Raw genomic sequence first — 55,960 nt, forward strand, 5'->3', positions numbered from 1 at the left:
TGTACCATCAGACGCACGTCCTCTACAAACTACGAGAGCCAACCACCTTATGCAGGCACACCTATTGGCTCGGAACTCTTTGCATGAACCTATCATTTTGTGGTCTCAATGTGTCCAAATCCGGAAAAAATGGTCAATCTAAGTAAAAAACGCCCAATTGTGCGGTCATTTGAGCCAATTGCACTGGTCGGAGGCGGAGAAATCGGTCCTGACGACCTGAATGTGATGCTGATTCGCGCCAAGACGGTCGTGGCAGCCGATGGTGGGGCCGCCCCTCTGGTAGAATCGGGTCGCATTCCGGATGCCGTGATTGGTGATTTCGATTCGCTGGACAGCCGGCACAAAGACCAAATTCCAGTGGACCGTTTGTATCCTATACGGGAACAAAACAGCACGGATTTTGACAAGGCTCTGCGCAGCATCGAAGCGCCTGTCGTGTTGGGGGCCGGGTTCCTGGGCGGGCGGCTGGACCATCAACTTGCTGTTCTTAACACATTGGTTCAGAGACAGGATCGCCCCTGTGTCTTGTTGGGCGAGACTGAGGTCGTCTTTCACGCGCCGCCGCAGATTTCCCTTAGTATCACACCCGGTGATGTCGTTTCATTGTTTCCGTTCCAACGGGTAACCGGAACCAGCAGAGGGCTGGAGTGGGCCATCGACGATCTGGTTATGGAACCCGGCGGGCAGGTAGGCACATCCAACCGCGCACTGGCAGATGTTGAGCTGACGGTGGATGCGCCGGGATTGCTGGTGATGGTGCCGAGATATGCGCTGGATCAGGTTATGCATGCGTTTGTGTCGGGGCAGACCGGGCGCTGGCCCGCTCGCGCAGAATGACATACAGGCCTGCGGCGACGGTGATGCCAATGCCGACAGCGGCCATGCCATCCGGAAGGTCATGGAAGATCAACCAGCCAAAGAACGTGGCCACCGGGATCTCAAGATATTGCATGGGGGCCAGCGTGGCGGACGGCGCATAGCGCAACGACCACGTCATGAATAGATGCGCGACAGTGCCCAGGACACCGATTCCGATCAGCAGCAGGTGACTTTCACGCTCGGGAACAATGAAAGACAGCTCCCAAACATTGCCGAGTGTTCCCAGCGCCAGAACCGGCAGCAGAAGAACCGTCGCCATCACTCCGGATACGGCCTGCAAGGATATTGGGTCGGTTTCCTTGGCAATCTGTCGTGTCACCAACATGAAAAGGGAAAAGACAATTGCAACGACCAAGGGTAACAGAGCGGCGGCACCGACCTGAACAAAGCTGGGCTGGATGACCAGCAGAGTGCCCGCGAACCCGACAACACAGGCGATCAGGCGGCGCATACCGACCTCTTCACCCAGCACGTACTTGCCCAGCAACAACATTATGAAGGGCATGACAAAGGCGATGGCGACTGCATCCGCCAGCGGCAAGTATTGCAGTGCGCTGAACATTGCCGTGATAGCGACGATATGCAGAACCGTTCGGATGAACGCCAGCCACACAAGACGTCCACGCATGCGCCAGTGCCGCCTGGTCAGGGCCACCAAAGGTATCAGGATCAACGCCTGAACGGCAAAGCGAATAAACACCAGAACGCCGACCGGTGTCGTCTCACCCAGCAGCTTGGCGATGGAATCTCCCATCGGTGCAAGCACGCAAAAACACAGCATCAAGAAGATGCCAAAGACGGGACGATCCTGGGTCATGCGGCGACGCTACGGGTTTTGGCACCCGGTTGAAAGCTTCTATGAAATCGGCTGCACCTTCGTGTAGTCGGGTCCGATGCAGACGGGCAGGTCGTCGTCCAGTTTCAGCCAATCCAGCCGTTCTTCATGGGCCACGTGCAGTGTGGGCTGCAATTGGTTGGGATCCTCTAATGTGGCGACATACAAATGCAGCACGTCCGACATGGCTTGGGATCGAAACGAGATCGGCGTGCCGCAATTGGGACAAAAGCTGCGCTCGACACCGGGCGAGGAATTAAAGGTTTTCGGAGACTCGCCAGTCCAGCGCCATTGCCCGTCGCGCACGCCAAAATAGGTCGTCATCGGCGCCGCACATTGCCTGCGGCAACTATCGCAATGGCAGCTCACGCAGGACAGGACCGGAGGATCAACCTCGTAGCGGATGGTGCCGCACAGGCAATGTCCTTGCATCGTTGACCTCCATTGCTGTCACTGTCAGCAGTTTGGCACGTTTACGGCCAACCCACCCAGGGACGTTTCCTTGTACTTCTCATGCATATCATGCCCGGTCTGGCGCATGGTTTCGATCACTGAATCCAGCGGCACGAAGTGTTTCCCATCGCCACGCAGCGCAAGTGAAGCAGCCGAGACGGCTTTGATGGCCGCCAAACCGTTGCGTTCGATGCAAGGAACTTGCACCAGACCAGCGACCGGGTCGCAGGTCATGCCCAGATGATGCTCCAATGCAATTTCGGCGGCGTTTTCGACCTGCTCGGGCGTACCACCCATCACGGCGCAGAGGCCCGCTGCAGCCATTGCCGAGGCGCTTCCAACTTCAGCCTGACAACCGGCTTCTGCTCCCGAGATCGAGGCGTTGTATTTGACCAGCCCGCCAATGGCCGCTGCCGTAAGAAGGAAGTCCTCGATATGGCTTTCCGAGGCACCCGGAACGTGGTCGAGGTAATAGCGCAGTACGGCAGGCATCGTACCAGCTGCCCCGTTTGTGGGCGCAGTGACGACTTGCCCGCCAGCCGCGTTTTCCTCGTTTATCGCCATCGCATAGACGCTCATCCAGTCGTTGATGGTGTGCGGCGCGTTCAGATTCATACCCCGTTCGGCCAATAACGCGTCGTGGATGCCCTTGGCGCGGCGGCGCACTTTCAGGCCGCCGGGCAGAATGCCATCCGTCTTCAGTCCACGTTCGATACAGTTGTTCATGACTTCCCAAAGCCGGGCGGTGCCTTTGGCGAAACTGTCCGCACAGCCACGCGCGATTTCATTCTCGCGCTTCATCTGGGCGATGCTTTTGCCGCTGGCGTTTGCCATCTCCAGCATTTCGGCCGCCGAGTGGAACGGGAAAGGCACGGCGGGGCCGTCATTGGTGGCTTTGCCTTCGGCGAGTTCCTCTTCGGTCAGAACAAAACCGCCGCCTACGGAATAATAGACTTGCCGCAGAATCACGTCGCCTTGCGCATCGGTGGCCATCAGGATCATCCCATTGGCATGGCCGGGCAGGTTGTGGTCGTAGTCAAAGATCAGATCGGCCTTTGGATCGAATTGCAGGGTCGGCAACCCCTCGGGCGTGACTGAGTGCGTTTCAGAAATAGCAACCAGCGCGGCCTCGGCCTTGTCGTTGTCATAGGTGTCAGGAACAAACCCGGCCAGCCCAAGGATCGTAGCCCGGTCGGTGGCGTGGCCCACACCGGTAAAGGCCAGCGATCCGTGCAGCGATCCGCGAAGACCGGCGAATTCAAACGGCGAGGCGCGCATCAGGTCCAGAAACCGTGCGGCGGCAACCATCGGCCCCATTGTGTGTGACGAGGACGGGCCGATGCCCACTTTGAACATATCAAAAACAGACAAGAACATATCAGGTAGCAGAGCCTTCTGGAGGGTGAGCATAAGATGGACTGGTGAAGGGGGTAACCCCCAACCCCTCGGCCGCGATGGCAGCCCGGGTTGCGGGACGGCTTTCCAGGCGCATCAGAATGGATTGCAGGTAAGGCGTATCCGCCAATTGATACCAACTGCGATCAGCGCGCTCCGGGTAAAGGGACATCCACCGCATCTGGCAGGCAAGGTAGTATGTAAGGACCGAGGGCTGATCGGCGTGCAACCAGCTGGGCGCAGTTTTAGCAACGTCGTCCAGAACCCGAAGATGTTGGCGTAGGCGCGGGCGGATACCGTTGCGCAAGGTTTCGGCCTGTGCCGCGTCGATGTATTTTTCGACATAGAAAAGGATGCGCAGATCGGCATGTAAAGTGTTCGATGCGAAAAAGAGCCATTTCAGGAACGCAGCCCGATCCGGGTTGTCAGAGGCGGGAGCCAGTTGCGCATGTGTATCTGCCAGCCACAAAAGGATGGCGGCTGTTTCAAAGATCGGGCCTTGTGGCGTTTCAAGAACCGGGATCAGGCCGTTCGGATTCAACCCTCTGTAAGTCGCGCCATCCTGTGCGTTGTGCCGACGATCCACCAATGCCGTCTCATAAGGCAGGCCCATCTCTTCCAGCACCAGTCTGATCACCAGAGAGGCATTGTCGGGGGCAAAGTGCAATCTGTAGGGCGCGTTCATGGGCTGTGTGTATACACCAGCAGCGATGTCGAACGTCTCGATTGCGACGTTTCCAATAGGAAACGCGTAGTTTCGCGACAAGTTGGCCTGTTGGATCGGCGAATTGGCGCTCGCAGTTGCGTCGGACATTCCGTATAAATTCCGCAATACCAAGGGGGAATGCAACAATGACCGGAGATTTGTCACCCATAGACAAAGCCAAATATGCCGCGGCGCGACGGGCCGCTGACATGGTTCAGGACGGGATGCGCGTTGGGCTGGGCACCGGATCAACGGCCGCCTGGATGGTCCGCCGTCTGGGAGAGCGGGTGCAGCAGGAAGGTTTGCGGATCAAGGCTGTTCCGACCTCAACCCGTACCGCGCAACTGGCCCGTGAGTTGGGGATCGAGGTTGTCTCGCTGGATCAGGCGGGTTGGTTGGATCTGACCATCGACGGCGCGGATGAATTTGACGGCGATCTGAACCTAGTCAAAGGCGGCGGCGGCGCGCATCTGCAGGAAAAGATCGTTGCCACGGCAAGCGATCAGATGATCGTCATTGCAGATGCCGGGAAAGAGGTCGAAACACTGGGCGCATTCCCGTTGCCGGTCGAGGTTATCCCTTTTGGCTGGCAGACTACGCGAACGCTGATCCAAGAGGCGCTGGATACGATGGATGTTCTCGGCACCTCTGCCGCGCTGCGCATGAACGGAGAGGCGCCGTTTGTCACGGATGAGGGCAATCACATTCTGGACCTCCACCTTCAGCGCATCGGAAATGCCAGGCAACTGGCGCTGGTGCTTAATCAGGTTCCGGGTGTGGTCGAGAATGGTTTGTTCATCGACATCTGTGACAGAGTTGTGATCGGCCACGGCGATGGTCGGGTCGAGCTGCGCGATATCAACGATGGAACGATCGAACTTGATCAGGCGGTGGAGGCAGGCGAGAACTTGTTCTCGGATCTGGCGGATTAAGCGGAGCAGACACAGATCGCTTTTCTGCACTCGTTTTATTCGGACGCTACATTGCTTTGAGTGAAGTCGTGACCGCGAACGATTTGGGACATGTACAAGTTGGCACTTGGTTTGACCAATCCAAGACGCGGAGGCCGTCGTTGAATAAAACAAAAGCAACCATATCTGGGCGTTTGTTCACAACGCTGCAGCGGTTCCCTGCGCAAGTTCGAGAAATCGAAGAGGTCGGCGCCCCGGCGATCACTCTGGACAGCAGCGCGAGATAGAGTACACCCCATGCAAGGCCTGCGGGCACTTGCGGAAATTTGGAAGAGGCAGGACAAATGAGCTTTGACTATGATCTGTTCGTAATCGGCGGAGGCTCAGGCGGGGTCCGGGCCGCACGTGTGGCAGCTGGTGAGAACGGTGCCAAGGTGGGGCTGGCCGAAGAAGACCGTTACGGCGGCACCTGTGTCATCCGGGGCTGTGTGCCCAAGAAACTGATGGTCTTCGCCAGCGAGTTTTCTGGTATGGTCGGTGATGCGCAAGCCTATGGCTGGGACATTCAGGCCGGTGCTTTGAACTGGGATACTTTTCACGGCAAGCTGGTGACTGAACTGGACCGGCTTGAAGGCATCTACCGCAATATCCTGAAAAACAACGGCGTCGAAAGCTTTGACCAGCGGGCGACCGTTGTGGATCCACATACGGTCGAATTGGCGGATGGGACACGCAAGACAGCCAAGCACATCCTGATCGCCACAGGCGGTCGTCCGGTCGTGCCCGAGTTTCCGGGATCGGACCTGGGGATCACGTCGAACGAAATCTTCCACCTCGAAAAACTGCCCCAAAGCATTCTGATCGTCGGTGGCGGCTACATCGCCAGCGAGTTTGCCGGAATCATGAACGGGATGGGCGTCAAGACCACACAATTCTATCGCGGCGCACAAATTCTGCGAGGATTCGACGAAGAAGCACGTGGCCTGATCTGTGAGGAGATGCGCCAGAACGGCATCGATGTTCGTTTGGGCACCAACGTGCTGGAAATGACCAAAGAAGGCGACAAGATCCGCGTCAAGGCCACCGATGGCACCGAGGATCAGTTCGACGTGGTCATGTACGCCACCGGGCGTGCCCCGAATGCGGATAATCTGGGCCTCGAGGCGCTGGGCGTGGAACGTGGCCGCAAAGGTGAGATCGTGGTTGATGAGTATAGCCAAACCGGTGTTCCCTCGATTTATGCCATCGGCGACGTGACCGATCGCGTGAACCTGACACCCGTTGCGATCCGCGAGGGGATGGCCTTTGTCGAAACCGTGTTCAAAGGCAACCCGACGCCTGTGGATCATGAACTGATCCCGACCGCGATCTTCACCCAACCGGAATTCGGCACCGTGGGCCTGAGCGAAGAAGAAGGCGCGGCACAGGAACCGATTGAGGTTTACGCGACATCGTTCAAACCAATGCAAAAAGCCTTTGCCGGTGGAACGCAGCGCGTGCTGATGAAGCTGATCGTCAGCCAGGCGACCCGTAAGGTTCTGGGCTGCCACATCGTCGCGCCGGGCGCGGGTGAGATGATCCAGCTGGCTGGCATTGCCGTAAAAATGGGCGCAACCAAGGAAGATTTCGACCGCACGGTTGCCGTTCATCCAGTGATGGCAGAGGAATTGGTAACAATGCGGCAACCTGTGCGCACTGCTTGATTTGCAACCGCGCGCACACAAGTTACAAGGGAACCCGTGATCACACGGTCCAACACAAGGGAATAGATACATATGGCGGGCAATAGCGGCGGCCCCTGGGGGGGCGGAGGCTCCTCGGGCGGCGGAGGAAATCGGGGTGACAACGGTGATGGGCGCAAGCCCCCCGAAGGCGATGGTCCGCAGATCCCCGAGATTGATGAGCTGATGAAGAAAGGCCAGGAACAGCTGCGCGTCCTGATGGGCGGCCGCGGTGGTTCTGGCCGAGGTGGCAACGGTCAGGGCTCTGGCGGCGGTGGCCCCATCTTCACAAAGGGTACGGTTCTTATAGGTGTCGTCGTCGCGGCGGTATTATGGGGAGCGGCCAGCTTTTACACGGTCAAGCCCGAAGAACAGTCGGTTGAGTTGTTCCTCGGCGAATTCTCGGCCGTCGGAAATCCGGGTCTAAACTTTGCGCCGTGGCCTTTCGTTACCGCCGAAGTCATCCCGGTCACCCGTGAACAGAACGAAGATATGGGCGGCGCGCGCGGCAGCGATGATGGCTTGATGCTGACCGGCGACGAAAACGTGGTCGATATCGACTATCAAGTCGTCTGGAACATCAACGACCCTGCGAAGTTCCTGTTCAACTTGCGTGATCCGCGCCAAACGATCCGTGCGGTGTCGGAATCAGCGATGCGCGAGATTATCGCTCAAAGCGAGCTTGCACCGATCCTGAACCGGGATCGTGGTGTTATCGCGGATCGCTTGCAGGAACTGATCCAGTCCACAATGGACAGCTATGATTCAGGGATCAACATTGTCCGCGTGAACTTTGACAAAGCCGACCCGCCTCAGGATGTGATCGCCGCCTTCCGCGACGTTCAAGCTGCTGCGCAGGAACGGGACCGGTTGCAGAACGTAGCCGATGCCTATGCGAACAAGGTGTTGGCGGAAGCGCGCGGCGAAGCTGCGCAGGTTCTGGAAGAGGCGGAAGGATATCGCGCCCAACAGATCAACAGTGCGCGGGGTGAAGCCAGCCGCTTTAGCGCAGTTCTGGAAGAATATTCCAAAGCACCCGATGTGACGCGGAAACGTCTGTATCTGGAACGTATGGAGCAGATTTTGGGCGACGTTGACAAAATCATTCTGGACCAGAATTCATCCGGGCAAGGGCAGGGTGTTGTGCCCTATCTGCCGCTGAACGAGCTGCGTCGTAGCCCTGCCGGGGAGAGCAACTGATGCGTAAATCACCCATTATTCTCATTCTTGTCGTGATCCTTGGCGTCGTTGGCCTGTCTTCGATCTTTATCGTGGATGAACGTGAACGTGCGCTGGTCTTGCAATTTGGTCGTGTTGTCGCGGTCAAGGAAGATCCCGGTCTGGCGTTCAAAATCCCGGTGATTCAAGAAGTTGTCCGCTATGACGACCGTATCCTGTCAATTGACGTACAGCCCCTTGAGGTGACCCCTCTGGACGATCGGCGTCTGGTTGTTGATGCATTCGCACGTTATCGGATTTCCGATCTGAACCAGTTCCGTCAGGCCGTTGGTGTCGGCGGTATTCCGGTTGCCGAGGATCGCCTGGATCGTATTTTGCGGGCCGAAACCCGCGAAGTGCTGGGTTCGGTATCGTCCCGTGATATCCTGAGCTCGGACCGTGCAGCGTTGATGTTGCGCATCCGAAACAGCGCGATTGCCGAAGCACAGGCTCTGGGCGTGACTGTAATCGACGTGCGATTGAAGGCGACCGACTTGCCACAGGCCAACCTTGAGGCGACTTTCGATCGCATGAAGGCCGAGCGGGAGCGTGAAGCAACAGACGAGCGTGCCCGTGGTAACGAGGCGGCGCAGCGTGTGCGTGCGCAAGCTGACCGGACGGTGGTCGAACTGGTTTCAGATGCACGTCGTGAGGCCGAAATCACCCGTGGTGTAGCGGACGCCGAACGCAACGCGATCTTTGCCGAAGCCTATGGCGCGGACCCGGAGTTCTTTGAATTCTACCGTTCGCTGACCGCGTATGAGAACGCGTTGCAGGGCGGCAATAGCTCGTTGGTTCTGAGCCCGGATTCCGAGTTCTTCAACTACCTCGGTTCGCCAACCGGACGGCAAGCTCCGGCTGCTGCGGCCACCGAATAATGGGGCTGATCCTTCTGGCTTTCGGGCTGGTATTGATTGTAGAGGGGCTGGCCTATGCGCTGGCCCCTTCGCTTATTGAGCGCATGTTAGAGGCATTGCGGTCACTGCCCGAGCAGGCGCGGCGGCTGGCCGGTTTGCTGAGCGTAGTTAGTGGGTTTGTCCTGCTATGGGGGGCTTATCAGGTTGGGTTTTGATGCGGGGACCTCACTTGCAGGTGATTTCCCCGCGATCCCGAGTTGCGGGCAAGGACAAACCGACTACATTAGTTCCTGAGAAGATTTGCCCGAGGGCAGTTTTACAAGACTTGTTGACAAGGAGTTCCCAAGTGCAGGCACACGCACGCAGTATTTCGGTCCGGCAGGACGAGGGTGTTGGTTTCATGCGGCTGATGTGGCTGGCCATTGCAGGGATGATTCTTGTTCTGGCCCAATCCGTCGCTGCGCAGGCGCGGAGCGAAAGCCTGGCGCCGCTGGCAGAAAAGATCAGCCCGGCCGTGGTCAACATTACCACCTCAACGTTGATCGAAGGCCAGACCGGCCCGCAGGGCATTGTGCCCGAGGGATCACCGTTCGAAGATTTCTTTCGCGATTTTCAGGACCGGAACGGTGATGATGAAAATCGCCCGCGCCGCAGCAACGCGCTGGGTTCGGGGTTCGTGATTTCCGAGGACGGCTACATCGTCACCAACAATCACGTGATCGCCGAGGCCGATGAAATCCTGGTGGAGTTCTTCCCCGGTGATGGACAGCCGCCTGAAGAACTGCCTGCCAAGGTGATAGGCACGGACGAGAAAACCGATATTGCGTTGCTGAAGGTCGAGGCCCCGGGCCCGCTGCAATACGTACAGTTTGGCGACAGTGACGTCGCCCGTGTCGGTGATTGGGTTATTGCCATGGGCAACCCTTTGGGGCAGGGCTTCTCGGTTTCGGCCGGGATCGTTTCGGCCCGCAACAGGGCGCTGAGCGGCTCGTATGACGACTACATCCAGACCGACGCGGCCATCAACCGGGGCAACTCGGGCGGTCCGCTGTTCAACATGAATGGCGAAGTGATTGGTGTGAATACAGCGATTTTGTCGCCCAACGGCGGCTCGATCGGGATCGGCTTTTCAATGGCGTCCAACGTCGTGGTCAAGGTGGTCGACCAACTGCGTGAATTCGGCGAAACCCGCCGTGGTTGGCTGGGCGTTCGCATTCAGGACGTAACCGAGGACATGGCCGAGGCAATGGGGTTGGCCAAACCGGGCGGTGCGCTGATCAGCGATGTTCCGGATGGGCCGGCGAAAGATGCTGGTCTGCTGGCTGGTGACGTGATCCTCAGTTTTGATGGGGTCGAGGTCGAAGATACACGCGGCCTTGTGCGTCAGGTCGGCGAGACAACCGTGGGCAAAGCCGTGCGTGTTGTCGTGCATCGCGATGGCGGAACACAGACCGTCCTGGTTACTCTGGGGCGTCGTGAGGATGCCGAACGGGCCGATCAGGGCGACGAGGAAACGTCTGAGGCTCCAACGGAAGAGAATGCTGACATTCTTGGTCTGACCATTTCGCCGCTGACGGACACGCTACGCACGGATCTTGGTCTGGAAGAAGACGCTGAGGGGCTGGTTGTGACCGAAGTGGATGAAGCCTCTGAAGCGTTTTCCAAAGGGCTGCGCGCCGGTGATCTGATCACTGAGGCTGGACAGCAAAAGGTGACGTCGATTGAAGATCTGGAAGCACGCATGGAAGAAGCGCGTGAAGCCGGGCGTAAATCACTGTTGTTGCTTGTACGTCGCGGTGGCGACCCCCGCTTTGTGGCGCTGAGCCTGGGCGAGTAACGCACCACGTCAAACGTTGTGACAAGGCCGGGGCAATGCCTCGGCCTTTTCCGTTCTATGTGGCGCTGAAAGAAAGTGAGCCACACGCCGGGGAGGCGTATGGCTCTGGTACAGGGAGAGGCCAGTGGACAGATATCGGGGATGATTCTCTGGCCCCCTACGGTAACAACTAAGACATTAGCTACTTTGGCATGCGCCGTATGTGAAGGAGGTCACAAGGTCAGATTAAGTCGGATTCGGCGAGTTCTTTCAGGGCGTTGAAGTCCTGGATCATCAACCCGCCGCGGGATGCCTCGACAACATTGTCGCGTTTCCAGGTTGAAATCGTCTTGGATACAGCCTCGCGCGTGGCACCAACGAACTCGGCCAATTCGCTTTGGGACAGGGTGATCCGCATTGCGGGGTCGTCCTGAAGGGCAGACAGATGCAGCAATTTGCGCGCCAGACGAATGGGCATCGGCAAGAACACCTGTTCGTTCAGCTGTGACCCCATCCAGCGCATGCGCAGGCCCGCCAGACGGATCATGTCGACGGCAAGATCGGGGTGCTGGCGGATCTGGTCCATCACGTCGCTGCGGCGCACGCGCAGCACGCTAGATGGCTCGGCCGCTGCTATCGTGGCGGTCCGCGGCCCGCTGTCGAACAACGCAATTTCGCCAAACACTTCGCCCGGCTTCATAAGGGTCAAAGACAGCTTGCGCCCGCTCATCGCAAGGAATGAAACCTCGAGCGTACCTTCAGAAATCACATACAGCGCATCGCCTTCGTCCCCCTGCTCAAACAGCACCTGGCCCTGATCCAAGGAAATCTCGGTCGCGAGTGCCGAAAGCATAGCCCTGAGTCGGTCTGATGCCTCGGACAGAAATCCGCTGTTTGGGAGTGCCTTCATGTGGTTGAGGGGTCTCCGGCTGCTGGTGTTGAGTGGTGCCCCAATGTTCCACAGCCGGGCTATTATTCCAAGGTTTTTATTGGTTTGCCTGATTGCGCGCTGCGTGACGGCTCAATATGAAAGCAAACGCTTAAGCTGCGCGCCAATTATCAGTGTTCGCCTATTGGTGGTCTGGGTCATCCATGTAGCGTTGCAGCAAACTGAACTGAAGCATCAAAAACGCCATCAGCGCGATGGGAAAGGCGAAAGTTTCGATTTTGACCCACAGATCCGTCGACATGGTGCGCCAGACAAATTCATTGGCTACGGCCAGAACCGCAAAGCAGCCGCACAACCGACGGGTCAGTATCATCCAGCCCTCGTGGCGCATTGGCAGCATTTCTTCGAGGACATAGGCCAAATAGGATTTTCCCTGCAATAGGCCGATCCCAAGGATGACCGAGAAAAAACCGTAAACCAGCGTGGTTTTCATCTTGAAGAACCGTTCATCATTGAACCAGGCGGTCAGGCCCCCAAAGAAGATGACCATGAAGGCGGTAAATATCTGCATCCGGCTAAGTTTGCCGGTTAGGACCCAGAGAATGCCCATGGCGGCCAGCATCAGCGGGACGAAGATGATCGTCGCGATGATAAAGCCGGAATATTCGGTGCCTCCGATCAGGAAACTGTCGTCACGCAGGCGTAGGTAGATGAAGAAAAAGGCCAGTGGGGGCCCAAGCTCCAACGCCTGTTTCAGAAACGGATTGATTTCTTTTTTGCCTGACATGTCGGTTTCCTGATTTTTACCCGCCCATTTCAACTATTACGGCGCCCAATGCAATCAATGCCATCAGCGCGACCCGTCTTGGCCCCACAGTTTCTTTTAACACCAGCCACCCGATAAGCGCCGCGAAGACTGTCGAGGTTTCTCGCAGAACGGCAGCTTCGCCGACCTTGTCCAGACGGGTCGCCAGCATGATTGCTCCGAAGGACATAGGCGCGATGATGCCTCCGGCCAAGCCCCGCAACATCAATGGGCCAACGGCTGGGCGGTCGATCATGGCGCGCCATCTGAGGAAGGCGTAAATCGGCATCGCAAAACCGTCGATCATGAAAAACCACGCCAGAAAGGTGAATGGGTCGGCGGTGGCCCGGATACTATATGCGTCATAAGTCGTGTAGAGCGCGACGAACAGGCCGGTTGCGATGGCCAGTACCAGCGCGATGCCCAGCGTTTCCCGGTTGGTTTCCAGAAAACGCAAATTATAGGCGGCCAGGCCGAAGATACCGGCCAGCAGGACCAAAACGCCAAACCATTGAATTCCGGTAAAGGTCTCGCCGAAGAGCAGATAGGCGCCGATGACAGTGAATAGGGGGCCAGTGCCGCGTACGACCGGGTAGACGACAGTGTATGAACCCTTTGTATAGGCCATGGCCTGAAGGACCTTGTAGGCGATGTGGATCACCCAGACCACGGCGAAGATGGACCACATGTAGGGTTCAGGCCACGGCACCACGAAAAAGGCAAAAGGGGCGGCCATCAGGCAATAGCAGGCGTCGATTGCCCCGCGGGACAGCCAGGGATCGTGGCGGCCTTTCTGCAGCGCGCCAAATACCGCATGCAGGAAGGCAGCCATCAAAGCGAGGCCAAGAGCCAGCTGATGGCCCGCTTCGGTGCCTTCGAGAGAAATCAGCCAGTCGCTCAAATGTCAGTCTTTTCGCTGGGTGGAGAGGCTGGGGGTTTTCCACCCCCAGACCCCCGGAGGATATTTGGGGTCAGATGAGGGGGGGGGATCAGGTTTGGTCCAGGCCAGTGAGTGCGGCGGCGAACTCTTCGGGGTCGAAGGGGGCGAGGTCGTCGATCTGTTCTCCTACGCCGATGGCATGGATTGGCAGGCCGAACTTGTCGGCCAGTGCAACCAATACGCCACCCTTGGCGGTGCCGTCGAGTTTGGTCATCACCAGGCCTGACACGTCAGCGAGATCGCGGAATGTCCGGACCTGGCTCAGCGCGTTCTGGCCAGTGGTGGCGTCCAGCACCAGCAGCGTGTTGTGAGGGGCGGTGTCGTCGATTTTGCGGATCACGCGGACGATCTTGGCCAGTTCCTCCATCAGGTCCGCACGGTTTTGCAGGCGACCGGCCGTGTCGATCATCAGCAAGTCTGCGCCGTCTTGCTGCGCGCGGGTCAGGGCGTCGAAAGCTAATGAGGCTGGGTCAGACCCCTCGGGTGCGGTCAGCACCGGTACTCCGGCGCGGTCGCCCCAGACTTGGAGCTGTTCGACGGCGGCGGCGCGGAAGGTGTCCCCGGCGGCGATGACAACCTTTTTGCCGGCGCCTTTGAGCTGGCTGGCCAGTTTGCCGATGGTAGTGGTTTTGCCAGATCCGTTTACGCCGACGACCAGAACGACCTGCGGGCGCTTGGGATAAATGGGCAGGGGCTTGGCAACCGGTTCCATCACACGGGCGACTTCCTGGGCCAGCAATTGCTTGATCTCTTGCGTGGAGAGCTTCCTGCCCAGCCGCCCCTCGGCCATGTTGGATGTGACCCGCAGTGCAGTGTCGACGCCCATATCCGAGGCGATCAGCAGTTCTTCAAGCTGCTCAAGCATGTCGTCGTCCAACGTGCGACGGACGACTGCCTTGGCTTCGTTGCGGCCAAACAGGCGTCCCAGCACCCCTTTGGATGGCGCGTCCTCGGGTGGCGGAGGGGCTGGTGTTGGATCGACCGGTGCGGGTTCTGGTGTTTCGACCGGCTGTGGCACAGGGGCGGGTTCAGGTGTCTCTGGCACGGGCTGCGGAATTTCGGGAACCGGTTCCGGCTGCGGCTCAGGCTCGGGGATAACTGGATCGGGGGCGGTCGTTTCCTCGCCACCGTCTTCGACGATGGCATCCAGCCCCTGTTCGAGGCGGGACGAGGATTTGAACAGCTTGTCCTTGAGCTTTGAGAAAAACGCCATTTTTAGTCTCCGCAGGTGTTCCTCTCACCTAATGCGGATTTGCGGCAGTTGCAAAGGGTCACAAAAACGCAATCAAAAGCCCCGCCTGAGCGCCCCAGTACAAGATCCAGATCATGTAAGGCGTGAAGCGCAGCGCCGGATGGCCGTTAGGCAGCAGAAACTTTTCAGTCGCCAGGATCAGGTCCGACGCGATGAAAGCCAGTGCGGCGGGCAGGGCCCAGCGCAACGCGCCCACCTCGGGCAAGGCGAGGACCGTGATGCCCATTCCTAGGATGATCGGAATATAGCCCAGAACCGGTATCTTGAGGTCACCGGCGCGGGGGGCGAGCAGTGTTGCGGCAACGATCCCGAGGATGATCAGCGACCAGAATATACCGGGCTTGTCGAAGATTAGGGCGGTCTCGCTGGATGGGTGACTTAGAAACAGGGCGATATAGGCCAGGTGGCCAGCCGCGAATGCGCCGATTCCTGCCATGAAAGTCGAGTCCGTCTCACGTGATAACAGCGCATCGCCCAAGGCACATAGGGCTAGCGCAAGGGTCAGTAGCATCGGAGCGCTGCTTAGAACCGCCGTCACCGCTAGTAGTGCGACAGAGGCCGTCTTGAAGAGGGATCGCAGAGGGCTGGCGGGTTGCGGTGACATCGGCAAATAGGCCAGAGCGCATGCGGCGGCGATCCAGAAAAGAGCGGTTGTCATCAAATGTCCCCCATTTGGTTTTTTCAGCAGCATCGCCGGGATCGCCGATACAACTCAAGCGGTGACGTTAAGGCAGCCGGTTGTGGGGAATTGTCTGTTGGCGATGCTGCCCGGCATCTGCCAGAATGTTCCCATGCTCGGGCGTATTGCGATTCTTCTGACACTTTCTGCGCAGGCGGCAGCGGCTCAGTCAGCTTTGTCTGGGGCTGAGTTCGACAGATACACTCGCGGAAAAACCATGTTCTATGGGTTTCAGGGAACCGTGTACGGCGTCGAACGCTATTTGCCCAATCGCCGTGTGATCTGGTCTTTTCTGGACGGCAATTGCAAAGAGGGTGTCTGGTACGAACATGCGGGCCAGATCTGCTTTGTCTACGAAGACCGGATTGACCCGCAATGCTGGGTCTTTACCAAGTCTGACGGGGGCCTGATCGCCTTGTTCGAGGGCAACTCGGACGCCACCGAGCTGTACGAGGCCGAGGACATCAATGAAGAAATGGTTTGTCTCGGCCCCGAAGTCGGGGTCTGAGGGCGTATTTGGCTAAAACAGCGAACCCTGGTCCGGTGCATCTTTCTTTGCTGACTTCTTAGGTGCCGCCGGTGAAGTCGTGGGCTGGCCCGTATTCAGCAGACCATCTGCGAATTCGATCTCGAATACGCTGTGCTTTGACGCCTGTTTCTTGGTTGTCAGAACCTCGCCTTCAGCTCGGACCACAGCGTAGCCACGCTGCAACGTCGCCTTGTAGCTAAGTGTTTCACGCAGGCGATCAGCGGCGTCCAGCTGTTGCCGCATCCGATCCAGGCGCGTGGCCTGAGCCGCGTTCATACGGTCGGCCAACCTGTTGATATTCTGCTTTTGTTGTTCGATCTCTCTGTGGATTGGGCGCAGAGACAGACGGGATGACAGGTTGCGTAAGGCCTCGTTTCTGGTCGAAACGAGATTGCGCAACGTCGAAGGGCGCAGATGTGCGGACAGCTCAACGACTTGCAGACGTCGGTTCTGCACGCCGCGATTTAGTGCGGGTGCCAGCCGATCCGCAATTAAGTCAAGGCGTTGGCGTGGGGTGTTCAACAAGCTATCCGGGCGCGGCAACGCGCGAGACAGGTCGCGAAGCCGTTGAGAGCGTCTTTGAACCGCGTCCGTCGCTGCACGAGACAGGCGTGCACCTTGCTCACCCGTCCAGGCCAGAAGTTCCATCCGAACCGGCACGGCAAGTTCAGCCGCGGCGGTCGGGGTTGGCGCGCGCCGGTCCGAGACGAAGTCGATCAGCGTTGTATCCGTTTCGTGACCCACGGCAGAAATCAGCGGAATGTCCGACGCGGCCGTCGCACGTGCGACGATTTCTTCGTTGAACCCCCAAAGGTCTTCGATCGATCCGCCGCCCCGAGCGACAATGATCAGGTCGGGCCGAGGCAGTGAGCCGCCCGGCGTCAGTTTGTTGAAACCGTCGATGGCCCGCGCAACCTCGGGTGCGCAGTTGGAACCCTGTACAGCAACGGGCCAGATCAGCACCTTGCGCGGGAAGCGATCCCGCAGGCGGTGCAGGATGTCGCGGATCACAGCGCCAGATGGTGATGTCACCACGCCAATAATCTGGGGCAGGTAGGGCAGAGGCTTTTTGCGTTCGGGTGCGAACAGACCTTCAGCCTCAAGCTGTTTCTTGCGCTTTTCCAGCAGGGCCATCAAAGCGCCTTGCCCCGCGACCGCGACCTCATCAACGTTCAGGTTATATTTTGACTGCGCACCAAAAGCGGTCAGACGGCCGGTTACGACAACCTCAAGACCTTCTTCCGGCACCACCGAGAGGCCCGAAACCTGACCTTTCCAGGTGGTGCAGGCCAAAACGTTCCGGTCATCCTTGATGTCATAGTACAGATGCCCCGAGCGCGCCGTGAACACGCGTCCGACCTCACCGCGCACACGGATTCGCCCGAACGTGCCTTCCAGCGTGCGTTTCACCTCACCCGAAATGTCTGAAACGGTGTATTCAGGGGTGTTTTGGCCCGGGATCGGGTCATCAAGCAGGTCGGACATTTCAGCGCCTTGTGTCAAATGCCCGGCCAGCTTAGAACGCCCGGAAGGCGAGGCCAAGCAGATCGGAGACCTTCATGAACATCCTTATTCTCGGCAGCGGCGGGCGGGAACACAGCCTCGCCTGGGCGGTAATGCAAAATCCCAAATGTGACCGCCTGATAGTGGCGCCGGGAAATGCCGGGATTGCGCAGATCGCCGATTGTGCTGCGCTGGATATCGAGAATGGCGGCGCGGTTGTCAGTTTTGCCGAAGAGAACGCGATTGAATTCGTGGTCGTCGGCCCCGAAGCGCCCCTGGCCGCTGGTGTCGCGGATCGTCTGCGTGAAGCGGGTGTGTTGGTCTTTGGCCCATCCGCCGATGCGGCGCAGTTGGAAGCATCGAAGAGTTTCACCAAGGAAATCTGTGACGCGTCGAACGCTCCGACCGCAGCCTATGCAAGGTTCACTGAGGCCGAGCTTGCCAAGGCTTACGTCCGCGAACAGGGCACGCCGATCGTGGTCAAAGCCGATGGTTTGGCGGCAGGCAAGGGTGTGATCGTCGCCATGGACGAACAGACCGCGCTGGAGGGCATCGACGACATGTTCGGCGGCGCTTTTGGCGGCGCGGGGGCCGAGGTGGTGATTGAGGAGTTCATGGAGGGCGAAGAGGCGTCTCTCTTCGTCTTGTGTGATGGCGAGGACATTCTGTCCATTGGCACGGCGCAGGACCACAAGCGCGTAGGAGAAGGCGACACGGGCCTGAACACGGGCGGTATGGGGGCGTATTCCCCAGCGCCGGTCCTGAGTGCCGAGATCGAGGCGCGCGCGATGGAAGAGATCGTGCGCCCGACCATGGCCGAGATGAAGCGCCGGGGCATGCCGTTTCAGGGCGTTTTGTATGCGGGGTTGATGATCAAGGACGGCCAACCGAGGTTGGTCGAATACAACGTCCGCTTTGGTGACCCGGAATGCCAGGTTCTGATGATGCGGCTTGGTGCTCAGGTTCTGGACCTGCTTCATGCCGCAGCCGAGGGTCGTTTGAGCGAGACGCAGGTGAACTGGGCTGACGATCATGCGATGACGGTTGTGATGGCAGCGCAGGGGTATCCCGGTTCCTACGAAAAAGGAACCGCAATCAAGGGTTTGGATAGGCTTCCTGAAGATAGCAGCAACATGGTTTTCCACGCCGGCACCAAGGCAGTTGATGGCCAGGTACAAGCTGCAGGTGGACGCGTATTGAACGTGACCGCGCGTGGAGAAACGCTGCAAGAAGCTCGGGATCGGGCATATGCAATGGTTGAAGGCGTGGAGTGGCCCGAGGGCTTCTATCGCCGCGATATCGGCTGGCGGGCACTTTGAGTGGTTGGTAGGACAGGGGGCTTTGCCCCCTCGGCCTGCGGCCTCACCCCCAGGATATTTTTGGCCAGATGAAGAGGCGGATCAGCACTTGAGTGCGTTGTTCAGGCTTTTGTGGCCGGTAAACGCGCCGAGGTCGCGGGTGGTCCAGTCGTTTTCGTAAGTGACGCTGATGACGCGTGTCCAGTTGCCGTTGGCGAGGATCAGTTCCGGAGTGCCGCCGCAATCGCGCAGACCGCCGGAGATGAAATCTTCTCCAATGCGGTGATTGGTGAGATTGGGCAGCGATGCGATTTCGGTCAGTTTGCCGTCTGCAAACCGCCAGATGCGCAGGGTTTTGGCCAAGTGAGGGCGATCGACATAGGCGATCTCGACGTTGCCATCGCCATCCATGTCGGCCCCTCCGACCGGAGCGAGCCAGCGAAAGCGGGTTCCGATGTAGGGCGTAGCGGCGATCAGGCCGCCGCCATTGTAGATTGCAAGCCGTGCACCTTTATCACGATGGCTTTCAACCACCAGAGCTTCGTGACGCCCATCGTTGTCAATATCAATCAGGCGCGGTCGGATATCTTCGAAAACGCGCTCTTTTGGTAGCCGGATTGTGTATTTCGCCCACTCCGGCGCATATTGCAGGATCAGAGCGCCGTATTCGATCTGATCACCAAGTACCCCGTGCGGGTATCGCGCAGTGGGTTCGGAGTACTCTGCCGAACCCAGCGGCTCATACTGCCATGGCTGCTGAGATCTTGTCTCGCTCGGAAAGATTCCAATTGCGATCGCGGCAGCCGCGATCGCTTTGAAAAGCATCAGATCTGCTTTTCGGGCATTTGAACAACCAGCCCGTCCAATTCGTCAGTGACCTTGATCTGGCAGGTCAGGCGCGAGCGGGCCGGGTCGGGTTCAAAGGCGAAATCCAACATGTCCTCTTCCATGTCGTCCTTGGCCGGAACCTTCTCGACCCAGTCGGGGTGGATATAGACATGGCAGGTCGAACAGGCGCAGGCGCCGCCGCAATCGGCCTCGATGCCGGGGATATTGTTGTCACGGGCCCCTTCCATGACGGTCAGGCCGCTGGCGACTTCGACTGTATGTTCGGTACCGCCGTGCTCGACATAGGTAATCTTTGCCATTGCGTGCGTCTTCCTTTTTCGCTTGTCGAATTCTTCCTTAGTGAAGGCATTTAGCTCTTTCCAGTCTCATTTGCGTCTCAGCATGCCGTGACTGGACTTTCCCGTTGTTTGTTCTATCTTTGTTCTCATGATTTTTGCTCCTGCTCCCTCTGCGGTGTCAAACCGCGACTGGCCGCGCCCGCCCGCGTGTCTGCCGGCCAATCGTCTGGACGACCCGCCCGAGGGTGCGCTGGTGGCGGTCGCGGGGCTGGTGATCCTGCGGCAGAGGCCCGGGACGGCCAAGGGGGTGATCTTTGTCACGCTCGAGGATGAGACCGGTATCGTGAACGTGGTGGTCTGGCGCAAGATCTATGAACGTTTCCGCCGGGCGGTGATCTCGGGGCGGCTGCTGCGGGTCACGGGCCGGATGCAGCGGGCGCATTCGGTTACCCATGTGATCGCGGAAGAGGTTGAGGATATCTCGGGCATGCTGGATGTGCTGGTGCGGGGTGAGGGGTAGGTCCGCTATGCGGGACATTGCTGCCCTTCACAAAGAACCTCCCAATGGCTGCTTTACTTCCGCAATCCAGCTAGAAAACGTTCAATTTTCTGTGTCACTGTTGGTTCAGAAGGGCCAGAAGACCAACTTCCGCCATTTTCGAATACTTGTTCTTGCCAAGTGGACGGTTTTTTCCGCCACAGACCACGATGTGCGGCAAACTGCATGCCATCCCAGTCCATGAACCAAACGTCTTTTGAGAGGTGGAACGTGAAATAACTGTCCGACCAGATGTAACGGCTACTTACAGTTTCTCCCATTCGAGCAACTTGCAGAGCCGTCTTCAAGCTGTCGGGCGTAATGCGGCGATATCTGTCATTCACGCTCAGTATTGTCTCGCGCAGAACGCAAGTAATCAGGCACTCCTGCAATGGCACATCAACGCAAGTTAACTCTTTGACAAAATGATCAGAAACCCCATCGCCTCTTGCGTATGTTCGGCTATCAGACGAGTCATTGCTTGCCGCAACGACAAAGACGCTCTGATTTTCGTCACAAAAGACCGCAAAGCCGTTTTCAGAACTCAGCTCATCTATCGGAATTACATGATCTTGGCATGACAATGGTGAATTCTCAGATTCCGAATGCACAAACAGCGAATTGCGCAGCGTCAGCGCACCAATCCGACGATAAAAATCTTGCAAAACTGGGTTCAACCAAGCGGGAATAGCGCTTTCAGGAACGCCAAGATCAGAAGGGCGTACCTCGTACCAGTCAGAAAGTAGGTCTTGAAGTTGCTCTAAGTCCATCATTGCGAAACAACCCTCTGTTTGCCATTGCTGACATTCGTGCGTAGCGCAGCGTCAGTCAACTTTGGGCTTACAGCCGACATTGGATCAACGTGCCTTAACGCTTAAACAACACCCCCTGCGCCTGCTTGTCCCTGTGATCGCCGCGCAGCTCGGCGTGTAACGCGCGCCCGGCCTGAACGCCGGGGCGGGCGCTGACCGTTTCAAGCCACCGAGTGAAATGCGGTTTGTCCTCCAACACCTGCTGCTGGCCTTCCCACAGGCTGGCCCAGCCCCAGATCGACATGTCGGCGATGGAGTAGAAATCGCCCGCGACGTATTCATTTTCGGCCAACCGCCGGTCCAATACTCCGTACAGCCGCCCGACCTCGGCGCGGTAGCGGTCCTTGGCATAGGATAGATCCTGCGGCGGCTCGAGGTTTGGCGCGTATTTCAGGAAGTGATGCGCCTGACCGGCCATTGGGCCGACGCCGCCCATTTGCCACATCAGCCATTCCTCGACGGCGATCCGGTCACGTTCGGTTTTGCCATAAAAGCGCCCGGTCTTGCGGGCGAGATACATCAGAATCGCGCCGCTTTCGAACACCGAGATAGGTGCGCCATCCGGGCCGTCCGGGTCAACGATGGCAGGCATCCGGTTGTTGGGCGCAATTTTCAGGAACTCGGGGTCGAACTGATCACCCTTGCCGATATTGATCAGGTGGGTGGTGTAGGGAAGGTCCATCTCTTCCAAAGCGATGGACGCCTTCCAGCCATTCGGCGTGGGCCAGAAATACAGATCGATCATGGTGCCTCCTCAGGTTGAGGCGATCATGCGGTATTCTGCGCAATCGGCAAGAGGCGGTTACGAAAGCGTGACACAGGGCAACCGGGCTTGACGGCCAAGAATGCGCGGCGTATTTGCATCCCAGAAGCTACGTGGCGATTTGTTACCGGATTGCGGGCCACGCTAAACAACACCGCTAAAAGGTCAGGATGAAAGGCCCCTTTCGCTTGACCGCGTCTGGGGTTTTTTTGATGCCCTTGCCAGACAAGGGTCGAGAGGAATGAGATGAGCGAGAGCTGGAACAAACGCACCCAAGCCGTCCATGGCGGCATCCGTCGCAGCCAATACAACGAAGTCAGCGAAGCGATTTTTCTGACGCAGGGCTTTGTCTATGAGACAGCCGAACAAGCCGAGGCGCGGTTCATCGAATCCGGCCCGGATGAGTTCATCTATGCCCGCTATGGCAACCCGACCGTTTCGATGTTTGAACAGCGCATTGCCGCGCTGGAAGGTGGCGAGGATGCGTTTGCCACCGCGTCCGGCATGGCTGCGGTGAACGCGGCGCTGACCTCGATGTTACAAGCGGGCGACCATGTGGTGTCGGCCAAGGCATTGTTCGGGTCCTGTCTGTATATCCTCGAAAACATCCTTGCCCGTTATGGCGTGGACGTTACCTTTGTTGACGGCACCGATCTGGACGCCTGGAAAGCGGCGATCCGCCCTGAGACCAAGGCGGTTTTCTTCGAATCCATGTCAAACCCGACGCTTGAGGTCATTGATATCGAGGCGGTTGCCAAACTGGCCCATGCGGTTGACGCGCTTGTCATCGTGGACAATGTGTTTTCCACCCCGGTTTTTTCGCGCGCGATCGAACAGGGGGCGGATGTCGTGGTCTATTCCGCGACCAAACATATCGACGGGCAAGGGCGTGCTTTGGGCGGTGTCATCATTGGCACCAAGGATTTCATCCGGGGAACGGTTGAGCCATATCTGAAACACACCGGTGGTGCGCTGAGCCCATTCAACGCCTGGGTCATGCTGAAAGGTCTGGAAACGATGGCGCTGCGCGTTAACGCTCAGGCCGAGACGGCGCAGACCATTGCCGAAGCGCTTGAGGGGCATCCGGCACTGGAACGGACGCTTTATCCGGGTCTGAAAACCCATGCGCAAAACGCATTGGTGCAAACCCAATTGGGCGGCAAAGGCGGAACTGTTCTGTCGCTGGACATCAAGGGCGGCAAGGACGCAGCGTTTGCATTCCTGAACGCGCTGACGATCCCTGTCATTTCGAACAATCTGGGCGATGCCAAGTCGATTGCGACACATCCGGCCACGACAACGCACCAGCGTCTGAGCGACGATCAGAAGGACGAATTGGGCATCACGCCCGGCCTGATCCGCTTTTCCGTAGGGTTGGAGGATGCGGGCGATCTGCTTGCAGACATCAAGCATGCGCTGGACGTGTCGCAACGTTAAATTGCGGCGGTGGTTTACTGACAACCGGGTCGAACCTAGGTGAAAATGACGTAAGTCATGCGATTTTCGCCGAATTTCGATCCGGGCTGTGTTTTTCAGCGTATAAAGCTACACTGGAAAGCAAGCCGAACACGAATAAGGTTCGGCGACCAACCGAGGAACCCGATCGATGAACGTGCACCCCCGCGACATTGAGGATATGCCCGACAATGACGAAGCCGCAGCCGCTCTGAAGACGCTGCGCAAATGGGCCGAGTCCGCAACCGAGGCCGAGATTGGCCAGCTCGACCCGGCGATTGCGCGCCTTGTGCCCGGTCTGGTGCCCGTGAACTATCCGTCCCTATCGCGCGAATACCCTGATGGGTTCACGGTCGACAGCGCGTATCGCTCCACCTTACCGGATTTGCAGAATGGCCCGTCCAGTCTGATCCGGGGCGCAAAGCAGCAAATCCAGCATGTTGGTATCTCGAACTTCCGCCTGCCGATCCGATTTCATCGCAAGCGCGGCGATGACCTGACGCTTGAGACCTCGGTGACCGGGACTGTCAGTCTGGATGCCGAAAAGAAAGGCATCAACATGTCCCGGATCATGCGTTCGTTCTACAAACACGCCGAGCGTACGTTCAGCTTTGAGGTCATGGAGGCCGCGCTGGATGATTATATGACCGATCTGGATAGCTTTGACGCCCGTATCCAGATGCGGTTTTCCTATCCCGACCGTGTGCAAAGCCTGCGGTCCGGTTTGGAAGGGTATCAGTATTACGACATCGCACTTGAGCTGGTTGAACAGGGCGGAGTGCGCCAGAAGGTCATGCATCTGGACTACGTATATTCCTCAACATGTCCCTGTTCGCTGGAACTCAGCGAGCACGCACGCGCAACACGTGGACAGCTGGCAACACCGCATTCGCAACGCTCAGTGGCGCGGATTTCTGTTGTTGTAGATTGCGACACGGATTGCCTGTGGTTCGAGGATCTGATTGCCATGTGCCGCCGTGCCGTTCCGACAGAAACGCAGGTGATGGTCAAACGCGAGGATGAACAGGCCTTTGCCGAGCTTAATGCGGCCAATCCGATCTTTGTCGAAGACGCCGCCCGTCTGTTCTGTGCCGAATTGCTGGCCGACCACCATATCGGCGATTTCCGCGTGGTCGCAAGCCACCAGGAAAGCCTGCACAGCCACGATGCGGTGTCGGTTCTGACCGAAGGTCCGACCTTTGTGTCACCCAGCCTGGACCCGCGGCTGTTCACCACCCTGTTCCACGTCGGGTAGACGGGGCAGGGTGGATCAATAAAGTATCACTTTTAGACTAAGAGCGGTTTTCCGCCGCAGCGCGGCAATTCGTGCTGCATTTGCACGGTCGTTCAAGTAACACTGGTGCGGAATGCAGCCGTGGCAGGCGAATTTCTGTTCGTGCGTCTGCCACTCTGAAAGGAAGCTGAGACGTGCGACGCTCAGGACTTCGTGACTGCTTGATCCGCCCGAAAAATCGGGACGGGCAGCTTAATTCACTCTTTTGCAGGCTGCATCGCTTTCAGAGGAGAACTAAAGTATGAATCCAATTTCCCAACCGCTGGAATTTCAGGCTGCGGCCATCCGAATGGCCGGCTATGCGGTTAGCAACCAAATGAAAATTATGCAGATTTTGACCCGCTCGGCGATGGAGCTGCCGTTTGTGTCGGTTAGTGCCTTGCACGCGTCGGCTGCTGCTCCGGCCCCGGCTGCACCCTCGGCAAAACCCGCGCCCAAGGCCAAACCGGTCGCCAAGGCAAAACCTGCGGTGGTGGCCAAGCCCAAACCTGTAGCCCGCAAGAAAGCCGCCGCAAAACCTAAGGTCGAATCACCCAAGCCGACCGCGCCCAAAACGGTGGCTGCTGTAACCAAACCCACCCCGGTGGCAGCCAAATCGGCCGAAGTTGCAGAAAAGCCTGCAACCAAGCCTACCGTCGCCAAGGGGCAGCCAGCGACCAAACCCGCTGTGGCAGCCAAACCGAAGCCTGCCGCTGCGCCTGCTGTTGCTAGAAAAACACCTGCGCCAAAACCGGCAGCGGTTGCCACGCCGAAACCTATGGCAGCGAACACCACAGCGCCAAAGACCCCGGCCAAACCAACCGAACCCAAGCCGGTCGCGGCGAAACCTGCACCTGCCAAGCCGGTCGCGGCGCAGCCTGCGCCTGCAAAAGCCGATGCTGCAAAGCCCGAGGTGGCACAGGCAGCTGCGGCGCGTCGCCCACGCGCCCCGTCTAATCCGCCCGCGATGCCAACAACGGCACGCAAAACGGACGGGTAAAACCCGACACCGGCTTGACACAGTCGTGCAGGCGCGCCAACGCTGCGCCTCATGACGGATATGCGCCCGGTTGGATATGTGATTGGCCTATTGATCGCCATTCTTGGGGCGACCATGCTGCTGCCTATGCTTGCGGACTTCATCGAAGGCCGGGGCGAATGGCACGTTTTTCTGGAAAGCGGCGTCATCACGATTCTGACCGGCGTCATTCTGGCGATGAGTTGCTCGAACGGGGTGGGCGAAGGTCTGACGATCCGTCAGACCTTTTTGCTGACCACAGGGGTCTGGGTCGCACTGCCGTTTTTTGGCGCCATCCCGTTTCTGTTCGGCGAGACCGAACTGCGCTTTGTCGATGCCTATTTCGAGGCGATGTCGGGCCTGACGACGACAGGCTCGACCGTGATTTCCGGCCTCGATAACCTGCCGCAGGGGTTGTTGCTGTGGCGCGGGCTGCTGCAATGGCTGGGCGGCATCGGCATCATCGTCGTGGCCATGGTGTTCCTGCCCGAGCTTCGCGTCGGGGGGATGCAAATCTTCCGCTCGGAAGGATTTGAAACCATGGGGAAAATTCTACCGCGTGCGCAAGAGATCGCGGGCCAGATTTCCCTGATCTACGTCTTTCTGACGATTGTTTGCGCGCTGGTCTATGCAGGTCTGGGGATGGGCTTTTTTGATGCCGTGGTGCACGCCCTGACGACGATCTCAACGGGCGGGTTTTCAAATTATGACGCGTCCTTTGGCACGTTTTCTGGCCCGGCAGAATATGCGGCCGCGGTCTTCATGATCCTCGCTGCACTGCCTTTCGTGCGCTACGTCCAGTTCGCCAATGGCAATACGAGGTCCATTTTCCGCGACAGCCAGATACGGACCTTTCTGGCGACCATTCTGGTGCTGGTGGTCATTATGGCGGTCTTTCTGACCTCCGTTTTTCCGCATCATTGGGAACAGGCTGTTCGAGAATCCCTGTTCAACATCACCTCGATCATTTCGGGTACCGGATATGCCAGCGTCGATTACATGGGCTGGGGCAGTTTTCCGATCATGATGTTCTTCCTGATCGGTCTGATTGGCGGCTGCGCGGGTTCAACCGCCTGTTCTATCAAGATCTTCCGGTATCAACTGCTGTTTGCTTCGATCAAAACCCAGATCCGCCGCATCCGCTCACCTCATGGGGTTTTTAAGCCGCAATATGATGGCCGTTCGATTGGCCCGGACGTTCTGACCTCGGTCATGAGCTTTTTTATGTTTTTCGTGCTCTCGTTGGGCGTGCTGGCCTGGGCGCTGGCGCTGACGGGATTGGATTTCATAACGGCCGTCTCCGGGGCAGCCACAGCGCTGGCCAATGTAGGGCCGGGGTTGGGGGATCAAATCGGACCGGCTGGCAACTTTGCAGGGCTCAGCGACACCGCGAAATGGCTGCTTTCAATCGGTATGCTGGTGGGACGGCTTGAGCTTTTAGCCGTTTACGCACTCTTCACTGTCCAATTCTGGAGGAATTGATGAAAAGACCCCTTGGTGCGCAGATTTCGCATATGCTGCGAGATCGCGGAGTGGATGTGATCTTTGGTATTCCCGGCGTGCACAATCAGGAAATGTATCGCGGGATCGAAGAAGCCGGAATCACCCATGTGCTGGCCCGGCACGAGCAGGGGGCAGGGTTCATGGCTGACGGCTATGCCCGTGCAACCGGCAAACCGGGTGTTGCATATGTCATCACCGGACCGGGGTTGTGCAATATCATGACGCCGATGGGGCAGGCCTATACGGACTCGGTCCCGATGCTGGTGATGTCCTCGTGTCTTGATGAAACGCAAGGGGTGCTTGGGCAGTTGCACCAGATGAAAGACCAGCGCGCTGCAGCTGAAACCGTGACTGACTGGTCGCATCAGGCCAATACGGCGCAGGCAGCCTACAATCTGGTCGAGCGCGCTTTTGAAGAGTTCGAACTAAACCGTCCACGCCCAAAACACATCCAAGTGCCGATTGCACAGCTTGAGGCAGATTCTGATCCCGCACCGTTTCCCAACCAACCTGGTTTGCGCTCAAAAGTTCTGCCGCCGGACTTGGCTCCGGTAATGTCCATGCTGAACATCGCACGGCGCCCGTTGTTTATTCTGGGTGGTGGTGCGCGGTCGAATCTGTGGCGGCAAATCCTGACGCAGTTGGGTGCGGCCTGTTTTACCACGTATGCCGGGCGCGGAATGGCGGGGTTGGGCTATGCCTTGGACTACGGAGCCATGTTGCCACGACCGGGCAGCGCCGATGTTGTCGCTTCCGCCGACCTTGTGGTTGTCGTGGGCGCGGAATTGGGCGAGGTCGACCTGTGGCGAAATACATTGGGCCACACGGGCAATCTGGTGCGTATAGATCTGGACCCGAAGGTTCTGTCCGACCACCATCGAGCAGCCGTCAAGCTGCAGGCTGACGGGGAAAGCTTTGCCCATGCACTTTGGGCGGCTATCGACCATGTTAAACCTTCGACGGGCTGGACAGCGGAGGAAGTAGCTGTCACGCGCCGCCGTTGGCGGGCCGAAGTGGATGCGGAACGACCGGGTATCGTCCCGGTGCTGGATGCCCTTCGCGCGGCGATGCCCGGCGACACCATGATCTATTCTGACATGACCCAGTTCGCTTATGTCGCCAAAGAGGTTTGGGATATGGGCTATCCCTATCACTGGCACCATCCGACCGGGTTCGGCACGCTTGGCTATGCGCTGCCGGCCGGAATTGGCGGGGCCGTGGCGCGCCGAGGTAAGCCTACAGCGGTGATCGCCGGGGACTACGGATTTCACTATACGATGCAAGAGCTTGGGGCAGCAGTCGAACTGGGCCTGTCTCTGCCGATTATTCTTTGGGACAACGGAAAGCTCAAAGAGATTGAGGACAGCATGGTCCGAGGTCAGATCGCCCCAAATGCGGTTGTCGCGCGGAACCCGGATTTCTGCAAACTCGCCGAGGCCTTTGGCGCGTTGTCCTCTGCGCCCTCCAGTTTGCCCGAGATGCAAGAGGCGGTTCGGTCAGCCTTTTCCGCACCTGTTCCGACGCTGATACGCATCACACCGGATATCCTCTAGCCAACAAAAAAGCGCCGCCCGAAAGAGCGGCGCTTTTTTCGTTTTGGTATTGTCCTTAGTCCCAGCAATGAACCAACACGGTCATTCCGGTGGCTCGGCGGCTGAGTTCATTGGGTGAGATTTGCGCCGTCGGCTGACCCGATTGACCGGATACGCCCGCCTTTGCCAGAACTTCGTTCAGGCTGTTGGCCGTTGCAGCAAGGCTGACGGACGCGGGCAGGGTGCGTCCTTCGGTCGGGGTTGGCAGCAGCATGCCAACAACCTGGCCATTGCCGTCAAATACCGGCCCGCCCGCATCGCCGGGCTGGGCCGCCAATGCCAGACGTTTCACGCCGTCTTCTCCGTTCAGGCCGCGCACGTCAGCGATCTGACCAAAGGTGAGTGTCGGTGCGCCCAAGGCGCCCTCATACGAGAAACCCGACACCGCGATCTCAGATTGAATACGCGGCGCATCGGCACTGAATTCTGCCACGTTGATCGGAACCAGATTGCGGCTGGGGCGCAGAACCGCCACACCCAGATCGGCATCAGACAAGGCGACCTGGAACTCCTGATCGTCATCAAGCGTGATGCGTGTGCAGCTGTCAGCGGCCTCAAAAACGGTCAGGACCGTGCCGCTGGTATCAGCGAAGAAGCCCGAACGGGACAGGCGCGGTGTGCGCACCTGCAGCCCGGACACCAGATCAATCCGCTGCTCGGCATTGGCACCCGCTGCGGCGTCCAGCACCGCCCCAGTTGCAGTAAAGCCGGTCTTCATTGCGGCCAGCACTCTGGCGCGGCGGGCATCGTCACCCTCGGGCCAAACCAGTGTAAAGCCTTTGATCTGACCATCGTCCAGCCGTACTTCGCTATAGGTCACGATCCCATTACCGCGCCCTTCCAGGGTAAAGCTGTCACCGCGCAGTTGTCGTGGGCCGTCGAGCGGAACGATTTCCAGCGATTGCAGCACCTCATAAAGGGCGCGCAGCGTGGCTTTGTCGCCCTTCTGACTGATCAACAGGGCCTTGGCATCCAGATCGGTTGTGCTTTTGAAGTGAACAAACGGGGCCTCATAACGGTCGAATGCGATGACACCCATCGGCAGATCCAAATCGATACCGGCCTGCGGGTCGGAGTAACGCTCCATCCCAACGCTCAGAAGGGGGGCGTTAAAGTCGTCAATCAACGCCTTGCGCTGTGCGGTCGTCAGAACGCCGGTTGCTTCAAAGCCGTTGAACCGTTGCCAGTCGCCCATCGAGCGCCGCGTGCCTTGGCCAAATGCGCCATCGATCGTTGAATTGTAAAAACCCGCGGCCTGCAGGGCGGTTTGCAAATTCATGCGTTCCTGCGTGCTTAAAAGACGCTCGCTTTGCAGCGCTTGTGAGCGTGTCTCGTCAGAGGCCTGCGGTGTTACGCCAACAACCGGCTGTTCCGGCTGAGGTTCAACTGGTGGCGTCACGACGCCCCGATCCAGAATGTTCTCTCCAACCGGCCAGAATTGCTGACCCAGTGCACTAGAAAACGCGATGTAGCTGTCCGCAGGGATTTGCCCTTCGGCGCGGTAAACGCTTAGAACCTGTTCCGCGTCGCTACGCAAATAAGGCCCAATAACAATAGCATACCAGCCAGAGTTCAAGCGAAACCCGTTTACGTCCGGCAAGGTACCGGCATAGACCCGCGCACGTTCCTGCGCTTCGCGCAGCGAGGGCTGCGCTTCGACCTGCACCCAGACGCCTGCGTCCTGCTGTGCAAAAACAGCGCGCGCGCTGATGAGAAAAAGAAACAAAATTGCCGTAAATATGCGAGTCATTGTCTGCCCGTGTCTGCAGTGTTTTATCTTTGCCGGACCCTACGCGAAACAACGTACCGAAAGCCATGCCCGGAATACGGGGAATTTACAGTGTGGCTGCGCAGTGACAGCATAGGCTTTGCCGCACGTTGACGCCCAACGGCCCCTTGCATAGGAAGGACAAAACCCAACGGAACCGGGCGCAGTGGCGTCCAAAGGGAATGTCATGACCGACCAGTCCAGCGCACCACGTTCTTTTCAAGAGATTATCTTGCGGCTTCAGACCTATTGGGCCTCAAAAGGCTGCGCCATTCTGCAGCCCTATGACATGGAGGTTGGTGCAGGTACGTTCCACCCGGCGACCACCTTGCGCGCGCTGGGGTCGAAAACCTGGGCCGCAGCCTATGTGCAGCCTTCGCGCCGCCCGACGGATGGGCGCTATGGCGAGAACCCCAACCGGTTGCAGCATTATTATCAGTATCAAGTGCTGATCAAACCCAGTCCGCCGGATTTGCAGGACCTGTATCTGGGCTCGCTTGAGGCGATTGGCATCGACATGAACCTGCATGACATCCGGTTTGTCGAGGATGATTGGGAAAGCCCCACCCTTGGCGCATGGGGTCTGGGTTGGGAAGTTTGGTGCGACGGCATGGAAGTCAGCCAGTTCACATACTTCCAACAGGTCGGTGGCCATGATTGTGCGCCGGTCTCGGGCGAGCTGACTTATGGCTTGGAGCGTCTGGCGATGTATGTGCTTGGCATCGACCACGTGATGGACATGCCGTTCAACGATCCGCAGTCACCAAGCCCGCTTTCCTATGGCGACATCTTCAAGCAGACCGAAGAAGAATACGCCCGCTGGAACTTTGATGTGGCCAACACCGAAGTGTTGTTGCGCCACTTCGAAGAAGCCGAGGCTGAGTGCGCCGCCATTCTGGCGCAAGAGCATGACGACCCGAAAACCGGCAAGCGCATCATCATGGCGCACCCGGCCTATGATCAATGCATCAAGGCCAGTCACGTGTTCAACCTGCTGGACGCGCGGGGCGTGATCTCGGTAACCGAACGTCAGGCCTATATCGGCCGAGTGCGGGCTTTGGCGAAGCAATGCGCAGACGCATTCCTGCTGACCGAGGCCGCCGGGTTTCAGGCTTGATGCGCCGCTCAGGCCAGTCCGGGCAGCAAGACCTTAAGGCCAGCCGCGATCATGCTGATTGCGATGGCCGACAGGATCATGCCCATGAACCGGCTCATGATAACGCGGGCATTGTCAGACAGACGTTTGGCAATGGCTGCGGCGTTCCAGAATGTCACGAACAGCAACAGCAGGACAGCCAGAAAAACGCCAGCGTAAACAATGGCATCTACCGGTTTATGGATGTGGCTTGCATACAGGATCAACGTGGTGATTGTGCCGGGCCCGACAAGAATCGGAAAGGCCAGCGGATAAAAGGCAACGGTATCAGGTTCAGGATAGGATTGCCTTTCCCCCTCGGTTCCGTGATGCGACGTGCTGGGCTTTCCGTTCAGCATGTTCAGACCAATCATCAGAACAACCAGACCACCCGCGACGCGCAAGTCATCGACGCTGATGCCGAACAGGCTGAGCGTTTGACTTCCCACAGCCGCAAACGATGCGCCGAGGATCAGGCAGTAGAGCGCCGTCTTTGTAGCCACTTTGCGCTGATCGGTCGGGGTAAGGCCGTCGGTGACGCTAAGAAACACTGGCAGGTTCGTGATTGGATTCATGATCGCAAAAAGCGCTCCGAAGAATCCTACGGCAAGGGTGCTGTCCATTTAAAACGTCTCTTTGCGGCCTGTATTCAATTGGAACCTGTCCTATTTTTACCGGTCATGAAAGAGGCATCGTGAGCAAAAGGAAAAGACAATGACAGGAAAAGTGCTTGCGATCATAGTGCTGATCTCGGCGGCAGTAGCCGGTTTTGGGATGTATTACCTACAGATCTACGGGTTTTACTATGACGTGGAATCCAAGCCCGGTCAGGATGTCATGTTAATGACGGAGGGGGCCGAGGCGCCGACGCCTATATCCTACAGTGCGTTTCAGGCGATTGACGCGGACAGCTCACCCATCCGCTACCGTGCCTGTTTCGAAACGGATCTGACGCTTGCGCAGATTGAGGAAACCCATGTCGCGGTCGAGAATGCAGAGCCGCTAACCGCGCCCGGATGGTTCGATTGCTTTGACGCCTTGGCGGTGGCGGATGCCCTGAAATCAGGCGAGGCCAAGGCCTTTCTGGGCGCAAAAAACATCCACTTTGGCGTTGACCGAATTGTTGCCGTTACAAATGGCGGCAAAGGCTATGTCTGGCACGCGCTGAACAATTGCGGCGAAAAGGCCTATGACGGCACCGTGATTGGCGAAGAATGCCCGGACCGACCACAGAATTGAGGATATGATGACCGCCGAGACCCTGCAGATACCTGATTTCCTGACCGCTACGTTGGGCTTTGCGGTGTATCTTTTGGGGGTCGAGATCAATGCGCGCGTTGCCGCATTACGCCAGTTTAACATTCCCGAACCTGTCACGGGTGGCCTGCTGGCCTCACTGGTCGTGCTGTTATTGTATCTGGCCTTCGATCTTGAGCTGTCCTTTGACCTTGCCACACGGGATTTTCTGTTAGTGGTGTTCTTTGCGGGCATCGGGTTAAACGCGCGGCTCTCTGACCTTATATCAGGCGGCAAGCCTCTGTTTTTACTTTTGATCCTGACTTTGGCGACGATTGTCGCGCAAAACGGGATCGGGGCAATTGGGGCGTCTATGTTCGGGTATCCGGCGCAGGCTGGGGTTCTGTTCGGCTCGGCATCTCTGATCGGCGGGCACGGAACTGCGATTGCCTGGGCCCCCGAGGTTGCCGAGGCCACCGGCCTGGACGGCGCAACTGAGCTAGGCGTTGCCGTTGCAACACTTGGGCTTGTTCTGGCTGCTTTGGTTGGTGGACCGATAGCGCGGCTTCTGGTCGAAGGGCGCAACCTCAGCCCTGCACGCCCCGACGAGGATCAAACAGTGGGGCTTCCCACTGACGGCGATGACGTGTCCAGCAAAATCGATCATCTGTCGATCATGCGCGTTCTCCTGTTCCTCAACCTGGCGATCATTGCGGGGTATTCGCTGGGCGAGGCGATCAGCGCTGCCGGTTTGAAGCTGCCGCTGTTCGTGCCTTGTCTCATCATGGGCATCGTCATCGCGAACCTGCGCGCATGGCTTGCACCCAGCCGCCCACCAATTGAACGCACCCCCTCGCTGGCGTTGATTTCGGAATTCTCGCTAGGTGCGTTTTTGGCCATGTCATTAATGAGCCTGCAGCTTTGGACCATCGCGGAACTCGGCCTTGCCATTGTGGTCATCATGTCGGCCCAGACCTTGTTCGCAGTGGCATTTGTGATCTGGGTTCTGTTTCCTGTCATGGGCAGCAATTACCGTGCCGCCGTTCTGGCCGCCGGTTTCGGAGGCTTCGCCCTAGGCGCCACCCCGACTGCAATTGCAAATATGACCGCCGTCACCAAGCGATATGGCCCATCGCCTATTGCTTTTATCGTATTGCCCCTTGTATCCGCATTCTTTGTGGATATCGCTAATGCCATCGTCATTCAGACGATCGTCAATTTCTAAGGACCGAATATGCCCGACCTGCTGATCGAATTGTTTTCCGAGGAAATCCCCGCGCGCATGCAGACCCGCGCTGGTGAAGACCTGAAAAAGCGGATCACCGATGGTTTGGTCGATGCCGGTCTGACTTATGCCTCTGCGGCTGCACTGACGACGCCGCGCCGCCTGACACTGGCGGTTGAAGGGTTGTTGACGGAAAGCCCCATGATACGCGAGGAACGCAAGGGTCCGAAGGTTGGCGCCCCGGACAAAGCCATCGAAGGCTTCCTGCGCGGCGCAGGTCTGACCCGCGATCAGTTGGAAGAGCGTGAGACCCCCAAAGGCTCGGTCTATTTCGCCACCATCGAAAAGCCCGGCCGTCCTGCGGCCGAGATCGTGGCCGAAGTGCTTGAGGCGACAATCCGCAATTTCCCCTGGCCGAAATCGATGCGCTGGGGCAGTGGCGGTCTGCGCTGGGTGCGCCCGCTGCACTCGATCCTGTGCATCCTGACCGATGAGGCTGGCGCGCAGGTTGTGCCAATGGTGGTCGACGGAATCCAGTCCGGCGAGACCACCGAAGGTCACCGTTTCATGGCGCCGGGTCGCTTTGCGGTCTCGTCCTTCGAGGATTACGCCGCCAAACTGAAGCGCGCCTTTGTTGTGCTGTCGCCCGCAGAACGGGCGGAGCATATCTGGAACGACGCCCAGAACATGGCCTTCGCCGCTGGGCTGGACGTGGTCGATGACAAGGGACTACTGGCCGAGGTCGCCGGGCTGGTCGAATGGCCCGTTGTCCTGATGGGGCAGATCGACGACGAATTTCTGGAATTGCCACCCGAGGTTCTGCAGACCTCGATGAAAGAGCATCAGAAGTTCTTTTCCGTGAAAAACCCCAAGACGGGCCGGATTGAACGCTTCATCACCGTTGCGAACCGTGAAACCACTGATAATGGCGCGACCATTCTGGCGGGGAACCAAAAGGTGCTGTCAGCCCGTCTGGCCGATGCCAAGTTCTTTTGGGAGAACGACCTGCGCGTTGCCAAATCGGACATCGCCCAATGGACCCGCGCGCTGGAGAATGTGACCTTCCACAACAAGCTGGGAACTCAAGGTGACCGAGTCCGCCGCATCGCCGCATTGGCAGGTGAGTTGGCCTCGGTCACCAATGTAGATGCGAAGCAAGCTGAAAACGCCGCGTGTCTAGCCAAGGCCGATCTGAACTCGGAGATGGTTTATGAATTCCCGGAACTTCAAGGGCTTATGGGGCGGTATTACATCGAAGCCGCAGGTGAAGACGCAACTGTGGCCGCCGTGGCACAGGAGCATTACTCACCGCTGGGCCCCTCGGACGACGTGCCGACCGCGCCGCTGTCTGTCACTGTTGCGCTGGCCGACAAGTTGGACACGCTGACCGGGTTCTGGGCGATTGATGAGAAACCGACCGGGTCGAAGGACCCGTTTGCCCTGCGTCGCGCCGCGTTGGGTGTCATTCGTTTGGTTTTGGATAATGGTATCCGAGTTTCATTGGAAAAACTCGTGCGTTCGGTTTCCAAGAAAAGAATAACCCGTTTCAGAAACAGTCCCCCTGTTGGACTTCAATCGGAAGTTGCGCTTGTCAAGTTAGGAACCGAAACCGTCGACGCAGAAGGAAAAACTTGGACGTCTATCGAGTTTGCAACACTAACGGGCGAAGAGAGTTCAGAAAAGGGTGGCTGGCAATTCGAGCAATTCGATACTGAACTTGCTTGGGAGAATAACCTTGCTCTAGTCACTGCCTGGTACGGAGTTACATACGGTCTTGTGGAATTGGCAACGCGGATCGACGCTAGCACTGATATTGTCGCTGAATTCCAAGCGTTTGAACCTGTCTTTCAGGATCTCCTCTCCTTCTTCCACGACCGCCTCAAAACCTTCCTCCGCGACGAGGGCATCCGCCACGACATCATCGACGCCTGCATCGCGATGGAGGGCAATGACGATCTCAACCTGTTGGTCAAACGCGCCCGCGCGCTGAATGCCGTGATCGCGACCGAGGATGGCGAGAACCTCGTGCAGGGCTTCAAGCGCGCCAACAACATTCTGACCCAGGCCGAAGAGAAGGATGGGGTAGAGTATTCCTATGGCGCGGATATCAAGTTTGCGGAGACCGACAGCGAAAAGGCTCTGTTCGGCGCGTTGGAAGCTGCACAGGCCAAGATCGACCCGGCGCTGAAAGCCGAGGATTTCCCAAGTGCGATGTCGGCCATGGCCGATCTGCGCGGTCCGGTCGATGCGTTCTTTGAGGATGTTCAGGTCAATACCGACAATGACATCCTGCGCCGTAACCGTCTGAACCTGCTAAGCCAGATCCGTCAGGTCTGCTCCAGTGTTGCCGATCTGAGCCGCATCGACGGCTGATCCAGAACGCCCTTGCGCCATTGGTGCAGGGGCTTATGCTGCGGTGAAATCAAAAGGTGCCGCAGTGCAGAATAATCCGCATACTACGCTTATCACGTCCGAAGCGCCCGTTGCTGCCAACACGCATGGCGGGCGGGCGAAATGTCTGCAACGTCTGGTTCGTCTGGAACTGCCGGTTCCACGAACGGTCGCGTTGTCGTTTGATGCGGTGCATCAGATATCGGACGGGCAGGTGCCGGATTTGGCCGCTGTTCTTGAGCAGTTTGAACAGACCGCGCTGCTGTGTGTCCGGCCCAGTTCCGAAGATCCCGATTGGGGCGGCCCGGGTGCCATCTTGAACATCGGCATGAATGACGCACGCTATGTCGACCTGTCGGATTCGATGGGGGTCGAGGCCGCGGCTGCGTTGTATCTGCGCTTTGTCCAAAGCTATGCCGTTCATGTTGCGCGGCTGGACCCGGATGTGTTTGACGAGATCGATGCAGATGGCCGTGAAGGGCTGCAGGAATCTCTGCGGGCTTACGAAGACGAGACGGACGAAGCCTTTCCACAGGATCGCGGTGAGCAGCTGATTGCTGTGCTGCGTTCGATGGCACGCGCATGGGAGGGCACCTCGGCCCGTTTGTTGCGTCAGGCCAAAGGTGCGCCAGCGGATGCCGGTCTGGGTCTGGTGATCCAAGAGATGATCCCCGGCGTCGGGCAGGGGGAATGCGGATCGGGCGTGTTGCAACTGATTGATCCGACCACTGGATTGCCTCAGATAACCGGTCGTTATCTGAGCCAAAGTCAGGGGCGGGATGCGCTGGGAGAAGGCGTCGCGGCGCTGTACCTGGAAAAGGACCCGCGCGGAAAGTCCCTGGAGGAGGTCGCGCCCAAGGCTTTTGCGGACCTCAAAACGCATGCGGCGCTGATGCGGGTCAAGCTGCGCGAGGAAATGCAAGTCGAGTTCGTGATTGAAAACGGCCACGTGCACATTTTGGACGGCGTGCGGGTTCAACGCAGCGCACGCGCGGCGATGCGGATCGCTGTGCGCCTGGCCGAAGACGGGATCATTCCTCCGCAAGAGGCTGTAATGCGGGTTGATCCACATTCCCTGAACGAGCTGTTGCACCGGCAGGTTCACCCTGATGCGGAACGCGACACCCTGACCACCGGAATTGCCGCCAGTCCGGGTGCTGCGACCGGCAAAATCGTTTTCACCTCGGCGGAGGCTCAGGCAAGCGCCGCGCGGGGAGAGCCGTGCATTTTGGTGCGCCGTGAAACCTCCCCGGAAGATGTGCGCGGTATGCATGCCGCCGTGGCGGTCCTGACGGAAAAGGGCGGCATGACCAGCCACGCGGCCGTGATTGGCCGGGGTTTGGGCCTGCCGTGCATCGTCGGCGCGTCCGAGATGCGGTTTCAGACAAAGAAAAAACAGCTGATGGCTCCCGACGGGCGGGTTTTCAAAACAGGCGACACATTGACCATCGACGGTAGCTCGGGTCAGGTGTTGGCGGGGAGGCCGACGATGCTCGAGGCCGCGCTGGATGATTGTTTTCAGACCCTGATGGGGTGGGCGGACGCAGAACGGGATATTGCAATTCGCGCCAACGCGGACACACCCGCAGACGCACAAACAGCGCGGAACTTCATGGCGCAAGGGATCGGGTTGTGTCGGACAGAGCACATGTTCTTTGACCCCGGTCGTCTGATCGTAATGCGCGAAATGATCTTTGCGCAGACCTCATCCGGTCGTGAAGCGGTGTTGGAACGCTTGTTGCCGATGCAGCGCGATGACTTCGCGCAGCTTTTCCGGATCATGGAGGGACAGCCTGTCTGTATCCGTCTGTTCGATCCACCGCTGCACGAGTTTCTTCCGACCACGCGCACCGGCCAACGCGAACTTGCCGAAGCGCTGGACCTGCCTGTCTCAGATGTCGAACGCAGGGTTGACGCCATGACCGAATACAACCCGATGCTGGGCTTGCGCGGCGTGCGTCTGGGCGTGACAGTTCCGGAAATCTACGACATGCAGGCGCGTGCGATTTTTGAGGCGACGCTTGAAGCCAGCAAAGACGGTGCGCCGGTGGTGCCCGAGGTGATGATCCCGCTGGTATCCGCCAAGCGCGAGGTTGAGCTGGTTAAGGCGCGCATCGATTCTGTGGCAGCAGCCGTCGCCGCTGAACGCGGGCAGGAATTTGAGTACCGGCTGGGCGTGATGGTCGAAACCCCTCGGGCCTGTTTGCGGGCTGCCGAGATCGCGCCACAAACCGCGTTTTTAAGTTTCGGAACGAACGATCTGACGCAGATGACCTATGGCTTGTCCCGCGATGACGCAGGCCGGTTCATGTCGGCTTATGTCCGGCAGGGTGTCTTTGTCGAAGATCCGTTTCATGTGTTGGACGCGGACGGAGTTGGCGAATTGCTTAAACTGGGGGCTGAACGCGGCAGGCAAGCACAACCAGAAGTCACATTGTCAGTTTGCGGCGAACATGGCGGGAACCCCGAATCAATCGCCATTTGCCGGGAATTGGGCTTTGACTATGTGTCCTGTTCACCCTTCCGGGTACCCGTCGCTCGGCTGGCTGCCGCTCAACTGGCGATTTCGTCCAGACTTGGGGGTTGACAGAAGGGCGGCACTCTAGAATTAGTAGGTAACAGAAAGCGCCGTCGTCAAATATTGTTGACGAAACGGCGATTTTCCACTTGCTTTTCCGTCAGAACTGGACGTCGCCGTTTGAATTCGGTATGAGCCTCATCGCGCCCGCCGGGGGAGGGTACGGCGCTAATTGTGCCTGTGCGAGGTTATCTGATGCTACGATACATATTGGCTGTTGCCACATTGGCAGCAACCGTGCTGCCGAGTGTTTCCGTCGCCGAGAGGGAAGCCACCGAATCTGCCAAACGCGAACTAGTAACCCGGAGCGAATTGCCCGGGCAAAAGTTTCGTGATTACTTAGGCCTGTTTAAGCCTCGTAAAGAACCTGTGCTGCAACAGGTGTCCTATTCCAAGGATTGGCTGGATCAACTGCCGACTGCCGCTGGTGACGAGAATTTCAAATGTCTGGCTGAGGCGCTTTACTTTGAAGCGCGCGGCGAAAGCGTTCGCGGTCAGTTTGCCGTGGCCGAGGTGATCCTGAATCGGGTCAAAAGTAGCCGCTTTCCAAGTTCGCTGTGCGGGGTGATCAAGCAGGGAACCGGTAAGAAGTACCAATGCCAGTTCACCTACACCTGCGATGGTCAGAAAGAAGTTATCCGCGAGAAAAGAGCCTATGAGCGTGTGTCCAAGGTTGCCCGCGCGGCAATCGACGGCGTTGGCGTCGGGCTGACCGAAGGGGCGACCCATTACCATACCAAGGCGGTGCGACCGTCATGGTCGCGCGTCTACAAAGAAACGGCCCGGATCGGCGTTCACATTTTTTACCGCCACAACTATCGGACCGCGAGCAACTGATTGACGCACCCGCGCTGGAACCTTGATGGCGCGGGGCGTTTTCTGCCTTATGTAGCGGGCCAGGAGGTCCGCCATGATGTTATCCCGCAGACGGTTTTTGCAAACTTCGACCGCGCTCGCCCTGTTGCCAAAGGGGGCGCATGCTGTCAGCTCTGATCTGGTGGCGCAAGAAGCGCTGCAACAGATTGCGCCTGACGGATATCCAGCTACGCCGGTTTGGACCTATGGCGGTCGCGTTCCCGGTGTCGACATTCGATTGCCTCAGGGCGGGCGCGTCAGTCGCAAGCTGATAAACAACCTGTCTCAACCGACGGCAGTGCATTGGCACGGGATTCGAATCGACAACGCAATGGATGGCGTGCCCGGGTTGACGCAGGACGCGGTCGAGACGGGCCAATCCTTCGACTATGACTTTGCTGCGCCCGATGCGGGAACCTATTGGTATCATTCACACAATCGGTCCACTGAGCAGGTTGCCCGAGGTCTCTATGGACCCCTGATCGTTGAAGAATCTAACCCGCCGGATGTTGATCAGGATCTGACGCTGATGTTGGATGATTGGCGGCTGGACCCTGAAAGCGCGCATATCGTGGATGATTTTGACAATGGACACGACCTTAGCCATGCGGGGCGGCTGGGTAATCTGGTGTCCGTCAATGGCGGCTTTGATCCGGCTTATCCTGTTGGATCGGGGGAACGATTGCGATTGCGTCTGATCAATGCATCGAACGCTCGGATATTTGATTTGGCGTTGGACGGGCTGGCGGGTTGGATCGTGGCACTGGATGGCATGCCGCTGGCAGTTCCATTGCCTGTAGAGGACAGCTTTCCACTTGCGCCCGCACAACGGGCGGACCTTGTCGTGGATGTGACGTCCGCGTCCGGGGATGTCGCGGGTCTTGCCAGTATCGAGCGGGATGGCGGCTATGGCTTGGTACGCTTTCAAGTTTCCGAAGCGTCCACATCGCAAAGGCAGGGTATTGAACCATTGCCTGCGAACAATATGCCTGAATTTCAGTATGATCAGGCACCGCTGCATCGTATGTCCCTGCAGGGCGGTGCGATGCGATGGCTGGAAGGGGCCAAGCTTGGCGATCAGGACCTGACAGGCCGTGAGCTGGCTCAACTGGGCCGGTTCTGGGCGTTGAACGGATACGCGGAACGACCCAAGGATCCGTTTCTGGATGCGCGTCTGGGTCAGGTGCACCGGATCGAGTTTGTGAACGAAACTGTCTTTCCACATGCGATGCATCTGCATGGTCACCACTTCCGGCTCGTCCTGCCGGATGGCAGTTTGGGGCCCTGGCGCGACACCGTGCTGGTGGACCGGGGCCAGACCCGTCAGATCGCGTTGGTCGCGGACAATCCGGGAGACTGGCTGCTGCATTGCCATATGCTGGGGCACGCTGCTTCGGGTATGATGAGCTGGTTCCGCGTAACCTGACGCCGCATTCGATGGCTGGAAAGACGCATGTTGCGGTGTTATACGCCCGCGCATCGTTTATTTTGGGCAAATACGTCCACAAAGCCCGAAAAGGTCCGCCTGTATGAGCTCTGAAATCCGTCTTGCCTTTGCGCACCCGTCCGAGCGGTCCGAAGCGACCGCTGCCCGGGGGCCGTTGGATCGTATTTCTCTGCGTGATCATATCGTCGAGGTTGAAATCGGCGCGTTTCAGGCCGAACGTGGAACGACCCAGCGGATTTGCTTTAACATCGTGGTTGAAGTTCGCCCTTTGAGCGATCCCATCGACGATGACGTGGATCGCATCCTGTCCTACGACCGGGTGACCGAAGCGATTGCATTTGAGCTTTCGGCCGAACGTCTTAATCTTCTGGAAACTCTGGCGGACCGCGTGGCGGAACGTATTCTACTTGAGCCTCAGGCTGTAAGAGCTTTTGTCAGAATAGAAAAACTTGATCGCGGTCCCGGCGCCTTGGGTGTCGAGATTGTGCGCGGAAAAGACAAGACTCACCACGACGTCGTCGAGGAAGAGCGCCCGCATCCCCGTCTGGCTTTCCTGTCGAATGAGGCCATTGCCTCGTCCAATCTGACCGGGTGGATCGATCAGCTGGAAAATCGTGAACGCCCGTTGATCCTATGTGTCGGCGCGGCGGATATGCCTGTTTCACTGACTGGCCACGCGATGACCCAACGCCGAATTGATCTGTTGGCGATTGAACAGAACGCCTGGGTCTTGGCTGCCCGCGATCACCGCTGCGTTGTCGTTTCAACGCGGACCGAGCTGGATTGGGCCATGAAGAATGGCCAGATTTGCGTCTGGGCACCCTCAAAAATTGTACTGGATGCTGTTGACGGCCAATCGGCGGCACCTTCGGATGCGGTCGCGCTGGCATCATGGTTTGCTGCCACTTTTGAGGCGAGCGAGATGATGGTGATCGGCGGTGCGCTGCCCGACGCCCCTGAAACCCCTTTGCGTGCGATCTCGGTGGATCAGGCACAACTGTGACCGCTTATTTTCGACCTCTGGTTCAGCATAGTCCGAACCGTCCGCCGAGTTCAGTGCCGCTAGCTGGCCAGCCGCTTTGGTTTACCCATGTTGAACGGTTAAGCCGAAAAGAACGTCCAATGATCATTGCCGTGCAGGATGTACCAGGTGATGCGCTGGACCGACTGACGCGTCCGCGTGCCGATGTTGCGGGCCTTGCCATGGATCGCCCGCACATTATGGGCATTCTGAATGCGACCCCAGATAGTTTCTCGGATGGCGGTGTGCACAATTCGGTCAGCGCGGCCCAATCTGCGGCTGAACAGATGGTTTCACAAGACGCAACCATTCTGGATATCGGCGGCGAATCGACCCGACCCGGCGCAACCTTCGTGCCCGAAGATGAAGAGATCGCCCGGACCCGCCCCCTGATCGAAGCCATCAAATCCCGCACTGATGCGTTGATATCCATCGATACGCGCAAATTCGCCGTCGCCAAAGCAGCGTGGGAGGCCGGAGCAGGGCTGATCAACGACGTAACCGGCTTTACCTTTGATCCGCAGTTGGCACCGTTTTGTGTAAAAGTTGGCGCCCCGGTTTGTGTGATGCACATGCAGGGCGACCCAGGCGCGATGCAGGACAATCCGACCTATGACGACGTTCTGCTGGACGTCTACGATTTCCTTGGAGGTCAGGTGGATCGTCTCGAAAACCTCGGGTTGGACCGGGATCAGATTATCGTTGATCCAGGCATCGGGTTTGGCAAGACCGAGGCACATAACCTGGCCTTGCTGCAGGGGATCAGCCTGTTTCATGGTTTAGGTTGTCCGATCCTGTTGGGCGTGTCCCGAAAAGGTATTATTGGACAAATTGGCAAAGAGCCGCGCAAGGACGCCCGCGCGCCTGGATCAATCGCCGTCGGGCTGGCTGGATTGTCACAAGGCGTTCAAATTCTGCGCGTGCACGATGTTGCAGAAACCGCTCAGGCCTTGCGCCTTTGGGCCGCCGTCCGGTAAGCCGGAGGTAGGCAAGAAATGACGGAGTGACATTATGCGCAAGCTGTTCGGAACCGATGGGGTGCGGGGGACCGCCAATACCCATCCAATCACGGCCGAAATGGCATTGCGCATCGGGGCCGCCGCTGGCCGTTACTTCCGCCGCGATCAATCCGACGTCCACCGCGTTGTGATCGGTAAAGATACGCGCCTGTCCGGTTATATGGTGGAAAACGCCCTGACGGCCGGATTGACTTCGACCGGGATGAACGTGTTGCTGCTTGGGCCGGTGCCGACGCCCGCCGTCGGTCTGATGACACGATCGATGCGTGCGGATCTTGGGGTGATGATCTCGGCCAGCCATAACCCGGCCGAGGACAACGGTATCAAGTTCTTTGGTCCTGACGGATACAAGTTGTCTGATCAGGCGGAACTCGAGATTGAAAGGCTAATCGAAGAAGGTGTCAAACCTGCGCAGGCACGGAATATCGGCCGTGCCAGACGGGTAGATGATGCGCGGTTCCGATATGGTGAGCGCGTCAAATCCTCGCTGTCGCGTGACTTGCGTCTTGACGGGCTAAAAGTTGTTGTCGATTGCGCCAATGGGGCCGCGCACCGCACGGCGCCCGAGGTTTTGTGGGAATTAGGTGCCGAAGTGATCCCGGTCGGCATTACGCCGAATGGTAAGAATATCAACCTCAACTGTGGCTCGACCAAACCGCAGCTGGCTGCCGAAACCGTCGTGGCCCATGGTGCAGATGTCGGGATTTGTTTGGACGGCGACGCCGATCGCGTCGTTATGATCGACGAGAATGGTCAGGTCGCGGATGGCGATCAGTTGATGGCGCTTTTGGCGACCAGCTGGGCCGAGGCTGACCGCCTGAAAGGCGGCGCGCTGGTTGCAACGGTTATGTCGAACCTTGGCCTGGAACGTCATCTTGAAAGCCATGGCCTGCGTCTGGAGCGCACCGGCGTCGGGGACCGCTATGTCGTTGAACGGATGCGCGAAGGCGGGTTCAATCTGGGCGGCGAACAATCAGGCCATATCGTCATGAGCGACTATGCGACCACCGGTGACGGCCTGATGGCGGGCCTCCATTTCCTGGCAGAGATGGTTCATACGGGTCGCAAAGCATCGGAATTGTCGGTGCAGTTCGAAACCGTACCGCAAATGCTGAAGAACGTGCGTTATGGAGAAGGACAAGCCCCGCTTGAGGCCGCCAGCGTGCAGGCTGCAATTTCTGACGCCGAGGCGCGGCTGAACGGGCAGGGGCGATTGCTGATCCGGAAGTCGGGTACGGAACCTCTGATCCGCGTCATGGCGGAATGTGAAGATGACGCGCTGTTGACCCAGGTTGTCGACGGCATCGTTGCCGAGGTCGAGGCCGTCACAGGCTAGCGCCCGGTCAGCATCTTTCGCAGGCTGAACCACTGACTGATGGCAAGACCTGTCAGGATCATGGCCAGCGCCACGAAAAAGCGCAGCGGCAACGCCTCGGACAGGACCCATGCGCCGAACACCATCGACCAGATTGGCACTTGGTAGTTAACGAGTGTCATGAACACCGATCCTGCGCTGCGAATGACGGATACGCGCAGCAGTGTTGCGAATGCCGTAGGGACCAACCCCAAAACGATGATGGCAATGCTTGGGCGGGTACCTTCCCATGTCGGGACGCCTTCAGTCACGAACATGATCGGCAGCAGGATTACTGCGCCGACCAGCAGGGTTAGGGCGGCCAGAACCACAGGATCAATGGGCGGACATTGACGGGTGAAGATCGACGCCAGGGAATAACACAAGGCGGCCCCGATGCATGCTAGCTGCGCCAGAGGTTCTGACCCGTGGCCGAGTTGCGCCAAACCGGGGCCAATCAACACCAAAGCACCGCTGAATCCAAGGGTCACGCCCACCAGTTTTCTCAGGTTCAAAGGCTCGTCTGAAAAGAAATGTGCCAGCGGCAGAACCATCAGCGGAATCGCGGCCATCGACAGGCCGGCAAAGGCCGAAGGCACGTATTGCTGTCCCCAGCTTAGCAAAACAAAGGGCAGGGCAGACGACAAGATACCGATCACAATGACCGAGGTCCAAAGGGCGGCGGATCCGGAAGGTAGCTTGCGGTTTGTGACCGCCATCAACCCCAGCAACATCATGGCACCCAACGTAGTGCGCGCGGTGGCGACGGTGATAGGTCCGTACCCTTCCAGTGCCATGGCAACGACCATGAACGTCCCGCCCCAGATCAGGCCGAGGGTGATAACACCGCTCCAATCGCGGGATGTGGGGTGCTGGACCATCTTAGTTTCGCCTTGAGGCTTGGCCAAAAAAGGGCGGCCTGATGGGCCGCCCCTTCGCATTCGCTTGGTGGGATCAGTTCTTTTCCTGATCGACCAGCTTGCCGGCGGAAATCCACGGCATCATGTCGCGTAGTTTCTTACCAACCTGCTCGATCTGGTGCTCATCATTGTGGCGGCGAGCCGCTTTGATGGTCGGCTGACCAACAGCGTTTTCCAGCATGAAGTCACGCACGAATTTGCCGGTTTGGATGTCCGACAGCGTCTCTTTCATCGCTTTCTTGGTCTGCTCATAGGGCAGGATCCGTGGGCCGGTGACGTACTGGCCGTATTCGGCAGTGTTTGAGATCGAGTAATCCATGTTCGCGATACCGCCTTCATAGATCAGGTCAACGATCAGCTTGGTTTCGTGCAGACACTCGAAATAGGCCATTTCAGGCGCATAACCTGCCTCAACCAGAGTTTCGAAACCACAACGGATCAGTTCGACGATACCGCCGCACAGAACGGCCTGCTCACCGAACAGGTCGGTTTCGCACTCTTCGCGGAAGTTGGTTTCGATGATGCCCGAGCGGCCGCCACCGATGGCCGAGCAATAGGACAGGCCGATTTCCAGAGCCTTTCCGGTCGCGTCGCTGTCAACAGCTACCAGGCAAGGCACGCCGCCGCCTTTGACGTATTCGCCGCGTACGGTGTGGCCGGGGCCTTTGGGGGCCATCATGATGACGTCAATGCCTTCTTTCGGCTCGATCAATCCGAAGTGCACGTTCAGGCCATGGGCAAAGGCAATGGCAGAGCCCGGCTTGATGTTGTCATGCACGTATTTCTTGTAGGTCTCGGCCTGCAGTTCGTCGGGCATGGTGAACATGATGACGTCGCACCAGGCTGCCGCTTCGGCGATGCCCATGACTTCCAGGCCTTCGGCTTCAGCTTTCTTGGCCGATGCGGAGCCTTCGCGCAGAGCGACGACAAGGTTCTTCGCGCCCGAGTCGCGCAGGTTCAGTGCGTGGGCGTGGCCTTGGCTGCCGTAGCCCAGGATCGCCACTTTCTTGTCTTTGATCAGGTTGATGTCGCAATCGCGATCGTAATAGACGCGCATGTCGCCGGTCCTTTCTGGTTAGATTGCCGAGGGTTTTACCTGCCGGATGTTGTATTGGCGATAGGGTTGCACTTGAGTATTTGTGAAAAAGATGAAGAATAATTCGTGTAACACCAGAAATGCGAAAAATTCATGCTTGATGACATAGACCGCCGAATCCTGCGCCACTTTCAGGCCGATCCCAGCCTGACTGCTGCGGAACTGGCCGAGCGTTGCCGTATCAGCCAGGGTGTCTGCTGGCGCCGGGTCGAAAAGATGCAGGCAACCGGAATAATCCAGGGGCAGGAGGCCGTGATCGATTGGGCGGCGCTTGGGTATGCTGTCGAGGTTTCGCTGCGCGTAACGCTGGACAAGACGCAATCGCGCGCGTTTGACGAATTTACTGCCGCCGCCCGGCAAGTGCCCGAGGTGATCGAATTGCAAACATTTCTGGGCAGGGTGGATGTGCGGCTGTCGGTGATTGCCAGGGACATGTCACACTACCAACAACTCTACCGTGACCGCATTCTGACCCTGCCGCATATCGCGGATATTGAGGCCTTGATGCATATCGCGAGGGTCAAGAGCGAAGAGGTCTTGCCGGTATGACCGAATTGGATGAGCTGGACCGAAAAATACTGTGTGCGTTGGCTCAGGACGCCTCCCAGAGCGCCGGGGCGTTGGGGCGTAAGCTTGGCCTGTCACAACCGGCAACATGGCGGCGCATCCGCCGGCTGGAAACCTCGGGCGTTATCAAAGGTCGTCGGCTGCGCCTGAATGCCGAGGCGTTGGGATTCGGCGTGACAGTATTCCTTGGCGTGAAACTGGCGCGCAAGGGTCAGGTCAGCCTGGAGGATTTTGAGCGTGCCGTCAGTGCTATTCCAGAAGTTCAGACCGTCGAGCATGTGCTGGGTTTGTACGATTATCGCCTGCGGGTGGTTGCCCGCGACCTGTCGGATTTTGAGCGGGTCCTGCGCCGTCGGATCTTGACCTTGCCCGGCGCAGGAGATGTCGAAGCCAACGTCCTGCTAAGCGAGGAACGTTTGCCGGGACCGATCGGATAAGCCCGTTCAGTACCGCGTGCGGATGCAATATCCGGGATGGTGTGTCATCCGGGCAAATGCCATCGGATTTCCGTTCTTCCAGGTCGTGCGCTCTAGCTGGATCATCGACGTTCCGGGGGTTGTTCCCATGAATTCCGCCAATCGTCCGTCCGCAGAGATCGCGCAAAAGGAGACCTCAGCCTCGGTAAACGGAGAGGCGTTCAGTAGCCATTCATGAGGGCCGTGGTTGGTCAGATCGGCATGTTCGATTTCGGGCACCGCATCTATGTTGATCCAGCGTTCTTCCAATTGGAAGGGACGGTTGTCTGCATAGTGCATACAGATGACTTGCAGGACGCGAATGTCCGCCGATACACCGATCTGCGAAGCCAGCCAACCGGGACTTGCGACCACGTTGCGTTCAACCAGCGAGTACCGATAGGTTGCATTTTGGTTTTCAACCGTTTGACGAGCCAAAGAAAATTCCAGTTTGGCATGCTTACTGGGTTCCTTTTTGACTCGGGTCCCGCTTTTGCGTTTGCGCTCGACAAAGCCCTGATCGGACAGTTCGCGCAGGGCACGGTTCACTGTCGCGCGTGCGCAATTGAATTCCTCGGCAAGTTGCGTTTCGGTTGGCAGAAGCGATCCCTGCGGCCAAATACGGCTTTCAATCCGCCGTTTGACTTCGTCCCTTACAACTTGAAAACTGATCCGCTTATGCGCATTCACCTGTCGAAATACCTTTCTTCTGTAAAGTGAGTGCATCTGGTCAGAAACACGTCAGAGTGTAAAGGGCAGCTGACACTAATTGGCGTCATTTCTTGCCAAATTCGACCAACAAAATATCATTTGAGTGTTTTGTTTTTAGTTCCCTTAGGTCAGATATTCGGGTTCAGTACGGGTCTCGGCAAATTAACCCGGGTCGCGAGGCCGCTGACGACAATTTGAAAGGACAAACCATGCCAGCGCTATTGGACACCGTCGATCCCTCTGGGCTCGAAGAGTTCTCGGTCGTGTTTACGGATCGGTCTCTGAACCACATGTCAGTTCAGTTTCAACAGGTGATGCGCGACATCTCGGGGTTGCTGAAGGATGTATATAACGCGGATGGTGTGGCCATTATCCCTGGTGGCGGCACCTATGGGATGGAGGCCGTCGCCCGGCAATTTGCACGCAACGCCAATGTACTGGTCGTCCGGAATGGGTGGTTTTCCTACCGTTGGAGCCAGATTATCGAATCCGGTGATCTGACGGCGTCAGCGACGGTTCTCAAAGCCCGTGAAACCGGCAATTCCAGCCCGTCGCCCTTTGCCCCCGCACCGATTGACGAGGTTGTTTCAACAATCCGTGAACAGCGTCCGGATGTTGTTTTTGCTCCACATGTGGAGACCTCGGCCGGTGTCATTCTGCCCGATGACTACGTAACAGCCATGGCCGCAGCGGCGCATGAGGTTGGGGCCTTGATGGTACTGGACTGCATCGCCTCGGGGTGTGCCTGGGTCGACATGAAGGCCACTGGCGTAGACGTTTTGATCTCGGCCCCCCAGAAAGGGTGGAGCGCATCGCCCTGCGCGGGTCTGGTCATGCTGTCGGAACGTGCCGAGGCGCGTTTGGATGAGACAACTTCGGACAGTTTTGCCGTCGACCTGAAAAAGTGGCGGCAGATCATGCAGGCCTATGAAAATGGCGGGCACGCGTATCACGCGACCATGCCCACGGATGCGTTGAAGGCGTTCCGCGATACGATGGTCGAGACCGAGCGAAGCGGTTGGGAAACTCTTCGAAATGCTCAATGGAAGCTGGGAAATGGAGTGCGGGAGCTCTTGAAGGGATACGGTATTATCTCTGTTGCAGCAGACGGATTTGGCGCGCCGGGTGTCGTGGTCAGCTATACCTCGGACCCGGATGTTCAGAATGGCAAGAAATTTGCCGCTTTGGGCATGCAGATCGCAGCAGGTGTGCCGTTGCAATGTGATGAACCCGAAGGTTTCAGCACCTTCCGCCTTGGTCTGTTCGGTTTGGACAAATTGTATGACGTTGACGGCACCATCGGACGGCTCAAGCGCGTGCTGGATCAGGTTCTGTGAAACTGTTCGGGCCTTAGCGTACGCCGAGGCCCATTTGCATCAAGGTCTTGCGAACAGCCGGTAGAGAATAGAGCGCATTCAGCCCCATTGCCCGCACGTCCCTTAGCGGCCGCGCTTCGATCATCGAGGCGCGGTTCAGCAGGTCGATGCCTTTGACCCGCATCTCGATTTCGGTATGGCGAGCCTTGTGATAGGCATCGAGCATCTGCGCATCGCCCAGACCTTCAGGACGGGCCTGCGCCAGTTCCAGCAGGCTGCTCAGATCACCCAGCGACATGTTCAATCCCTGTGCTCCAATTGGTGGCACCACATGGGCGGCCTCTGCCATCAGCGCGACTCGCTCGCCAGCCAGACGTTCTGCTGACTGGCTGATGATCGGCCAGATGGTCCGGCGCGAGGCCAGTTTTAACGGTCCGAACAACCCACAGGACCGTTCGGTCATCAGCGCCTCAAACGCCTCGGACTCGGTGTTCAGCAACTCAACCGCGCGGGGTCCGCGCTCCATCCACACAATTGCCGAAGACGGTTGCCCCTGCCAGTCAGGCAGGGGGACCAGGGTGAAGGGCCCACCCGAGCGGTGAATTTCCGTCGAAACATTGTCGTGCGGGATGGGATGTGTGACCGCAAAGGCCAATGCCTTCTGGCCATAGCGCGTTGTATGGACCTTGATCCCAGCCGCCTCGCGCATGGGAGAGTTGCGCCCGTCAGCGGCGACCACCTGCTTGCAACGAATGCGGCTGCCGTCACTTAGCCCCACGCGTGCTTCGGCAGTGCGGGTGAACAGGCTGACGGTGCCTGTACCGGGGCGGAAATCGACATTGGGCAGTTCGGCCAGTCGTGCCACCATCTCGCGCCGCAGCAGCCAGTTGGGCAGGTTCCAGCCAAAGGGTTGGTCCGAAATATCTGCGGCGTTGAAATCGCGTACCACGCGGGGTTCAGGAACATCTCCGCCTGCGTCCACAATCCGCATAATCTGCAAGGGGGCCGCGTGTGCGTCCAGCCGTTGCCACAACCCGCATTGCTCTAACAAGCCGTGCGCCGGTTGCAAAAAGGCGGTGGTCCGCAAATCAGAGCCGTCCACATCGCGCTCGGTTATTGGGGGTGTAGGGTCGACACAAATAACGTCGAACCCGGCGGTTCCAAAGGCGGCCGCAGCGGTCAGACCAGCGATTCCTCCGCCGGAAATCAGGATGTCACAGCTGTCTTTCATGACCTTGGCCTCCGAGTGTTTGGCAGACCCTAGTTCGGTTCTGCATCGGGCGCCAAGTGACATCCTGTCCCGCGTGTCAGCCGCGTGAAATCAGGATAAGGATCAGGAACATCACCGGCACCATCATCACGGCCGGGATGTATAGGCCCGGCAGACCGAACAACAGGGCAGAACAGCCCCACATGCTGAAAATCGCGGCCGCTGTATAACCCCAATCTGCGCCCCTTGCATGAGCGGCATCCTTGGCCAGCCAGCCAAACAGGGGAACTGCAAATAACAGGCGCTGCCAGATGGGCAGGCGTCCGGGCATCTCGATCGCGCTCATGGGGTCTCCGATTCTGTTCGTCGCTGAGGCGCATATAGGGTCGATGATGCACCTGCAGAATGTGCAGATCGTCGCAGTGTGACAGCCTATCGCAGGCGGGCCAGAAACGCGGTCAAATCGTCGGTATGATGGTGGATATGCTCAGCCTTATGCGGCTCGGGCGCGACGTGAACTGTGCGCATTCCCATCGCGTGCGGAGCAGTCAGATTGCGCGGATCATCTTCAAACATGGCCGCCTTGTCGGCGTCGATGCCATCCTGTGCAAAGATCGCCTCGAACGCGGCCTGTTCGGGTTTTGGACGATAGCCCGCGTGTTCTACGCCATAAACCGCATCGAACAAACCGCTGAGGCCGCGTGCTTTTAGCACACGTTCGGCATAAGGCGCGCTGCCGTTGGTGTAGACAATGCGACGGCCGGGCAAGGACCTGATGTGGTCGGCCAGTTCGGCGTCGGGGTCCATGTGGCTCATGTCTACCTGATGCACGGCGTACAGATAAGGTTCGGGGTCCAGGTCATGCTCGGCCATCAAGCCAGCCAGCGTGGTGCCGTATTCCCGCCAATAGTGCGAGCGCAGACGATCCGCCTCGGCCCGGTCGACGCCAATGGCCTGCACCACGTAATCCGTCATCAGAACCTCGATCTGGTCGAATAGTTGCATATGAGGCGGGTACAGCGTGTTGTCGAGGTCGAACACCCATTGGGTGACGTGCGAAAAAGAAGGTTTGACCATGGGTTGGGTTTAGGCCGCCATGCACAGGTTTTCAATGCTACACTTGATTGCACGGGCCTGAGGCGGATAGACATGTCCGAACGAGGAGAAGAAACACCCCATGCCGCAATCCCGTCAGCCCAACAAAGACGCCTATAGCCTAATTCTCGAAGCGATTGATGTGGGCGTATACAAGCCCGGCGACCGATTGGTCGAAAGTGAGCTGGCAGAACGATTTGGCGTGTCTCGCACACCGATCCGCGAAGCGTTGCAGCGCCTTGAGACGCAATCCCTGCTAGAGCGTGACGGACGATCACTGATCGTGGCCTCATTGGATCACAACCAAATGGCCGAACTTTATGTGGTTCGGCGCGAGTTGGAGGGGTTGGCCGCAAAGCTGGCCGCGAAACACGCCACCGAAGAAGAGATCAAAGTGCTGCAGGACATGGTCGCCGCTGACGATGCGCTGGTAAATGATCCAACGGCACTGTCGCGGGCCAACCGGCGGTTTCATGAACAGATCCATCTGGCTTCGCACAACCGGTATCTGGTGCAGCAACTGAATCTTGTGCACCGCACAATGGCTCTGATGGCTACGACCTCGCTTGCCGTTCAGGGTCGTGGCGAGATTGCGCAAAGTGAGCATAAGGGCATTGTCGAGGCGATCACCGCACGGGATGAAGAGGCGGCAGAGCGCGCGCTGAAAGAACACATCTCGGTGGCCTTCATGACCCGGCTGAAACAGGATGCGGTGCTGCGCGAGAAATGACCGTCAGTGTGGCTGTACTTCTTCGCGGGCCTGCCCATGCTGAGTTTTGTCCCAGAAGAACGGGTTGCTGGCCAGTTCCCACAGGGCTTTGTAGGCGGCTAATACGCCTAGCGGAAAATATAGTGGCATTGTTGGAACCCACGGCATCAGGAACCGTCTTTCTTGTGCTGCTACGGCCAGCATTCCAACGATCAGATTGGTGATCTCGGCCACCAGAAACAGGCTGATGAGTGCGTAGAAGGTCCAATCAGACAGAAGCGGATCGAACGGGCCAGGCAAGCCCAGTGTCGCCAACCAGAACAGCCATAGGACCGGTGCCAGTAGAAACTGGCCAATAGTGCCCAAGAAGAACGCCTGAAAGCCGAAAAAGCGTTTGAATCCCAATTCGTTAAACAGGCGTCGCGGCGCGCGCATGTGCACAAGATAGGTCACCATGAACCCCTTCAGCCAGCGCGAACGTTGTTTGACCCAGGGCCAGGCACGAAAGTTTGCCTCTTCATAGGTGGTGGTATCAACCATCTCGGTTCGATAGCCCGCGCGGCTGAGGCGCACACCCAGATCTGCATCTTCGGTCACGTTGTGGGCATCCCAACCGCCAAGCTCCAGCAATTTATCCCTGCGAAAAAAGAATGTTGTGCCCCCAAGCGGGACGACCAGACCCAGATGCGCAATGCCTTGTAGGATGATCCGAAACCAGCTGTTGTACTCGATGGTAAAACAGCGTGACCGCCAATTTGTGCGCGGGTTGTAATAGTCCAGAACACCTTGCAGACAAACGACATCTTCGTCAGCCCGCGCAAAATGCCGGACCACCCGTTCGATCTGATCTGGTTGCGGGGCGTCCTCGGCATCCCACACACCCAGAATGTCGCCACGGCAAAAATCCAGCGCGTAGTTCATCGCGCGGGGCTTTGTCGTCAGTCCGTTCAGTTCCGGGACTTCCACCGTTCTGATCCAGCTGGGCAGAACCACTCGGCTTAATGTGGTGCGCGTAACCTCATCTGTGGCTTCCAGCACCAGAATGACGTCCAACAAAGCTTTTGGGTAGGTCAGGCGTTGCAGCCGCTTTATTAAAGCGCCTGCTATTTCTCGTTCTTTGTAAAGGGGCACCATCATCGATACGCGTGGCAATCGCAGCGGGACAGGCTCGGGCGTTGGGCACACTTGGCGGCATCTCATAAGGTATGAGACCAAGCCCACAATGCGCAAAACCATGAACAAGAGCAGTGAAACGGTGGCCGTGGTCAAAAGAGCAGCCAGACCAAGCAGAGGAAAGGCTGTAAAAAAGAAAAGAAGTCCCGCAAGGGCCGCGATGGGACCCGCGCGCTTTGTCGGCGTCCATGATCGACAGCTCTGATCCTTGTCGACCCGGGTTTCCGCGCCTTTTGCCAAAGTTTCGGAAAATGCGCTGGCAATCGCGTGATCAATCTGACTGGCCGATGCAAGTACCGGGGCAATCGTGTGTTCAGTGTCGAACAGGGCGGCGCGGACCGCGGCAAAGCGGTTCGGATCAGCGGTCGCGATCAGCAGGATCGGGCCGATGCGTTGCCATGGGATCACATTATGCTTCAGCCAGAACTCGACCGGTTTGATGTCACATAAGCTCGGGGAGGTGGGCGTGTCTTTCAGATCGGCAATTTGCAGGTTGGTCTGCTCGGACAAAGCATCCATGACTTCCTGACGGCTGATCCAACCCTCACCTACAAGGATCTCGCCCAGCGGGGCCTGTTGTCTGGACTGCAGATGCAGCGCCATTTCCAGTTGCGCGGTGGTGATGCATCCACGTTCGACCAAACAGGTGCCTAGGGGTTTCCGCGGCCGATTGGAAATAGGCGCGGCGCGCGCGAATTGCTGCAGGCTATGTTCAACCATAAAAAAACCCTGACACGGTGACCCGCGTCAGGGTGGCTCAATCAAGGTTAACAGCGCGTTAACACTAAACGATGAGGCGGTTAAGCCTGTGCTTTCTTGTCTGCCATAGCTTCGGCAAAGCGTTCAAACAGATAGTAGCTGTCCTGTGGGCCAGGCGATGCCTCGGGGTGGTGCTGCACTGAATAGACAGGGCGATCGGTCATGCGGATGCCGCAGTTGGACCCGTCAAACAACGAGCGGTGGGTTTCCACAACGCCGTCGGGCAGGGACTGGGCGTCCACCGCGAAGCCATGGTTCATCGAGGTGATCTCGACCTTGCCGGTATCCAGGTCTTTGACCGGATGGTTGGCCCCGTGGTGGCCGTGGTTCATCTTGACGGTATGGCCGCCCAAAGCCAGCGCCAGCATCTGGTGTCCCAGACAGATGCCAAAGACGGGCAGGTCGGTGGCGTCCAGAACCTCTTTGATCATAGGCACGGCGTATTCACCGGTGGCTGCCGGGTCGCCGGGGCCGTTCGACAGGAACACGCCATCGGGATTATGGGCCAGCACCTCGGCGGCCGTCGCCGTTGCAGGCAGAACCGTGACGTCGCATCCGGCCGAGGCGAGGCAGCGCAGGATATTGCGCTTTGCGCCATAGTCCACGGCGACAACTTTATGCACCGGAGCTTCCTGACGTTTGTACCCGTCCGGCCAGGCCCACCGCATTTCATCCCAGCGATAGCTTTGGGCGCAGGTGACTTCTTTGGCCAGATCCATACCTTCCAGACCGGCAAAGCCGCGCGCGGCAGCAACCAGGGCCTCGATATCAAAGTTACCGTCGGGATCATGCGACAACGCGACATGAGGTGCGCCTTGCTGGCGGATGGCGCGGGTCAGGCGGCGGGTGTCCACACCGCCGATGGCGATGCGGCCACTGCGGGCGAGCCAGGTTTTCAATTCCTCGGTCGAGCGCCAGTTCGATGGCTCGGTCGGGTCCCATTTGACCACCATCCCGGCGGCAACCGGATCGCCGGTCTCATCATCTTCGGGGTTCACGCCGACATTGCCGATATGAGGGAAGGTGAAGGTCACGATCTGTCCCGCATAAGAGGGGTCGGTCATGATTTCCTGGTATCCGGTCATCGCGGTGTTAAAGCACAGTTCAGCCACGGTTTGGCCGGTGGCGCCGAAGCCCATACCGTAGAACAATG

The 55,960-nt window shown here is 58.2% G+C and carries 54 protein-coding genes and 1 riboswitch (2 of these 55 running past the window's edge); of the genes, 29 read left to right on the forward strand and 25 right to left on the reverse strand.

Translation table 11 applies throughout. From position 1 onward, the window contains the following. A protein-coding gene (locus tag AC2FLA_RS01175; protein WP_496719856.1) for a hypothetical protein crosses the window boundary here: on the reverse strand, window positions 1-8 show its 5' end (the start). The gene continues 1,624 nt to the left of window position 1, outside the view; 8 of the gene's 1,632 nt are visible here — the first part of the coding sequence; its start codon is at window positions 6-8; its stop codon lies off the left edge, out of view. Between the two features lie 121 nt (window positions 9-129). On the opposite strand from AC2FLA_RS01175, the gene AC2FLA_RS01180 reads away from it, so the two are divergent. After that, on the forward strand, window positions 130-837 hold the full coding sequence (locus AC2FLA_RS01180) for a thiamine diphosphokinase (protein ID WP_496719858.1): 708 nt from the start codon (window positions 130-132) through the stop codon (window positions 835-837). On the opposite strand, the gene AC2FLA_RS01185 is transcribed toward AC2FLA_RS01180, so the two are convergent. The 4 genes from AC2FLA_RS01185 to AC2FLA_RS01200 are packed head-to-tail and all read right to left on the reverse strand — an operon-like array spanning window position 782 to window position 4,247. Continuing rightward, entirely contained in the window at window positions 782-1,696 is a 915-nt protein-coding gene (locus AC2FLA_RS01185) for a DMT family transporter (RefSeq protein WP_496719860.1), read from the reverse strand. The two genes, AC2FLA_RS01180 and AC2FLA_RS01185, sit on opposite strands and share 56 nt — an antisense overlap. Before the next feature lie 39 nt (window positions 1,697-1,735). After that, complete coding sequence (locus AC2FLA_RS01190) at window positions 1,736-2,146, reverse strand: GFA family protein (protein WP_109311724.1); 411 nt, start codon at window positions 2,144-2,146, stop codon at window positions 1,736-1,738. A gap of 24 nt (window positions 2,147-2,170) precedes the next feature. Next, window positions 2,171-3,544 (reverse strand): L-serine ammonia-lyase, encoded by a 1,374-nt coding sequence (locus tag AC2FLA_RS01195; RefSeq protein ID WP_496719862.1) that lies wholly within the window; start codon window positions 3,542-3,544, stop codon window positions 2,171-2,173. 1 nt (window position 3,545) lies between these two features. Continuing rightward, window positions 3,546-4,247, reverse strand: coding sequence for a glutathione S-transferase family protein (locus AC2FLA_RS01200; protein ID WP_496720461.1), 702 nt, complete (start codon window positions 4,245-4,247; stop codon window positions 3,546-3,548). Window positions 4,248-4,414: 167 nt separating this feature from the next. Here AC2FLA_RS01200 and rpiA point away from each other — a divergent pair, with 167 nt between their 5' ends. The 6 genes from rpiA (at window position 4,415) to AC2FLA_RS01230 (ending at window position 10,812) form a co-directional block, all read left to right on the forward strand. Continuing rightward, window positions 4,415-5,200: a ribose-5-phosphate isomerase RpiA gene (gene rpiA / locus AC2FLA_RS01205; RefSeq protein WP_496719864.1), complete on the forward strand. Its 786-nt coding sequence runs from the start codon at window positions 4,415-4,417 to the stop codon at window positions 5,198-5,200. A 323-nt stretch (window positions 5,201-5,523) separates the two neighbouring features. Further along, entirely contained in the window at window positions 5,524-6,882 is a 1,359-nt protein-coding gene (gene gor, locus AC2FLA_RS01210; RefSeq protein WP_496719866.1) for a glutathione-disulfide reductase, read from the forward strand. Window positions 6,883-6,954: 72 nt separating this feature from the next. Continuing rightward, window positions 6,955-8,100, forward strand: coding sequence for an FtsH protease activity modulator HflK (gene hflK / locus AC2FLA_RS01215; RefSeq protein ID WP_108858948.1), 1,146 nt, complete (start codon window positions 6,955-6,957; stop codon window positions 8,098-8,100). Next, window positions 8,100-8,996, forward strand: a complete 897-nt coding sequence (gene hflC, locus AC2FLA_RS01220) for a protease modulator HflC (RefSeq protein WP_496719868.1) — start codon at window positions 8,100-8,102, stop codon at window positions 8,994-8,996. The genes hflK and hflC overlap by 1 nt, the downstream gene beginning before the upstream one ends. Beyond that, window positions 8,996-9,190, forward strand: coding sequence for a DUF2065 domain-containing protein (locus AC2FLA_RS01225; RefSeq protein WP_282118760.1), 195 nt, complete (start codon window positions 8,996-8,998; stop codon window positions 9,188-9,190). The genes hflC and AC2FLA_RS01225 overlap by 1 nt, the downstream gene beginning before the upstream one ends. A 185-nt stretch (window positions 9,191-9,375) precedes the next feature. Next, the gene (locus tag AC2FLA_RS01230; protein WP_496720463.1) at window positions 9,376-10,812 is read left to right on the forward strand and encodes a Do family serine endopeptidase; all 1,437 of its coding nucleotides are present in this window, start codon (window positions 9,376-9,378) and stop codon (window positions 10,810-10,812) included. Window positions 10,813-11,032: 220 nt separating this feature from the next. Here the strand turns inward: AC2FLA_RS01230 and AC2FLA_RS01235 are convergent, their stop codons facing one another. The 5 genes from AC2FLA_RS01235 to AC2FLA_RS01255 form a co-directional block, all read right to left on the reverse strand. Further along, window positions 11,033-11,701 (reverse strand): Crp/Fnr family transcriptional regulator, encoded by a 669-nt coding sequence (locus tag AC2FLA_RS01235; RefSeq protein WP_058274845.1) that lies wholly within the window; start codon window positions 11,699-11,701, stop codon window positions 11,033-11,035. A gap of 160 nt (window positions 11,702-11,861) precedes the next feature. Beyond that, the gene (locus AC2FLA_RS01240; protein WP_496719871.1) at window positions 11,862-12,467 is read right to left on the reverse strand and encodes an inner membrane-spanning protein YciB; all 606 of its coding nucleotides are present in this window, start codon (window positions 12,465-12,467) and stop codon (window positions 11,862-11,864) included. Window positions 12,468-12,483: 16 nt separating this feature from the next. Further along, complete coding sequence (locus AC2FLA_RS01245; RefSeq protein WP_496719873.1) at window positions 12,484-13,386, reverse strand: DMT family transporter; 903 nt, start codon at window positions 13,384-13,386, stop codon at window positions 12,484-12,486. An 88-nt stretch (window positions 13,387-13,474) separates the two neighbouring features. Further along, window positions 13,475-14,638, reverse strand: a complete 1,164-nt coding sequence (gene ftsY / locus AC2FLA_RS01250) for a signal recognition particle-docking protein FtsY (protein WP_496719875.1) — start codon at window positions 14,636-14,638, stop codon at window positions 13,475-13,477. A 58-nt stretch (window positions 14,639-14,696) separates the two neighbouring features. Beyond that, complete coding sequence (locus AC2FLA_RS01255; protein WP_496719877.1) at window positions 14,697-15,335, reverse strand: lysoplasmalogenase family protein; 639 nt, start codon at window positions 15,333-15,335, stop codon at window positions 14,697-14,699. A gap of 133 nt (window positions 15,336-15,468) precedes the next feature. Between AC2FLA_RS01255 and AC2FLA_RS01260 the strand changes: the two genes are divergently transcribed. Next, window positions 15,469-15,864, forward strand: coding sequence for a hypothetical protein (locus tag AC2FLA_RS01260; RefSeq protein WP_496719879.1), 396 nt, complete (start codon window positions 15,469-15,471; stop codon window positions 15,862-15,864). A 12-nt stretch (window positions 15,865-15,876) separates the two neighbouring features. On the opposite strand, the gene xseA is transcribed toward AC2FLA_RS01260, so the two are convergent. Next, window positions 15,877-17,370 (reverse strand): exodeoxyribonuclease VII large subunit, encoded by a 1,494-nt coding sequence (gene xseA / locus AC2FLA_RS01265; protein ID WP_496719881.1) that lies wholly within the window; start codon window positions 17,368-17,370, stop codon window positions 15,877-15,879. Between the two features lie 74 nt (window positions 17,371-17,444). On the opposite strand from xseA, the gene purD reads away from it, so the two are divergent. Then, window positions 17,445-18,707 (forward strand): phosphoribosylamine--glycine ligase, encoded by a 1,263-nt coding sequence (purD, locus tag AC2FLA_RS01270; RefSeq protein WP_496719882.1) that lies wholly within the window; start codon window positions 17,445-17,447, stop codon window positions 18,705-18,707. An 81-nt stretch (window positions 18,708-18,788) separates the two neighbouring features. Here purD and AC2FLA_RS01275 read toward each other — a convergent pair whose 3' ends face one another. Together AC2FLA_RS01275 and AC2FLA_RS01280 are read right to left on the reverse strand one after the other, a co-directional pair. Continuing rightward, window positions 18,789-19,511 carry an FG-GAP repeat domain-containing protein gene (locus tag AC2FLA_RS01275; RefSeq protein WP_496719884.1) on the reverse strand — a complete coding sequence of 241 codons (723 nt, stop codon included), beginning with the start codon at window positions 19,509-19,511 and terminating at the stop codon, window positions 18,789-18,791. After that, window positions 19,511-19,834: a 2Fe-2S iron-sulfur cluster-binding protein gene (locus AC2FLA_RS01280; RefSeq protein WP_058273927.1), complete on the reverse strand. Its 324-nt coding sequence runs from the start codon at window positions 19,832-19,834 to the stop codon at window positions 19,511-19,513. Before AC2FLA_RS01280 ends, AC2FLA_RS01275 begins: the two co-directional genes overlap by 1 nt. Before the next feature lie 127 nt (window positions 19,835-19,961). On the opposite strand from AC2FLA_RS01280, the gene AC2FLA_RS01285 reads away from it, so the two are divergent. Further along, window positions 19,962-20,333 (forward strand): OB-fold nucleic acid binding domain-containing protein, encoded by a 372-nt coding sequence (locus tag AC2FLA_RS01285; RefSeq protein WP_496719886.1) that lies wholly within the window; start codon window positions 19,962-19,964, stop codon window positions 20,331-20,333. Window positions 20,334-20,386: 53 nt separating this feature from the next. On the opposite strand, the gene AC2FLA_RS01290 is transcribed toward AC2FLA_RS01285, so the two are convergent. Together AC2FLA_RS01290 and AC2FLA_RS01295 are read right to left on the reverse strand one after the other, a co-directional pair. Next, window positions 20,387-21,124, reverse strand: coding sequence for a hypothetical protein (locus AC2FLA_RS01290; RefSeq protein WP_496719888.1), 738 nt, complete (start codon window positions 21,122-21,124; stop codon window positions 20,387-20,389). 94 nt (window positions 21,125-21,218) lie between these two features. Beyond that, complete coding sequence (locus tag AC2FLA_RS01295) at window positions 21,219-21,908, reverse strand: glutathione S-transferase N-terminal domain-containing protein (protein ID WP_496719890.1); 690 nt, start codon at window positions 21,906-21,908, stop codon at window positions 21,219-21,221. 121 nt (window positions 21,909-22,029) lie between these two features. Next, window positions 22,030-22,107, forward strand: a riboswitch (SAM riboswitch). A gap of 65 nt (window positions 22,108-22,172) precedes the next feature. On the opposite strand from AC2FLA_RS01295, the gene metZ reads away from it, so the two are divergent. The 5 genes from metZ to AC2FLA_RS01320 all read left to right on the forward strand — a co-directional run bounded on the left by metZ (window position 22,173) and on the right by AC2FLA_RS01320 (window position 28,728). After that, window positions 22,173-23,363: an O-succinylhomoserine sulfhydrylase gene (metZ, locus tag AC2FLA_RS01300; RefSeq protein WP_496719892.1), complete on the forward strand. Its 1,191-nt coding sequence runs from the start codon at window positions 22,173-22,175 to the stop codon at window positions 23,361-23,363. Window positions 23,364-23,532: 169 nt separating this feature from the next. Beyond that, complete coding sequence (folE2, locus tag AC2FLA_RS01305) at window positions 23,533-24,636, forward strand: GTP cyclohydrolase FolE2 (protein ID WP_496719894.1); 1,104 nt, start codon at window positions 23,533-23,535, stop codon at window positions 24,634-24,636. Between the two features lie 280 nt (window positions 24,637-24,916). Further along, entirely contained in the window at window positions 24,917-25,654 is a 738-nt protein-coding gene (locus AC2FLA_RS01310) for a hypothetical protein (protein ID WP_496719896.1), read from the forward strand. Between the two features lie 51 nt (window positions 25,655-25,705). Next, complete coding sequence (locus tag AC2FLA_RS01315; RefSeq protein WP_496719898.1) at window positions 25,706-27,154, forward strand: TrkH family potassium uptake protein; 1,449 nt, start codon at window positions 25,706-25,708, stop codon at window positions 27,152-27,154. Continuing rightward, entirely contained in the window at window positions 27,154-28,728 is a 1,575-nt protein-coding gene (locus tag AC2FLA_RS01320) for a thiamine pyrophosphate-binding protein (RefSeq protein WP_496719900.1), read from the forward strand. The genes AC2FLA_RS01315 and AC2FLA_RS01320 overlap by 1 nt, the downstream gene beginning before the upstream one ends. Before the next feature lie 55 nt (window positions 28,729-28,783). On the opposite strand, the gene AC2FLA_RS01325 is transcribed toward AC2FLA_RS01320, so the two are convergent. Next, on the reverse strand, window positions 28,784-30,517 hold the full coding sequence (locus tag AC2FLA_RS01325; protein WP_496719902.1) for a serine protease: 1,734 nt from the start codon (window positions 30,515-30,517) through the stop codon (window positions 28,784-28,786). A gap of 205 nt (window positions 30,518-30,722) precedes the next feature. Here AC2FLA_RS01325 and AC2FLA_RS01330 point away from each other — a divergent pair, with 205 nt between their 5' ends. Beyond that, on the forward strand, window positions 30,723-31,652 hold the full coding sequence (locus tag AC2FLA_RS01330; protein ID WP_058274256.1) for a glycine--tRNA ligase subunit alpha: 930 nt from the start codon (window positions 30,723-30,725) through the stop codon (window positions 31,650-31,652). Between the two features lie 8 nt (window positions 31,653-31,660). Here the strand turns inward: AC2FLA_RS01330 and AC2FLA_RS01335 are convergent, their stop codons facing one another. Continuing rightward, window positions 31,661-32,293, reverse strand: coding sequence for a MarC family protein (locus tag AC2FLA_RS01335; protein WP_496719904.1), 633 nt, complete (start codon window positions 32,291-32,293; stop codon window positions 31,661-31,663). A 91-nt stretch (window positions 32,294-32,384) separates the two neighbouring features. On the opposite strand from AC2FLA_RS01335, the gene AC2FLA_RS01340 reads away from it, so the two are divergent. The 9 genes from AC2FLA_RS01340 to glmM all read left to right on the forward strand — a co-directional run bounded on the left by AC2FLA_RS01340 (window position 32,385) and on the right by glmM (window position 44,778). Next, window positions 32,385-32,909 carry a DUF6446 family protein gene (locus AC2FLA_RS01340; RefSeq protein WP_496719906.1) on the forward strand — a complete coding sequence of 175 codons (525 nt, stop codon included), beginning with the start codon at window positions 32,385-32,387 and terminating at the stop codon, window positions 32,907-32,909. 7 nt (window positions 32,910-32,916) lie between these two features. Beyond that, window positions 32,917-34,131: a sodium/glutamate symporter gene (gene gltS / locus AC2FLA_RS01345; protein ID WP_496719908.1), complete on the forward strand. Its 1,215-nt coding sequence runs from the start codon at window positions 32,917-32,919 to the stop codon at window positions 34,129-34,131. Between the two features lie 9 nt (window positions 34,132-34,140). Continuing rightward, window positions 34,141-36,504 carry a glycine--tRNA ligase subunit beta gene (glyS, locus tag AC2FLA_RS01350; RefSeq protein ID WP_496719910.1) on the forward strand — a complete coding sequence of 788 codons (2,364 nt, stop codon included), beginning with the start codon at window positions 34,141-34,143 and terminating at the stop codon, window positions 36,502-36,504. A 43-nt stretch (window positions 36,505-36,547) separates the two neighbouring features. Then, window positions 36,548-39,109: a putative PEP-binding protein gene (locus AC2FLA_RS01355; protein WP_496719912.1), complete on the forward strand. Its 2,562-nt coding sequence runs from the start codon at window positions 36,548-36,550 to the stop codon at window positions 39,107-39,109. 186 nt (window positions 39,110-39,295) lie between these two features. Beyond that, a complete protein-coding gene (locus tag AC2FLA_RS01360) occupies window positions 39,296-39,937 on the forward strand; it encodes a cell wall hydrolase (protein WP_058277625.1) in 642 nt (213 codons plus the stop codon). 73 nt (window positions 39,938-40,010) lie between these two features. Continuing rightward, the gene (locus tag AC2FLA_RS01365) at window positions 40,011-41,381 is read left to right on the forward strand and encodes a multicopper oxidase family protein (protein WP_496719914.1); all 1,371 of its coding nucleotides are present in this window, start codon (window positions 40,011-40,013) and stop codon (window positions 41,379-41,381) included. 103 nt (window positions 41,382-41,484) lie between these two features. Further along, window positions 41,485-42,405 carry a dihydroneopterin aldolase gene (locus AC2FLA_RS01370; RefSeq protein WP_496719916.1) on the forward strand — a complete coding sequence of 307 codons (921 nt, stop codon included), beginning with the start codon at window positions 41,485-41,487 and terminating at the stop codon, window positions 42,403-42,405. Continuing rightward, the gene (gene folP, locus AC2FLA_RS01375) at window positions 42,402-43,400 is read left to right on the forward strand and encodes a dihydropteroate synthase (RefSeq protein ID WP_496719918.1); all 999 of its coding nucleotides are present in this window, start codon (window positions 42,402-42,404) and stop codon (window positions 43,398-43,400) included. The genes AC2FLA_RS01370 and folP overlap by 4 nt, the downstream gene beginning before the upstream one ends. Window positions 43,401-43,434: 34 nt before the next feature. Next, complete coding sequence (glmM, locus tag AC2FLA_RS01380; RefSeq protein ID WP_496719920.1) at window positions 43,435-44,778, forward strand: phosphoglucosamine mutase; 1,344 nt, start codon at window positions 43,435-43,437, stop codon at window positions 44,776-44,778. On the opposite strand, the gene AC2FLA_RS01385 is transcribed toward glmM, so the two are convergent. Together AC2FLA_RS01385 and ilvC are read right to left on the reverse strand one after the other, a co-directional pair. Further along, window positions 44,775-45,677 carry a DMT family transporter gene (locus AC2FLA_RS01385; RefSeq protein ID WP_108859107.1) on the reverse strand — a complete coding sequence of 301 codons (903 nt, stop codon included), beginning with the start codon at window positions 45,675-45,677 and terminating at the stop codon, window positions 44,775-44,777. The genes glmM and AC2FLA_RS01385 overlap by 4 nt on opposite strands. 73 nt (window positions 45,678-45,750) lie before the next feature. Continuing rightward, the gene (ilvC, locus tag AC2FLA_RS01390) at window positions 45,751-46,773 is read right to left on the reverse strand and encodes a ketol-acid reductoisomerase (protein WP_058273912.1); all 1,023 of its coding nucleotides are present in this window, start codon (window positions 46,771-46,773) and stop codon (window positions 45,751-45,753) included. Between the two features lie 132 nt (window positions 46,774-46,905). Here ilvC and AC2FLA_RS01395 point away from each other — a divergent pair, with 132 nt between their 5' ends. Together AC2FLA_RS01395 and AC2FLA_RS01400 are read left to right on the forward strand one after the other, a co-directional pair. Beyond that, window positions 46,906-47,361, forward strand: coding sequence for an Lrp/AsnC family transcriptional regulator (locus AC2FLA_RS01395; protein ID WP_108858913.1), 456 nt, complete (start codon window positions 46,906-46,908; stop codon window positions 47,359-47,361). Next, the gene (locus tag AC2FLA_RS01400) at window positions 47,358-47,816 is read left to right on the forward strand and encodes an Lrp/AsnC family transcriptional regulator (RefSeq protein ID WP_496719923.1); all 459 of its coding nucleotides are present in this window, start codon (window positions 47,358-47,360) and stop codon (window positions 47,814-47,816) included. Before AC2FLA_RS01395 ends, AC2FLA_RS01400 begins: the two co-directional genes overlap by 4 nt. 6 nt (window positions 47,817-47,822) lie before the next feature. Here AC2FLA_RS01400 and hutC read toward each other — a convergent pair whose 3' ends face one another. Next, window positions 47,823-48,524, reverse strand: a complete 702-nt coding sequence (gene hutC / locus AC2FLA_RS01405; protein ID WP_282118729.1) for a histidine utilization transcriptional repressor HutC — start codon at window positions 48,522-48,524, stop codon at window positions 47,823-47,825. Between the two features lie 230 nt (window positions 48,525-48,754). Between hutC and AC2FLA_RS01410 the strand changes: the two genes are divergently transcribed. Next, complete coding sequence (locus tag AC2FLA_RS01410; RefSeq protein ID WP_496719925.1) at window positions 48,755-49,882, forward strand: aminotransferase class V-fold PLP-dependent enzyme; 1,128 nt, start codon at window positions 48,755-48,757, stop codon at window positions 49,880-49,882. Window positions 49,883-49,895: 13 nt separating this feature from the next. On the opposite strand, the gene AC2FLA_RS01415 is transcribed toward AC2FLA_RS01410, so the two are convergent. The 3 genes from AC2FLA_RS01415 to AC2FLA_RS01425 form a co-directional block, all read right to left on the reverse strand. Continuing rightward, window positions 49,896-51,092: a UbiH/UbiF family hydroxylase gene (locus AC2FLA_RS01415; RefSeq protein ID WP_496719927.1), complete on the reverse strand. Its 1,197-nt coding sequence runs from the start codon at window positions 51,090-51,092 to the stop codon at window positions 49,896-49,898. Window positions 51,093-51,168: 76 nt separating this feature from the next. Next, complete coding sequence (locus tag AC2FLA_RS01420) at window positions 51,169-51,417, reverse strand: hypothetical protein (RefSeq protein ID WP_109312021.1); 249 nt, start codon at window positions 51,415-51,417, stop codon at window positions 51,169-51,171. Window positions 51,418-51,503: 86 nt separating this feature from the next. Further along, on the reverse strand, window positions 51,504-52,148 hold the full coding sequence (locus AC2FLA_RS01425; protein WP_496719929.1) for a pyrimidine 5'-nucleotidase: 645 nt from the start codon (window positions 52,146-52,148) through the stop codon (window positions 51,504-51,506). Window positions 52,149-52,248: 100 nt separating this feature from the next. On the opposite strand from AC2FLA_RS01425, the gene AC2FLA_RS01430 reads away from it, so the two are divergent. Further along, on the forward strand, window positions 52,249-52,896 hold the full coding sequence (locus AC2FLA_RS01430; RefSeq protein WP_058273905.1) for a GntR family transcriptional regulator: 648 nt from the start codon (window positions 52,249-52,251) through the stop codon (window positions 52,894-52,896). Window positions 52,897-52,899: 3 nt separating this feature from the next. Here AC2FLA_RS01430 and AC2FLA_RS01435 read toward each other — a convergent pair whose 3' ends face one another. Then, window positions 52,900-54,768, reverse strand: a complete 1,869-nt coding sequence (locus tag AC2FLA_RS01435; RefSeq protein ID WP_496719931.1) for a glycosyltransferase — start codon at window positions 54,766-54,768, stop codon at window positions 52,900-52,902. An 80-nt stretch (window positions 54,769-54,848) separates the two neighbouring features. Continuing rightward, window positions 54,849-55,960, reverse strand: the 3' portion of a protein-coding gene (gene carA, locus AC2FLA_RS01440; RefSeq protein ID WP_496719933.1) for a glutamine-hydrolyzing carbamoyl-phosphate synthase small subunit. It continues 55 nt past the right edge of the window; the window shows 1,112 of its 1,167 coding nt (coding positions 56-1,167); its start codon lies off the right edge, out of view — the gene reads right to left on this strand; it ends in the stop codon at window positions 54,849-54,851.

It is taken from the genome of Ruegeria sp. CDSA033, from assembly GCF_059612305.1.

Excerpts from the sequence above, each read along its gene's own strand:
- AC2FLA_RS01180 (WP_496719858.1), top strand. The coding sequence starts at position 130 with ATGGTCAATCTAAGTAAAAAACGCCCAATTGTGCGGTCATTTGAGCCA.
- AC2FLA_RS01185 (WP_496719860.1), bottom strand. The coding sequence starts at position 1,696 with ATGACCCAGGATCGTCCCGTCTTTGGCATCTTCTTGATGCTGTGTTTT.
- AC2FLA_RS01190 (WP_109311724.1), bottom strand. The coding sequence starts at position 2,146 with ATGCAAGGACATTGCCTGTGCGGCACCATCCGCTACGAGGTTGATCCT.
- AC2FLA_RS01195 (WP_496719862.1), bottom strand. The coding sequence starts at position 3,544 with ATGTTCTTGTCTGTTTTTGATATGTTCAAAGTGGGCATCGGCCCGTCC.
- AC2FLA_RS01200 (WP_496720461.1), bottom strand. The coding sequence starts at position 4,247 with ATGAACGCGCCCTACAGATTGCACTTTGCCCCCGACAATGCCTCTCTG.
- rpiA (WP_496719864.1), top strand. The coding sequence starts at position 4,415 with ATGACCGGAGATTTGTCACCCATAGACAAAGCCAAATATGCCGCGGCG.
- gor (WP_496719866.1), top strand. The coding sequence starts at position 5,524 with ATGAGCTTTGACTATGATCTGTTCGTAATCGGCGGAGGCTCAGGCGGG.
- hflK (WP_108858948.1), top strand. The coding sequence starts at position 6,955 with ATGGCGGGCAATAGCGGCGGCCCCTGGGGGGGCGGAGGCTCCTCGGGC.
- hflC (WP_496719868.1), top strand. The coding sequence starts at position 8,100 with ATGCGTAAATCACCCATTATTCTCATTCTTGTCGTGATCCTTGGCGTC.
- AC2FLA_RS01225 (WP_282118760.1), top strand. The coding sequence starts at position 8,996 with ATGGGGCTGATCCTTCTGGCTTTCGGGCTGGTATTGATTGTAGAGGGG.
- AC2FLA_RS01230 (WP_496720463.1), top strand. The coding sequence starts at position 9,376 with ATGCGGCTGATGTGGCTGGCCATTGCAGGGATGATTCTTGTTCTGGCC.
- AC2FLA_RS01235 (WP_058274845.1), bottom strand. The coding sequence starts at position 11,701 with ATGAAGGCACTCCCAAACAGCGGATTTCTGTCCGAGGCATCAGACCGA.
- AC2FLA_RS01240 (WP_496719871.1), bottom strand. The coding sequence starts at position 12,467 with ATGTCAGGCAAAAAAGAAATCAATCCGTTTCTGAAACAGGCGTTGGAG.
- ftsY (WP_496719875.1), bottom strand. The coding sequence starts at position 14,638 with ATGGCGTTTTTCTCAAAGCTCAAGGACAAGCTGTTCAAATCCTCGTCC.
- AC2FLA_RS01255 (WP_496719877.1), bottom strand. The coding sequence starts at position 15,335 with ATGACAACCGCTCTTTTCTGGATCGCCGCCGCATGCGCTCTGGCCTAT.
- AC2FLA_RS01260 (WP_496719879.1), top strand. The coding sequence starts at position 15,469 with ATGCTCGGGCGTATTGCGATTCTTCTGACACTTTCTGCGCAGGCGGCA.
- xseA (WP_496719881.1), bottom strand. The coding sequence starts at position 17,370 with ATGTCCGACCTGCTTGATGACCCGATCCCGGGCCAAAACACCCCTGAA.
- purD (WP_496719882.1), top strand. The coding sequence starts at position 17,445 with ATGAACATCCTTATTCTCGGCAGCGGCGGGCGGGAACACAGCCTCGCC.
- AC2FLA_RS01275 (WP_496719884.1), bottom strand. The coding sequence starts at position 19,511 with ATGCTTTTCAAAGCGATCGCGGCTGCCGCGATCGCAATTGGAATCTTT.
- AC2FLA_RS01280 (WP_058273927.1), bottom strand. The coding sequence starts at position 19,834 with ATGGCAAAGATTACCTATGTCGAGCACGGCGGTACCGAACATACAGTC.
- AC2FLA_RS01285 (WP_496719886.1), top strand. The coding sequence starts at position 19,962 with ATGATTTTTGCTCCTGCTCCCTCTGCGGTGTCAAACCGCGACTGGCCG.
- AC2FLA_RS01290 (WP_496719888.1), bottom strand. The coding sequence starts at position 21,124 with ATGATGGACTTAGAGCAACTTCAAGACCTACTTTCTGACTGGTACGAG.
- AC2FLA_RS01295 (WP_496719890.1), bottom strand. The coding sequence starts at position 21,908 with ATGATCGATCTGTATTTCTGGCCCACGCCGAATGGCTGGAAGGCGTCC.
- metZ (WP_496719892.1), top strand. The coding sequence starts at position 22,173 with ATGAGCGAGAGCTGGAACAAACGCACCCAAGCCGTCCATGGCGGCATC.
- folE2 (WP_496719894.1), top strand. The coding sequence starts at position 23,533 with ATGAACGTGCACCCCCGCGACATTGAGGATATGCCCGACAATGACGAA.
- AC2FLA_RS01310 (WP_496719896.1), top strand. The coding sequence starts at position 24,917 with ATGAATCCAATTTCCCAACCGCTGGAATTTCAGGCTGCGGCCATCCGA.
- AC2FLA_RS01315 (WP_496719898.1), top strand. The coding sequence starts at position 25,706 with ATGACGGATATGCGCCCGGTTGGATATGTGATTGGCCTATTGATCGCC.
- AC2FLA_RS01320 (WP_496719900.1), top strand. The coding sequence starts at position 27,154 with ATGAAAAGACCCCTTGGTGCGCAGATTTCGCATATGCTGCGAGATCGC.
- AC2FLA_RS01325 (WP_496719902.1), bottom strand. The coding sequence starts at position 30,517 with ATGACTCGCATATTTACGGCAATTTTGTTTCTTTTTCTCATCAGCGCG.
- AC2FLA_RS01330 (WP_058274256.1), top strand. The coding sequence starts at position 30,723 with ATGACCGACCAGTCCAGCGCACCACGTTCTTTTCAAGAGATTATCTTG.
- AC2FLA_RS01335 (WP_496719904.1), bottom strand. The coding sequence starts at position 32,293 with ATGGACAGCACCCTTGCCGTAGGATTCTTCGGAGCGCTTTTTGCGATC.
- AC2FLA_RS01340 (WP_496719906.1), top strand. The coding sequence starts at position 32,385 with ATGACAGGAAAAGTGCTTGCGATCATAGTGCTGATCTCGGCGGCAGTA.
- gltS (WP_496719908.1), top strand. The coding sequence starts at position 32,917 with ATGACCGCCGAGACCCTGCAGATACCTGATTTCCTGACCGCTACGTTG.
- glyS (WP_496719910.1), top strand. The coding sequence starts at position 34,141 with ATGCCCGACCTGCTGATCGAATTGTTTTCCGAGGAAATCCCCGCGCGC.
- AC2FLA_RS01360 (WP_058277625.1), top strand. The coding sequence starts at position 39,296 with ATGCTACGATACATATTGGCTGTTGCCACATTGGCAGCAACCGTGCTG.
- AC2FLA_RS01365 (WP_496719914.1), top strand. The coding sequence starts at position 40,011 with ATGATGTTATCCCGCAGACGGTTTTTGCAAACTTCGACCGCGCTCGCC.
- AC2FLA_RS01370 (WP_496719916.1), top strand. The coding sequence starts at position 41,485 with ATGAGCTCTGAAATCCGTCTTGCCTTTGCGCACCCGTCCGAGCGGTCC.
- glmM (WP_496719920.1), top strand. The coding sequence starts at position 43,435 with ATGCGCAAGCTGTTCGGAACCGATGGGGTGCGGGGGACCGCCAATACC.
- AC2FLA_RS01385 (WP_108859107.1), bottom strand. The coding sequence starts at position 45,677 with ATGGTCCAGCACCCCACATCCCGCGATTGGAGCGGTGTTATCACCCTC.
- ilvC (WP_058273912.1), bottom strand. The coding sequence starts at position 46,773 with ATGCGCGTCTATTACGATCGCGATTGCGACATCAACCTGATCAAAGAC.
- AC2FLA_RS01395 (WP_108858913.1), top strand. The coding sequence starts at position 46,906 with ATGCTTGATGACATAGACCGCCGAATCCTGCGCCACTTTCAGGCCGAT.
- AC2FLA_RS01400 (WP_496719923.1), top strand. The coding sequence starts at position 47,358 with ATGACCGAATTGGATGAGCTGGACCGAAAAATACTGTGTGCGTTGGCT.
- AC2FLA_RS01410 (WP_496719925.1), top strand. The coding sequence starts at position 48,755 with ATGCCAGCGCTATTGGACACCGTCGATCCCTCTGGGCTCGAAGAGTTC.
- AC2FLA_RS01415 (WP_496719927.1), bottom strand. The coding sequence starts at position 51,092 with ATGAAAGACAGCTGTGACATCCTGATTTCCGGCGGAGGAATCGCTGGT.
- AC2FLA_RS01420 (WP_109312021.1), bottom strand. The coding sequence starts at position 51,417 with ATGAGCGCGATCGAGATGCCCGGACGCCTGCCCATCTGGCAGCGCCTG.
- AC2FLA_RS01425 (WP_496719929.1), bottom strand. The coding sequence starts at position 52,148 with ATGGTCAAACCTTCTTTTTCGCACGTCACCCAATGGGTGTTCGACCTC.
- AC2FLA_RS01430 (WP_058273905.1), top strand. The coding sequence starts at position 52,249 with ATGCCGCAATCCCGTCAGCCCAACAAAGACGCCTATAGCCTAATTCTC.
- AC2FLA_RS01435 (WP_496719931.1), bottom strand. The coding sequence starts at position 54,768 with ATGGTTGAACATAGCCTGCAGCAATTCGCGCGCGCCGCGCCTATTTCC.